Genomic DNA, 57,671 nt, shown 5'->3' with positions numbered 1-57,671 from the left:
TCGAGCCGGTCGACGTCGATGTTCACCACGGGCAGGCCGATGCGCTCGATCTGACGCGCCGGATAGGTTTCGCCGGGACTGGTCCAGCCCAGGGCGATGTCGAGTTTTAAATCCTTCAGCTTTTCCAGATTGGCGTCGGGCCCGCCGCCGAGATTGGGCAGTTTCGAAAGTTCCGGCGGCAGCAGTTTTAGCGCCTGCGCGCTCATCGCGCGCGGGCTGGCGAAGCCGGCAAGTTTGTCCGGCGCTAGGGCGACGACCAGCGGCATGGCGTGGGTCATCGCGTAGACCGATGTGATCTCGTCGGGGACCGAAACCGTGCGGCCGGACATATCGACGATGTCGCGCGCCTGCGCGCCCAAGGTGGCGCACAGCAACGCGAGGGCGAAACTGAGAGAGCGGATCATGGAGGCGTCCTCTCAAAAATTCCAGGACAGCGAAGCCTTGTAGGTGCGCGGCGCGCCGAGATAGGCGGTGTTGTTCGCGCCATTGGCGCCGCTCATGTCGCCGTTGATCGAGGCCCAGTATTTTTCGTTGAACACGTTCTCGACCATGGCGCGAAAGGTCAGTTTCTGCCCGGCGAGTTCGGCCTGGTAGCGCGCGCCGATGTCGGTGGTGAAATAGGCGGCCGCCCAGCTGAAATTCTCCGCGTCCGCCGCGCGCTGGCCGGTGTAGTGCAGGTTCAGCACGCCGGTGAGGCCGTGGAATTGGGGAACGGCGTATTCGGCGAGCAAACTGGTCTGCCAGCGCGGGATGCCGACCACCTGATTGCCGTTGTTGACGGCGTTCGCTCCCTTCATGTCGGCGAGCTTGGTGTCGAGCCAGGTGACGCCGCCGACCAGGGTCAAATCGTCGGTGACCTTGCCGCGAAGCGTGAATTCGGCGCCGAGATCGTCCTGGTTGCCGAGGTTTTTGAAATAGCCGTCCGTGTCTGTCGCCGAATAGGGACGCACGATGTAGAACAGCGCGCTGCTCACATCCACGCCGGGCAGCGAGGCCTTGGCGCCGCCTTCATATTGCGTGCTGCGCAGCGGCTTCAGCGCCTCGTTCGGATTCTTGACGCCGGTCGCCGGGGCGATATCGGACTGCACCGACGAGGAATAGGACACATAGGTCGTGACATCCTCGCGCGGCTTGAAGGTCAGCGCCGTCACCGGGTTTGGGACGCCATTCTCCACATATTGGCTCTGCTGGTTGTGCGGGCTCGCCGACGCATAATTGGTGTTGTCGATCCAGCTTTCGGCCAGGCCCAGCATCAGCGACCATTGATCATTGAAATGCACGGTGTCGTTCTGCACCAGCGATTGCTGGACGATGGTCGAAGAGAGATATTTCGGGCCGGGCGCATTCGGAACGTAGGTCGGGAACACGATCGGGTCGTAGAGCGGAATCTTTGACGACAGCGTGTAGGTCGGGGACGAGGGCAGCGAATAGGCGTCGGATCGAAAGCCGTTGGTTCCCAGCACCAGTTCATGCTTCAGCGGGCCGGTGTAGACCACGCCGTTGATGTTGAAGATGTTGCTGACGACCGTGGTGAGGCTGCCGCTGCTCGAATAGGTCGCCTTGTACGTTCCATTGCCGTTGAGCGTGTTGGTCAGGCGGTTCTCGAACCAGCGGTCGGCCTCCTGCCGCAGGATGCCCGCCTCGAGGCGCCAGTCCTCATTGAAACGATGGATCAGCTTGGCGTCGGTGATGTCGGTTTGCGCGATCAGCGCGCTCCAGCTCTGGCCATAGCCCTGTTTGGTCGGATCGAGCGCGGCGGGCAGCTTAACGACCCCGCCCTTGTAGGCGAAGCCGGCGGGCAGGCCGGCCTGCTCGTAGCGGTAGCGGTTGGCGTTGAGCTCGATTTTGGTGTCCGGCGTCGGGGTGATGTCGACGCCGAGACCGAGCACGTCGCGCCGGACGTCGCTGCCCGCGACAAAACTTTGGCCGTCGCTGTGCAGCAGGTTGAGGCGATAGCCGAGCACGCCGTTGGTCTCGGGGATCGGACCACCGAAATCGATCGAAACTTCCGGACGCGCGTTGGAAATATAGCCGACGGTCGCGCTCATCATCGGCTGGGCGGTCGGACGCTTGAGAATGCCGTTCAGCGTGCCGGCGGGATAGGTGAATCCGTAGAACGCGCCCGAGGGTCCGGTGAGCACTTCAAAACTCTGGTAAAGGCTGAACGGCAATTGCGTGTCGCCGCGCACGTTCATGCCGTCGATGCGCGTATTGGCGGAGGAATCGTCTGCGACCAGGCCTCGGATCACCGGCGGTCCGAATTCGAGACCGGGATGCCCCTGCTGTTGTAGCGAGGGGATGTATTTGGTCAGTTCCGAAAACGTCTGGACGTCCTGGTTGGTGATGATGGCTTCCGGAATCGTGTGCACGCTGAAAGGCAGGTCGAGCGCTTTCCGTTCGCCGAGCGGCCCCATGTTGAAATAGGTCTGGCGATAGCCGTCCTCCACCGTTCCGGTCATCGGCTTGCCCGCGCCGTCCACGCGGGGCGCGCCGGCCGGCGTCGAGGCCGGCGCTGTGAGATCGGCGTTCACGTCGATCGGCGGCACGCCTTGCGCCGCCTCCTGCGCGCTTGCGCCGTGGCAGGTCAGCAGGGCGGTGGCGAGCAGCAGGGAGGCGCGCGTCGAGCGAACAGCGACGGACGGGGAGAGGAGAGACGCGTTCATGGGGCATTCCATAGGGCAACAGGGGACCGCGCGGACGGCGGGGCGCCGTCGCGTTGACAACAGGCCGTTCACGGCAAAGCGCTAGCGGCGGGTTTTCAGGAAAAAGGGTCGGACCATCGCGCCTCCATGACCGAACGCGCGCCGGCGCACCACTGGCGTCGGACAATTCGGTCTGCTTCGGGAAACGGCTCAGGCCGTGGTCGGTCGTCTCGCAGAGCAGAGACGACAGGGGCAGGTCCGTCGCATGCGAAAGGAACCATGCACAGCGCTCTCAGCAATTTGCGCGCCAAAATGCTAAACCGCCGTAAGTCAGCATTTCCGGGGAGTACGGGAAACGCTTTCGTTCAAGAATGTACAAAACCCCTGCGGCCGTTCACGACAGAACTCTCGCACCTCGCTGGCCAGTTGATGAATCTGCGGGATCGCCTTTGCGATCGACGCGCACAATGGCGCGGATGGCGTCGGCGCTGCGCCAGGTCCATCAAAGTCTTTGCGACAGGCCGAGGAAAAAGCCGCGCCTGGGACCGTATTGCGGCGCGAACACGCCGATGCCGCTGCCATCGCGGATCACATAGACGCTGTCCAACACGTTGACGATGTCGAAGCGCAGCGTGGTCGGCTTGAGGTCGCCAAAGACGAAGTCATGGGAAAGGCCGGCATTGACCTGCGTATAGGCCGGCACATGGGAGAGATTGGCGAATCCCGAACGCATGCCGCTCCCATAAATCAGGTTGGCGGAAAAGCGGGTTCCTCGCCACAGGTAGGACGCGCCCGCCGATCCCGTCAACGTCTGGGCGTGATCGGTCGGAATGTCGTGCTGGGCGATATAGGCGAGTTCATCGGGGTCGAACAAATATTGGTTCGAGACGACGTTTGTCGCGACCTGCCGCGCCCAGGCCAGATTGGCGTAGGCGTTAAAATCGCCGGCGTCGTAATTGAGCTTGAACTCAAGCCCCTCGTTGACGGCGCGATCGTAATTGAACGCCGTCAACACCAGCGCCTGGCCGAACTGGCCGTCGTCGAGCAGATCGCGCGCTTGCTTGTAATAGCCGTCGACGCCCACGCTCAGCCCGTCGAGGATTTTCTGATCCCAGCCGATGTCGAACACGCTGGAGCGCTCGGGCAAGACCGCGCCGGAGAGGGTGACGGCGGGCGCGGCGGTCGTTCCAGCAAACAGCGCCAGATTGGCGGGCGCCGAAAGCGCCTGCGACGGCGGCGTGAAATAGCGGGCGAAGCCGGCGTGGACGCGGCTTCCCTCGAACGGCTCATAGGTCAGGTTCACTCTGGGGCTGAGCTGGTTTCCATTGACATATTCATAAATCTGATCGAAGCGCAGGCCGGCGTTGAGCGTGAGCTTGTCGGTGATTTTCCATTCGTCCTGGACGTATCCGCCCCAGCGCCAGCCGAACTCGCTGCCGCCGTCAAAGCCGAGGGCGACCGGCGTTCCCACAATCGCGCCAGAGGCGTCCGTCGGGAAGGCCGTCAAGGCGTTGCCGACCCGCGTGTCCTCGCCATCGCCGAACAGGCCGGCGCGCAGCACATGGCGGTCGCCGATCCTCCAGGCGGAATCGGCCTGCAGGCCATTGAGGAAACTGATGCGCTCGACCCGGGAGGCGAGGCCGTTGTAGAGCAGGTCGCCGAGCATGTCGGGCTCGTAGGCGAGGCGGCTGTAGCGGGAGTAATAGGCGAGCTGAACATCCGCGCCGCCAAAGGATTTTTGCCAGGACAGCACGTTGAACAGATTGCTTTCGTACTGCTTTTCCTTGAGCTGCGCGGAATTGCTCGGCGCGCTCGCCGGCAGGAAGGCGCTGGCGCCGGGATAGGGATCCTGATTGGGATTGGCGGGGATCTGATAGGCGGCGGCGGACGTTCCGGTGATCAGGCTCAGTCGCCCGCCGTCCTCGAGCCGCGACGAGACATAGCCGAAAAAATTGCCGAGATTGGCGTGGTCGTGGATCGCGGTTGGGGCGGGCGTCGGGTTTTCGAGCCCGAGCGCGGTCTGAAACCAGCGGCCGGCGACAAAATATTCCGTCTGCCCGCTGGTTCCGCCATATTCGAAGGTGCGTGCGAAATCGCCGTGGCTGCCGCCGTAAAGACCGACGGCGCCGCCATTGGCGAAAGCGCCGCTCTTGCTGGCGATGTCGATGACGCCGGCGGTGCGCAAGCCATATTGCGCCGGCAGCGCGCCGGTGAGCAAAGTGATGCTCCCGACAAAGCCGGTTGTCAGCATCGAGCCGAAGCCGGCGACGCCCTCGGGCAGAAACACGCCATTGATGCGATATTGCGCATTGGCGTGTTCGTTGCGGACGTGGAATTGGCCGCTGGCGACCGAATCCTGCGACACGCCCGGCGCCTGCAACAGGATTTTTTCCACGCTGGCGTTGGCGCCCTGGGGGGATCGCGCGATCTGGTCGGCTCCGATCTCGAAGGAATTGGCGCCGGCGCGCGGCAGGATGCGGGCCAGGGTCGCCGCTTCGGAAGAGGACGGCGCGGAGGCGGTGTCGGGGGACGCGACCGCCGTGGATGGTGCGGGGGAGATGGGCGCGTCGGGCTTGGGGTCAGTGGATATGGGTGCGGCGGATGTGGGCGCGGCCGTCACGTCTATGTCCGGCAGCGCAACCGTTTCGGCCCGCACCGCGTTGGCGCCGATCGAGAGCAACGCGCCGCCGAGAAGGCAAAAGAGATTAGACCGCACCGGAGCCCCGCAGAATCTGGTCACTGACGTTATGTTATAACATAACATATTTTGGCGCAGATTTGTCAATCCGTTTGACGCGGGGCGCGTCGCCGGGAAAGCTGGCTAGCGCTTGCGCGTTTGGCTGACCAGACTGTCGTCATGGTCGCCTTCACCCGTTTCCTCGACGACGGCCGCACCTGTCTTACGAATAATGCCGCCGAGCGCGCCCTGAGGGGCATCGCCGTCGTCGCCGGAACTGGACGTTCGCCGGCTCCGATGCGGGAGGCCGCCGGGCAGCCGCAGTCTATACCTTGGTCGAGACGTGCAAGTTCAACGACGTCGCCCCCCCAGGCTTGGTCACCCATGTCCTTGCGCGGCTGCCGGATCATCCCGCCAAGCAGATCGACGACCTGTTGCCGTGGAACTGGAAGGCGCGCCAACTCGCGGCCACAGCCGCCGCGCGATCGCCTTGGCTCTTTCCGGCGGCAAGCGGACCAAAATAAAAGTAACCGGCAACGGCGATGCGGGCTGGAAAGCCCAGGGTTTTCGAAAGTTAGGTTGTGAGTGTTTGGCGGACCGGCATGGCGGATTGTCGTTGTGGGCGCGCGCGTCTTAAACCCCGCGCGCCCGGCGCCCTGCTTACACGAACTTGAAATCGCCCGCGTTGACCGCTGCCGAAAGCGTCGCCTTGCTCACGCCCGCAATGGTCAGCGCGTCGCCGTAAATGTCGGTAATGACAGCCGATCCCGCCGCATTTTGCGTCATGGCTCCGATCAGCGCTTGCCAGTCGGCCGCCTGGTTCGCTGCGGTCAGGCCCGCGCCGAAAGCGGAGGCGGCAAACTGCAGCTTGTCCTTCAACGGCCCGCTCACGAGAAAGCCCGACAGCGTGGCGCTCCAGGGCGTATTGCCTGGAGGGGCCGGGGAAAACAGGAACGTATCCGCCGTGGATGCGGCGGCGACGATGGTTTCGCTCGCATGGGCGTTCAACCCAAAGGCGTCCGCGCCGACGGTGACGCTCAACTGCCCGGCGCCCAGCGAAACCAATTCGCCCGAACCGTAAAGCGTCAGCGCCCCGGTCCCGTTGAGGTTGTCCGTGGCCAAGGCGACTTTCACGCCTGACGAATCGTAGATTGTTTCGGTGGAGACATAGCTCTTGCCGGTGAGCCCAAATTGGGCGACGTCATAGCTGCCGTCGCTGTGCCATGCTTCGGTCTGCCAGGTCGACCCGTTGCTCCGCAGCCACGTTTCACTCACCGGCTTGCCATCGGCGCCATAGCGCGTGTCGGTCTTGACGTAATTGGGGTTGGTGATTCCGGCGACGACGACCTCGGTCAACGCGCCGGTTGCGGGATCATAACTCCAGCTTTGCGTCGCGCCGTTGGACCAACTCTTGCTCGCTGGCTTGCCCGAGGCGGCGTAGGTCACGTCGTAAAAGGCGTAGGCGGCGCCGAAGGCCGAACCGGGCGTTGTGTTGTGGATCGTGGTGGAGCCGTCGCTGTTCCAGGTTTCGGTCTGCAAGGTCGAGCCGTCGGCGCGAAGCCAGGTCTCGGTCGCGGGCTTGGCGTTGGCGTAAAGCGTGTCGGTCTCGACATAATTGGGGTTGGTGATCCCGGCGATGACAATTTCGGTGAGGGCGCCGGTTGCGGGGTCGTAGCTCCAGGCCTCCGTGGCGCCGTTCGACCAGCTTTCGCTCACCGGCTTGCCCTTGGCGTTATAGGTCACGTCATAAGAGGCGTAGGCGGCGCCGAAGGCCGAACCGGACGTTGTGTTGTGGATCGCGGCGGAGCCGTCGCCGTTCCAGGTTTCGGTTTGCAAGGTCGAGCCGTTGGCGCGCAGCCAGGTCTCGCTCGTCGGCTTGCCGTTGGCGTAAAGCGTGTCGGTCTTGACATAATTGGGGTTGGTGATCCCGGCGATGACAATTTCGGTGAGCGCGCTGGTTGTGGGGTCGTAGCTCCAGGTCTCCGTGGCGCCGTTCGACCAGCTTTCGCTCACCGGCTTGCCCTTGGCGTTATAGGTCACGTCGTAAAAGGCGTAGGCGGCGCCGAAGGCCGAACCGGGCGTTGTGTTGTGGACCGTGGCGGAGCCGTCGCTGTTCCAGGTTTCGGTCTGCCAGGTCGAGCCGTCGGCGCGCAGCCAGGTTTCGCTCACCGGCTTGCCGTTGGAGCCGTAGACAATGTCGGCGCTCACATAGGGCTTTCCCGCAATGCCAAGATATTGGATCTCATGCGTCACGCCGCTGGCGTAGAAGGTCGAGAGCGAAACGCCGCTGGCGCCGTAGGGCTGCTCCAGCGTGATCCCCGCCTTTCCGAGCGCCGCCTTTTGTGGCGTGGACAGCGATAGGGTCGTGTCCGTCACCTGAATTTGCGTGACGCCAATTGACCCGAGACGGGCGATGGCGGAAGCCGACAAGCCGCCTATCGTTGTTGCGGCGTCCGCCAGGATGACGCCGCTCGCGCCGGGCGAGAGAACGAGCTGTCCCGCCTCGGCCGCAAGAGCCTGGGCATTGCTGATCACGAGCCCCGCGCCGTCCTGGATGGTGACCGTGGCGAGCGCCTGGGTGAGCGCGCCGCTGAAATCCGCCACATGGCCAATCGCGTCCGTCACCTGGGCGTTGTTCGGCGCGATGCTGGCGACCGCGAGGCCGGATGTAGCCTGGCCGGTTCCGACGACATAGGTGAACACGAGTTGGTTCGCGGCTCCGCGTGCGGCGGTCGCCGCGGCGTCGTAAACAGCGACGCCGCCATTGCTCAGATTGAGCGAGGGAACGCCGCCCGTGATGGAAACACCCGCGCTGAACGTCAAAACCAATTGGATCGTCGCGCCGACGCCGGCGACGAGATTGGGCGTCGAAGCCGAAACGCCGGTGACGACCAGTTGCGTGTTGACGGTGATCTGTTCGTCGCCCTGCACGTCGGTAACCGTGAACATGGACGTGCTATAGGTTCCGTCGAGCGTCAGGGAGTAGAGGACGGCGCCGCCGCCATCCTCGATCGCGAGCGCGCCAGTGGCGCCGTTCTGGGTCCAGGCGACCTGGCGGCCGGTTCCCGCCACCTTGATGATGTCGCTGGAGGCGCCGCCGGCGCCTGCGAAACCGGCAATGTCGGCGCCAAAACCCGCCGCGCCCAGGGCGGTGAGGTCGAGCGTTCCCCAATGGGCGGTGGCGGCGAAGGCGACGGGGCCGTAAACGGTTGCGCCATTTTCGATTTGCAGCGTGCCGCCGTCGATCACCGCCCCGCTGATGGCGCCGCCGAACACATGCTCGACGCCGCCGCTGAAAATGAGGCTGTCGACCGCCGTTCCGCCGAAATTGACGTCCTGCTCGCCGCCGCTGATCAGCGTGTGCGTCGCCGTGCCTGTTCCGCTGTTGCCGGCGACCACTTGCAGGCCGCCGCTCAGGATCGCGGTGCTGGTCGCCGCTCCCCTTCCCATGGAGACGCCCACACGCTGCACGCCCCCGCTGATGACGGTTGTGCTAACCGCCAGGCCGCTCCCCCCGTAGTAGCCGACGATTTGAACGCCGCCGACCGTCGTGTTGGAGGCGGTTCCCGCGCCGTTTGCGTAGGCGCCGACATACTGCGCGCCTCCGCTGTTGACCGTCGTGCTGGTCGCCGTCGCGCTTGCATAGGTTTCACCGACCCATTGGGCGGCGCCGCTCAGGACGGTCGTGTCGGTCGCCGTCGCGGTCCCGTGGTCGAAGCCGACCATCTGCACGCCCGAAACCACCGTGCCGCTCGCCGAACCCGTCGCAGAGGAGAACCCGACGTACTGGCGCCCGCCGCTCTCGACCGTCGTGTTGGTCGCCGTTCCTGTTCCCGAGGAATAGCCGACATATTGAAAACCGTCGCTTCCGACGGTCGTCGAATCCGCGGCGCCAGAACCGTAGCAGCCGACATACTGCGTGCCGCCCCCGTCGATCGTGGTGCTGGTCGCCGTTCCGCTCCCCAGCCAGCAGCCGACATATTGAAGGCCGTCCACCGTTGTCGAATTCGCCGCGGCGGAACCAAAAAGGCTGCCGATATACTGCGCGCCGCCGCTGTTTACGGTCGTGTCGGTCGCCGAAGCGGTTCCTTCGGTCCAACCGACATATTGAAGGCCGCCGCTGAGAATCGTCGTGTCGGTCGCCGTTCCGGTCCCCGAATAGCCGACGTATTGCAAGCCACCGCTACTGATCGTAGTGCCGGTCGCGAAGCCCGTCCCGGATTGATAGCCGACAAACTGCATTCCGCCGCTTAGAATCGTCGTGCTGGTCGCGGAGCCCGTCCCGTATCCACAGCCGACATATTGATATCCGCTCTCGATCGTCGTTTCGGTCGCAGCGCCGCTCCCGTAGGCGTTGCCAACCCATTGATAGCCGCCGCCGCTGATCATGGTGTCTGTCGCCGAACCGCTCCCATGGAGAAAGCCGACGTCCTGAACACCTCCGTTCTTGATCGTCGTGTTCGTCGCTGCGCCAGTCCCGTAGCTGACGCCGACCTCTTGAAACGCGTACGCGCCAATCGTCGTATTCGTGACCGAGCCAGTCCCGCCACTGACGCCGACATATTGATATGATACAGCAAGTTGCCCCACGCCGCCGCCGAAGTTGGATGGTGGATAGCCGCCGCTGACCGTAGTGTTGGTTGCCGAACCGGTCCCGGAGAAAAAGCCGACATATTGCACGCCGCCGGCCAGGATTTTCGTGCCTGTCGCGCTGCCGGTTCCATGGTAAACGCCAACGTATTGGTATCCGCCGCTTGATACGGTTGTATCGAACGCCGAGCCGATCCCGCCGAAGTCGCCGACGAATTGTTCACCGCCTTTTATGATTGTGGAGGTCGCGTCACCGGTTCCGCCGAGATAGCCGACTTCCTGATAGCCGCCATAGGCAATTGTCGTTCGGAACACTGTGCCTGTGCCGCCGCTGACGCCGACATCCTGTTCGCCATAAGCGCCGATGCTTGTGGAGTCCGCATACCCGCTCCCCGAATTCCGGCCAACGATCTGGAAGCCGCCGCTGTTGATCGATGTCGCAGTGGTCGTTCCGGTTCCAAGATTATCGCCGACGATCTGATAGCCGCCGCTGTCGACCGTGGTGCTCGTCGCGCTTCCACTTCCGTAGAAATAGCCGACGTACTGAACGCCGCCCGCCACGATGTCGGTCTGGCTGTCGGTTCTGATCTTGCCGGGGCCGGAACCCAGATATTGCGTGGTGTTGAGCGTGCCAGTCATCGTTTCGCTCCCCAATAAGTTGTTAGAAAAATTTCATCATCTCGATCTCGCCGCGCGAACGCGACGCCTTGCTCATCGCCCCGCAGACGCGGGCGCCTCCAAAAATCCCGGAATCCGCCTGATCGCCTGCTTTACCTGTTCGGCGGTGATCAGCGCGGTGCATTCGAACTGGCGCGGCGTGCCCGCGTGGCGGGGGCACCACAGAAAATCCTTGTGGTCGAAGCGCAGCGTCGGGTCTTCCCAGCAACCGACGCAGGCGTGATAGTTGATGACGCGAAATGGCGTGGCGAATTCGGTGCTCGGCAGCGTGAATCCGCTGACCATGACCACCTTGGCCCCCGCCGCCCAGGCCACCCAGGACAGGCCGCTCGACAGGCCGACGAAAAACTCGGCGTGGCGCAGCCAGCGCACGCAATCTTCGAGCGAGAGCTGCCCCGTCATGTCCTCGGCGCCCGCGGGCACATGGTTCCAGACGATGCCCGCGCCGGTCACCGGTTTCTGGTCGATGCAGACGACGCGATAGCCAGCGTTCTTGAGCAAATTGATGATCTCGCGCCAGCCGAACGGATTGTTCCAGTGCTTGCACTGCGAGGTCGCCTGGGTGGCGATGCAGACGTATTTGTCGGCGATGGGCCTGCCCTTGTCCTCCACCGCCAGTTCGGGCGGCGCCTCGGCGGGATCGAGCCCCAGAATGTGGGCGGCGGTCTTGTGCAGCCCGACATGGCGGAAATCCACGGGCTGGTATATGCGCGCGACATCGTCAAAAAACAGGCCGACGCGGTAGGTGGCGTAAAATTCGTCCGGCATCACCGCTTTGGTGTCGACAAAACGGATGTGCGGATAGGCGCCGGCGAACAGCGGGATCAGCCGCTCGGCCATGGCGATGGTCAGCCTGCACTTGTGCGCCTCGGCGAAGCGGACGGCGTAAGAAATCCACGCGACGCTGTCGCCCAGCGTGCCGACTGGAAAAACGATCAGCACGTCGCGGTTCGTGGCGTCGAAATCATGGGCGAAGACACGTTTTTCGTCCTTCCACGCCTCGATGCGGAAGCGGACGAAATATTTTTTGGCGCTCATCACGCCGCCGCCGCGAAAATCCGGCGTGGTCTGAAACAATATGTTGCCGGCGTCGAGGTCGAACAGTCTTATGCGCCAGACCTCCGGACCGACCGGGGCGACGACGCGGCAGCCGTCGTTGAAATCGAAGCGGATGCCAGAGGGTCCGGCCTGCGTGGGGACGTCCGGGGGCTTCGGGAACCAGGAGCCGTTTTCCTCCGGCGCGCGCGCTGGGGGCGGCGCGGCCGATCCCGGGGCGGTGACGGGCGCGGCGGGTGCGGCCTGCGCCAGGGAATCGGCAAGCAAAAGGGATTCGGCATTGGCGATGGCGTCGCAATAAGCGCTGTCCATAAACGGAGTCCTCAAATTTCTTGAGCGGCGCGCGCCGCCGCCGCTTGACGTATGTTAGCCAAGGTAAAGCCGCCGACGCCGGCCGGCGTCGTGCATTTGAATGAGACCAAAGAGGGAAATTTCCGAGAGTCCGAGCGCTGGCGGCCCATCTTGCCGAGCAAGGCCAGCAAGAGCTCCTTCGGTTTTTGAAAAAGTCGCGCGAGATCGAGCGGGCGACGCCCAGGCTCTCGGCGGCGACGGCGATTGAGCCGGGGTCGCAGGCGCGAGGCGCGTCCTGAACCGTTGGGGCGGAGGCCCAATGCCAATTAAGCGGCCTGGCCATACGAACTGAAACAGTCGGCTACGACGCTACCCTGAGCAAGGGCTGCTTCGCGCGTGGAACGAGGCGGTCCATGCAACAAGTTCAAGTCGCTTCATCGGAGCGGTGAGCATCACGACGCCGACCGTACGTAGGCTTCTGGAAAAAGTCGCCTTGCACGGCGCCATGGCGGCGGCGCGTGAAATCGCCGCCGCCATCGAGGCCAATCATCAACCCGCTCCTTGCCGCGCGTGTCGGTCGGAAGATGAGGTTGGATCTTGGAAAACTGCTCGTCCGTGAGCCAGAACTGATCTCGATGCATCCGGAAGCTTGGGCATGGTGCGTTCTGTGGTGTTTCGTGTCATTTTCTCCGCAGCATGCGCGTCCAAGTTGCGAGAGCTGAATGTCCGAATTCTACACCACCCGCGAATTGGCCGCCCTCCTGCGCGTCAAGGAGCGAAAGGTTTACGACCTCGCCGCTTCCGGCGAGATACCCGTGCGGCGCGTCACCGGGAAGTTGTTGTTTCCCCGCGAGGAGATCGGACAATGGCTCGACGCCAACACGTTGGTCGCAAGTCCAGCCGTCCCGCCGTCCGCGTCCGAAGTTGAGCGTCCGCTGGTCGCCGTCGGCGGCCACGATCCCCTGCTTGAGTGGGCCTTGCGCGAATCAGGCTCCGGGATCGCCGGTTTCCTCGACGGCGCGCTCGACGGGCTGAAACGTGCGGAAGCGGATCAATGCGTGGTCGCCGGGCTGCACATCCCGGAGGAGGGCGGCTGGAATGTCGCAACGGTCCAAGCGAAATTCGCGCAAAAATCCTGGGTGCTGATCGAATGGGCGCGGCGGCGGCGCGGCCTGATTCTGCGGCCTGGTCTTTTAAATCGACCGAAAAATCTCAGGAGCGTTCGGGGCTTGAAATTTCAGGCGCGGCAGGCGGCCTCGGGCAGCGAGTTGGTGCTGGACCGGTTGCTCGCCGCCGAAAAAATGACGCGCGCCGACCTGCACACAATCGCTGCGGTCGAGCGGTCTGAAATGGATTTGGCCATGAGCCTGGCGCAGGGCAACGCCGATGTCGGCCTTGGCATAGAATCGGCGGCGCGGCAGTTTCAGCTCGATTTCGTTCCACTGATCGAGGAACGTTTCGACCTGCTGGTCTGTCGCAAAGCCTATTTCGACCCGCCGTTCCAGAAGCTGATCGCCCTGTGCCGTTCGGATCGGTTCCTCGCCCGGGCCAATGCCCTCGGCGGCTATGACGTCTCGGCCCTGGGCACCGTGCATTTCAACGGCGCCTGACTCCGCAGACGCCACAAACCCATGCGGAAGTTTCCGCATGGGCTCTCTCGTGAAAAAAAATCGGCTTCAGGCCGGGCGCGCGGCGGTGCGGACGATGGTGCCGACGTGGTCGCCGCGCAGCGCGGAGGTCAGACGGCCTGGAACCAGTCCGTTCACCACTTGCACCCGGTCGAGGTTGCGCGCCGTCGCCATCACGTCCAGCATGGCGCGATCGACGGGCAGCGTGCCCGACGTCTTGGCCAGTTCGGCGTAGCTCACATCCTTGAGCAGCTTGGCCTTGGCGCCATCCGACCCGTTCGGGTCGGCGTCAAAAACGCCGTCAACATCCTCGACAATGGTGAGGCCGGCGGCGCCGAGCGCGTCGGCGACCAGGAAGGCGCCGGTGTCGGCGCGGTGCGTCGGGATGCGCGAGTTCGGGAACTCGTGGTGGTGGTAGGGCGGGAAGGCGCTGCCGACCACGCCGCGCGCGGCGGCCAGATGAATCGCCAGCTGGTTGGCGATGGTCGGATGCTCAATATAGGACACGCCCTCCGGCGCCAGCATCGAGGCCAGGATATGGCCGTTCTGGCCGGCTTCGCTCGCCGCGAGCGGCGCCAGCGAGCCCACGGGCAGGCCGAGATCGAGGCCGACGCTGTAGAGGTGGCGGGCGCGCACTCCCGCGCCGGTCAGGATCAGCAGCCGGTGCTCCGGCAGCAGTTTTCTGATCTCCTCGACCAGCGGCAGGATCGCGCTTGCGCCGCGATCCATGATGCGGCCGCCGATCTTGACCACCTGCAGCCACGGCAGCAGGCGTATCGGGAGCACCCCGGCGACGGGGCGGGTCAGGCTGGCGTCCTGAAGGGTCTGGCGCGCGAGCGGCGAGGAGACGTGCTTGGCTTCGGTCATGGTCGTGTCTCTCAATTCGCGGTGATGATGGTGCCGACATGCTCGCCGGCAAGGGCGCGCGAAAGATTGCCGGGGACGAGGCCGTTGATCACCTGGACCTCGCGCACATGGATTGCCTGCTGGATGAGGTCGAGCACGGGGAATTCCAGGATGGAATCGTGCAGGCCCTTGGCCTTCATCTCGTCCACCGAGATTTTCGGAATGAAGGTCGCGGTCTTGTCGGTCTTGGGATTGCCGGTGTAGAGGCCGTTCTCGTCCTTGACGAAAATCATCTGCTTGCAGCCGAATTGTTCGGCCAGCAGATAGCAGCCGGCGTCGGTGCGGTAGGGCGGAATGACCCCCTCGGCGGCCGGGCGCATCCACAGTTTATAGGGCGGCATGCCGCTGAACACGACGGCGTTGACCTCGGCCAGCGACAGCGGCAGGGCCGAAAGGCCCGCGCCCGAGACCACGGTGATGCCGTGCTTGGCGAGGAGCTGGCCGAGCATGGCGGCATTCTGGTCGGCGACCGAGGAGCCGAGCTGCGACAGCACGCCCGCCGGCAGGTTCAGGCCGGCCGCGATGGAATAGAGATGGCGGGCGCGGGTGCCGGCGCCGGTGCCGATCAGCAGCTTGTGGTTTTTCCTTACGGAAACGATTTCGTCGACCAGCGGATAGACCGCGGCGCGGCCCCGGTCGATCACGCTCTGTCCGCCGATTTTTATCACGGTGGCGTCGGGCAGGATGCGGAAATTCGAGGCGGCGCCAGCCGCGGCGAGCAGTTCGGCGTCGGTCAGCGACCGCTGCATCAGGAGCGTTTCGAGCTCCGAGGTGGTGTTGCTCATTGTTGCGCCTTTCAATCTGTTTCGTTCAAGTCGCTTGGGCTGCGCAGATTGGTACAGCTTGAGGTGGTTGCCCTCAATTCGCGAAATTCATGCATTTTTTTCGGGTGCGCGAAAAGAACGACGAATGACGTGGAAGAGGTCGTTCCGGCAGTTCACGTTCGTCGACTCGCGCACCCGCCGCAGGCGCGCCATGGTCTGGCGTTGAGCCTCCAGCCATTATTTTCCTGCCCCGGAATCCGGCTGCACGGTCGACCGCGCCCTGGCGCACGGCCTATTCGCCGGGGGCGGGCCCTTCGGGGTGAAGCCCGCATTGCGCGCGAGACCCGCGCGGCGCTACACTTGACCCATGCCTCGTGATTTTCGCCTTGATCGCGCTCCTCTCGACGCTCTCGGCTATGAGATCGCCCAGGAGAAGGCCGTTGCGCTCGGACGGATGGGACGCGCGCTGGAACAGGCGCTCGCCCGACTGCGCGCCTTCGACGCCGCCCATCCGCGCGCGGGTGCGGCCTCCTCTCAGCCAGAGCGGCGCATCCTGGTGACGGAGGCGGGCAAGGCCCTTTGGATGCTTGTGGTGCAACGGGAGGCGTGCGGGCTGCGCGACAGCCGCGCGCTCATGCGCGACTACGACGTCCCCCGCGAGGTCCAGCACTGCATGGGAGCGTCCCACAACGCGCCGGCGCGGGACGCCGAGTGAGCCGAGCCCGAACGCCCGCGTTCACAGATACCCCGCCATTTGACCCGTTCGCGCTGCTTGGCTGACGACGCGCGGCAGGAAAATCCACGTTTTGCCCCGATCTTCGCAAAAAGCATCCGTTGACGCCGGCGCGATATAATAATACCTTGTCGATAGATAATATGTACAATCTGCCGAAGGGGCGATATCCGGATTCAAGCCGAATTTGAGCGCTGGAGAGAGAAGTATGAGCGACGCGGGCAGGCTATCACCAGACGTTTCGCCCTCGCCATGGGCCAGGTTCGTCGCTCATCTCAAATCTCTGTTCGCGGGCGGGCTCGGTGAGCCCGCGACCGAGGCGCCAGCCAGCTCCGAGCCGACACTTGCGACACCTGCGACACCGGCGACCCCTGCGACGACGGCGCCGGCGGTTGAGCGGGTCCCGGTTTTGGCCAGCATTGAGCCCGTTGCGCCTGTTGTGGCGGCGCCCGCCTCGGTCGTCGTCGAGGCCCTTGCGCCAGTCCCGGCGGCGCCTCCGGTCCCGGCCAATGATGAAACGCCCGTCCCCATCGCCGAGGTCGCGCCGCCTCCGGCCGCTCCTGAGGAAACGCCGGCCGCGTCTCTTGCGGCGCCCGATCCGCAAAGTGAATCCCCGATCCAAAATGACGAAGCAAAGGAAGATGCTGTGGCTCTAAAGTCTGAAACTCTCGCGCTGCACGCCGGTTGGCGCGCCGATCCCACCACCGGCTCGGTCGCCGTGCCAATCCACCAGACGACCTCCTATCAGTTCCACAACACGGAGCACGCGGCCAATCTGTTCGCGCTGAAAGAGCTCGGCAACATCTATACGCGCATCACCAATCCGACCAATGACGTTCTTGAAAAACGCGTCGCGGCGCTGGAGGGCGGCGTCGCCGCGCTGGCCCTGTCGTCGGGACAGGCGGCCTCGGCCTTCGCCCTGCAAAATCTGGCGCGCGCCGGCGACAATGTCGTCTCCTCCACCGATCTCTATGGCGGCACCTGGAACCTGTTCGCCAACACGCTGAAGGACCAGGGCATCGAAGTCCGCTTCGTCGATCCCTCCGACCCCGAAAACTTCCGGCGCGCCACCGACGACCGCACCCGCGCCTATTATGCCGAAACCCTGCCGAACCCGAAGCTGATCGCTTTCCCCATCGCCGAGGTCGCGGCGATCGGTCGCGAATTCGGCATTCCGCTGATTGTCGACAACACCGCCGCGCCGCTGATCGCGCGTCCGTTCGACCATGGCGCGGCCGTGGTGGTCTATTCCGCCACCAAATATCTGGGCGGTCACGGCAATTCGATCGGCGGCCTGATCGTCGACGGCGGCAATTTCGATTGGGAAAAATTCGCGGAGCGCCAGCCGGCGCTGAACACGCCCGACCCGTCCTACCATGGCGCGGTCTGGACCCAGGCGGTGAAGCCGATCGGCCCCGTCGCCTATATCATCAAGGCGCGCACGACGCTGCTGCGCGACCTTGGCTCCGCCTTGTCGCCGTTCAACGCCTTCCTGCTGATCCAGGGTCTGGAAACCCTGCCGCTGCGCATCGAGCGCCATGTGCGCAACGCCCAGGCCGTGGCCGAATTTTTGTCAAAGCGCCCGCAGGTGATCAAGGTGATCCATCCGTCGCAACAAACCGGCGAGGCGCGGGCGCGGGCCGAAAAATACCTGACCGGCGGTTTTGGCGGTCTGGTCGGCTTCGAACTCGCCGGCGGTCGCGAGGCGGGACGCCGCTTCATCGACGGGCTCGAACTGTTCTATCACGTCGCCAATATCGGCGACGCCCGCAGCCTCGCCATCCATCCGGCCTCGACCACCCATTCGCAGCTGTCGCCGGAGGACCAGCTTTCGACCGGCGTGTCCGACGGCTATGTGCGCCTGTCCGTGGGTCTGGAACATATCGACGACATTCTCGAGGATCTCGAGCGCGGTTTTGAAGCTGCCCGCTTCCGCGCCGCCGCCGAATAAGTTTTTGATGGCCAAATTTTTGGCGCGCGGAGTCCGACCGGATCCCGCGCGCTTTTTTTCAAATGGCGAGAAGCTGTTTCGCCAGTTCGTCCAGCTTGCGTGATCATGCCGCCATGCGGTCCGGCCCGGTCCAGTTTCAACCGGCGAGGTTTGAGCCAGCGTCCGCGACGAAGGATAGCGTTGGGTTTTTTACGGCAAGCGCTTGAGCGACCAGGGCGTGCTCAGTTGCGACAACGGCGCGATCCCAGTGTATCGCGCCGACGTGCTCGCCCACAGGCTCGATGGGCAGGGCTGAGTTTTTTTCAGGTCATGTCCGCTCGAAGAAGGGCGAGTCCATGCCGATGCTCGCCTGCGCCGTGGCGTCGGCGTCGAACAGCTTCACCGACAGATTGCCGTTGACCTGCCGGGCGAAGGGGGTGAGCAGACCGTCGATGTAACCTTGCGCATTCTCCAGCGTGTCGAAGGCGTAAAAACCGCCGACGCTGTGGGTGTTGACGCCGGACAGCCAGGTTTTCGACAGCAGGCCGGGAAATTTCTTCATTTCGACATTGATCGGCGCCCAGTCGATTTTGTCGAACGGAATGGACACCTGATATTCGGCGTAGACGTAGACATGCGGGTTCGCCATCGTGCTCTCCTCGTGAGCGGTCAAAAGATTTCGTTGAACGGGCGCAGGTCCAGTTCATGCGTCCAGGCGCTGCGCTCCTGCTGGTAAAGGCCCCAATAGGCGGCGGCGATCGCCTCGGGCTTCAGCCGCCCGTTCGCGCCCCGCGCCTGATAGAAATCGGGGAAGTTGGCCTTCGCATAGTCGCCGTCGATGACGCCGTCGATGACGACATGGGCGACATGCACCCCTTTGGGCGCGAACTCGCGCGCCAGCGCCTGGGCGACGGCGCGCAAGGCCGCCTTGGCCGAGGCGAAGGCGAGAAAGGGGGTTCGCGCGCGCAAGGATGCGGTGGCGCCGGTGAACAGCAGCGCGCCGCCGCCGAGCGCCGCAAGGCGCAATGCCGCCTCGCGCCCGACCAGAAAGCCGGCGAAGGCGTTCTGGCGCCATAGACCCTCGAAATCTTCGGGCGAGGTGTCGCGCGCGGCGGCGGCGCGATTGGCGCCGACGTTGAAGACCACCAGCGACAGCCGGCCCTGCGCTTGCGCGAAATCGAAGGCCGACGCGACCGCTCCATCCTCGGTCGCGTCGGCCGTGAAGGCTACGACATCGAGCCCTTCGGCCCGCAGCGCCTCCTCATGCCGCGCGAGACGTTTTGCGTTGCGCGCGACGATGATCGTTTTCAAGCCTTCCGAGGCGAAGCGCCGCGCCAGGGCGACGCCCAGCCCGCGACGCGGGCCGACGCCGATCACCAGCGCGACCGGCGGCGGCGCGATCTTGTGCGATGTCTGTTTCGCCATGCGCCGGCGTCAGGCCTTCTTGAAGACGAGGACGAAATTGTTGGCCGGCAGGTCCAGGATGTTGGCGAGCTTGACGCCATGGGGCGCGGCGGCTTTTTCCAGATCGCGAATGTCCTTCAGGCCCCATTCCGGCACTTTCGCCGCCAGAATTTCCTTGTCGAAGGCGGCGTTGGATTCGGTGGTGTAGGCGCCGTCGCGCTTGAACGGGCCGTAGATGGCGATCAGGCCGCCGTCCTTCAAAACCTTGCTGCCGAGATGGGCGATGCCGTCATTGATGGCCACCGGCGCGACCTGGAAGATGTTGATGACGAAAATGGCGTCGTAGCGCTTTTCCGCCGGGTCCGGAAAGGTCTCGGGATCGGTGAGGTCGATGCGGATGGGGTCGAGCACATTGGCGTTGCCGGCTTGCGCGCGCTTGGCCTTGATGCTGGCGAACACATCCGTGTCATAGTCCGACGGCTGGAAGGTCAGATTGGGGAAATGCGGCGCGAAATAATTGATGTGCAGCCCGGCGCCGGTGGCCAGCTCCAGCACGTCGCCCTTTTCCGGCAGCAGGGTTTTCAACGCCGCAAGGATTGGCTCCTTGTTGCGGTTGCCGGCCCAGGCGACATAGGGGCTCAAGGGATAGGGATCGATCGGGGGACGCGGGGCTTCGGTCATGGGGAGGCTCCTTTGGGGTCAGGCCGGCGTCGCCAGCAGGTGGGAGAGGATGGAATCCACGGCGGCGTTCCAGGCGGGATCGACGCCGAACAAAGCGAGATGGCCCCAGATCGAGGACACGCGCTTCAGCGCCGCGCCGGGGATGAGTTTTTGTTCGGCCTCGATGTCGTCGGGCGGGAAGAACACGTCCTCATCGATGGCGATGATCGCCGTCTTCGCCTTAATGGCGCCAAGCGCCGCCGCGAGATCGCCGCCCGTGTGGCGGGAGGCGTCGCCGTTGCGCCATTTGCGCGCCAGCAGCAGGAGATTGTTGGGGTCCTGCGGCAAAAAGTGGTTCTCGACGAAACCGGCGACGAAATCCTCGGGCGTGGTGAAACCGAGCCCCGCCCAGCCGCGCGTGTTGAACAGTTTTTGCGAAAAACCCGAGGCGGCGAAGGCGCGGGCGTGGGCGCGCAGGCCGCGATGGACCGCGCCTTCCGCATACCAGCCGCCGTCGAAGGCGGGATCGCCGGTGATCGCCTCGATGAAGGTCTGCACCAGCAGGCGGTTGTGTGCGGTCTCACGCGCCGTGCCGGCGATCGGGGCGACGCGGGCGACGGCGTCGGGATAGCGCACCGCCCATTCGAAACTCTGCTGCGCGCCCATGGAGCCGCCGAGCACCAGGGCCAGACGCTCGATGCCGAAATGGTTCGTCACCAGCCGGTGCTGGGCGCGCACATCGTCGCCGATGGAGATTTCGGGGAAGGCGGCGGCGTTGAACGGCGCCGGCGTGTTGCTCGGCGATGAGGACAGGCCGTTGCCGATCTGGTTGACCAGGATGATGAAATATTTGTCGGGATCGAGCGCGCGGCCGGGGCCGACATAGGCGAGTTCGAGGATTTTCGACGTGCCGGAATACCAGGTGGGAAACAGGATGGTGTTGGACTTGTCCGCGTTCAGCGTGCCGAAGGTCGCATAGGCGAGTTTCAGTCCACGCAACTTGCCGCCGGACTCGAGATCGAAATCGCCGGCGTCGAAAATCTCGAACGGGCCATGATTGTTCTGGCTGTAGTAAGACGAAGACATCGAAATCCCCTTGCAGAGCTTCGATGTAAGCATCTGATCCAATTGCCGTAAATGAGATGGATATTTTTTTGATTTTGCCGCTGCGGCAATATTCGTATTTAGTGATTATATATTGGTCAAATGCGCAAATATTTTTCAGAAATACAATAGCCCTCGGGGCGTTCATCGACGCCCCGTCCATGGCCGATCAGGGGCACAGGCTGGTCAAACGCTCCTTGTCGAGCAGGCGGCCGCTGTAGGACCCCACCGTGTAGAGCGCGGCCACGGGATTGTGGCCGAGCACGCGATCCTTGACCACGAGCGTCGTGACCGGGGCTTCGGAATGTTTGATGAACAGGGAATCGTGGCCCACGCAAAGGCCCATGATGATGTTCAGGCCGGTGTTCTCGCGGTTGAGCAGCCGCGCCTGGAGGATCGGGTTGCAGCCGGCCTCATAGCTGTCGCATTTGATCTTCAGCTCTTCGGGAATGCCCATTTCACTCTTGTCGATCGAGCCGACCTTGCACAGCGCGGTGAAGGTTTCGAAGCCCGCGAGGCGCAGGATCTTGACCAGCACGCGCGTCTCCTCGATCAGGCCGAAGCAGGTGGCGATGCCGATCCGCGCGGCGCCGATGCGCCGGGCGAAGGCGACGGTTTCCTCGACCCGGTTGATCTTGCCGTAGTAAAGGCCCTCGACCTCGGCGGCGGCGTGGGCGATGCGCGAATCCTCCGCATCGGCGCCGGCATAGCGCGCCGCCAGCTCCGCGCGCTCGGCGCCGTCGAGCGCGGTGGTCAGGCAATGTTTCGGGTAGCGCGCGTCGTGGCGATAGCAATGGAGCTGTTTGCACTCGGAGCAGGTGGGATTTTCGATCTTGCTCATGCGCGGCGCGGCGTCCGGATCTGTTCGTTCATGTCTGGCGCTCCAGCCTTCTCCAGCGCGGCGAGGCGGCGCTTCCTCCGGCCGCTCGTCGCACGATAATGTTTATCTAGTCTATAGAAAAAATAAATTCCACTAAAAACGACGGCAGAGCGCCGGCGCCGGTTGCGACCTGGTCCTCTCCTCGCGCTCGCGGGCGACACGAGCGCCTGCGCGGAAAATCTGCGCGCAGGCGGTTTTCAGGCGGCCGCTTGGGAGATCGCCCGCACCTTATGCGCGGCTTCGTCGATTTTCGTTGTCGCTTCGGCGATTCGGTTCATCGAATGGGTGATGGCCTCGACGCCGCCCGCCGCGACCTGCATGTTTTGCGAAATGTCGGCGGTGACGCTGGACTGCGCCTCGACCGCTTGCGCGACCGCCGCGTTGATCTCGCCGACTTTCTGAAAGGTCGCGCCGATCGCCTCGATGGCCTGCGCGGCCTGGGCGGTGGAGTTCTGGACCGAGGCGACGGTCTGCCCGATCTCCTCGGTCGCCTTGGCGGTGCGGGTGGCGAGCGTCTTGACTTCCGCCGCGACGACGGCGAAGCCGCGGCCCGCCTCGCCCGCGCGCGCGGCCTCGATGGTGGCGTTCAGCGCGAGCAGATTGGTCTGCGTCGCAATGTCGTTGATCAGCCGCACGACGTCGCCGATGCGCTGCGCCTCGTTCGACAATCCGGCGACGAAGCCGGTGGTCTTGCGCGCCTGTTCGGCCGCCGCGAGGGTGATCTGGTTGGCTTCGCCGACCTGGCGCGCGATTTCCTGGAAGGAGGCGGACAGCTCCTCGGCGCCGGCGGCGACCGACTGAACGTTGCTCGACGCTTGCGTGGAGGCCGCCGCGGCTTCCACGGCCTCATGCGAGGCGCTCGACACCGCTTCCGTGATGCGTGCGAGATCGGCGTCGATCGCCTTGTGAATCTCGTCGCGCTTCTGTTGCGCGACCTGCGCGGTGATGTCGGTGGCGAATTTGACCACCTTGTAGGGCTTGCCCTCCATGTCGAAGATCGGATTATACGCGCCCTGAATCCAGACCTCGCGGCCGCCCTTGCCCAGGCGGTGGAATTGCCCGGCCTGGTATTCGCCGCTGCGCAGACGCTCCCAGAACTTGCGGTAGTCGGCCGAGTCTCGTTCGGGCGGATCGATGAAGATTTCGTGGCGCTTGCCTTGAATTTCCGCGAGCGCATAGCCCATGGTTTTCAGGAAATTCTCGTTGGCGGTGAGGATGCGGCCGTCGAGGTCGAACTCGATCACCGCCTGCGCCTTGTGCAGGGCGCAAAGCTGGCCGCCGGTGTCGGCGTTGCGCAAGACCTGCGCGGTGATGTCGACCGCGAATTTGATCACGCCATAGGGTCGGCCCGCCCGGTCGATCAGCGGCGCATAGGTGCCCTGGATCCAGAACGCCTTGCCGTCCTTGCCGATGCGCTTGAATTCGGATTGCCGATATGTCCCGGCGCGCAGGTCCGTCCAGAATGTCTTATAGGCCTCGCCCTCGCGCTCGCCGGCGTCGACGAAGATAGCGTGCTTCTTCCCCTTGATCTCACCCAGCGCGTAGCCGACCAGCTTCAAGAAATTCTCGTTGGCGGTGAGGATCGTTCCCTCCATGTCGAACTGGATGATCGCCTGCGCGCGATCCAGGGCGGCAAGCGCATCCACGGCTTTGGCAGTCTCGGGTCTCACGGAGAAAAACATGGGCAGGGGGCCTATCGATCTGTTTTGTAATGCAATTCTGAGTTGAATTGCTGAAGGGACCGTTAATTCGAGCGGGGAGCTTGCGCGGCGGGGGCTATGCTTCCGCGCCTTTCGGCTTGGACCTCCGTAGAGCGCGCAGGCGGCTCGAGCGCAAAGCGCGCGCACGGTTAACGGAAAATTAACAGCCGCTTCAGTACACAACCTTAGGTTGTGGCTTGCGTCGCCGCGATCGGGGGAGCCGTTTCGGAAGCCTGAACTTTCGTACACATCATGTGACCGGCGCCGGGCTCGCGCGAGCCATGTTTGTTGATCCCCTGGGCGACCCATGGCGGCGCCGGGGTGAGAGCTTTGCGAACAGTCCATTGAAACGGCGCGGTTCACGGCGCCGGGAGAGCAGCGCCATGATCGTCGGATCGACCGTAATCTCGTCCCTGACCCAGGCGATGATGCGCGCGCTGAGCACGGACGACGTCGCCGCCCTGCAGACCGGTCAGGTCAGCGCCCTGAGCGCCACGCAGATCAATGCGATGACGACGCAGGCGCTGGAGGCGTTCTCGGCCAGTCAGATCAGCGGTTTTTCGAAGACGGCGGTGAGCGGACTGACGCTTGGCGCGCTCATGGCGCTGACGCAAACCCAGGTCGACGCTTTCACCACCCAGCAGATTTCCGGCCTGTCCGCGGCCCAGATCGGCGCGCTGAGCGCCGACGAACTGCAGGGCTGGTCGCCGGAGCAGATGGGCGCGCTCACCAGGACGCAGATCGGCGGCCTCTCCGCGGCGACGCTCAACAAGTTCTCCACGGCGCAAATGGCGGCGCTGACCACGGACCAGACGCGCGCGCTCACGGCGACGCAAATCGCCGGCCTCGCCTCGGACACGGTCCAGGCGCTGGCGGTGAGCCTGCTCAGCACCACGCAAATCTCCGGCCTGAGCGCGACCGCGATCGGCAAGTTTTCGACCGATCAGCTGCAGGCGCTGACCACCGCCCAGACCCAGAGCCTGAAGGCCGCCCAGCTCAACGCCATGAGCGCCGCCGCGCTTCAGGCGCTCGACGTCGGCGAATTCTCGACCGCGCAACTCGCGGGCCTTTCCACCGCGGCCGCCGCCCAGCTGAGCGCCGCCCAGGTGAGCGGTTTCACATCCGCGCAGATCGCCGCCTTGACCGCCGCCGACATTGGCGCGCTGAGCGCCGACGAACTGCAGGGCTGGTCGCCGGAGCAGATCGGCGCGCTCACCAGGACGCAGATCGCCGGGCTCTCCGCGGCGACGCTCAACAAATTCACGACCGGGCAGCTGTCCGGCCTGAGCACGGACCAGACGCGCGCGCTCACGGCGGCGCAGATCGCCGGGCTGGCCACGGCCTCCGTTCAGGCGCTCGCGGCGGGCCAGCTCAGCACGACGCAGCTGTCCGCCCTGAGCGCGACCGCGCTGACAAAATTGTCGACGGCGCAACTGCAGGCTCTGACGACAGCGCAGACGCAAAGCTTGAAGGCCGTTCAGCTCAACGCCCTCGCCGCCGCAGCGCTCCAGGCGCTGGACGTGTCCGAACTTTCGACCGCGCAACTCGCCGGCCTTTCCACCGCCGCCGCGGCCCAGCTGAGCAGCGCCCAGGCGAGCGGCTTCACCTCGGCGCAGATTGGCGCCCTGAGCGCCGCGGGCCTCGGCGCGCTGAGCGCGGACGAACTCCAGGGCTGGACCGCGGACCAATTGGCGGGGCTGAAGGCCGCGCAAATCGGCGCGCTGTCGACGACCGCGCTGGGCAATTTCACCACCGGCCAGCTTTCGGCCTTGACGACGGCGCAGACCCGCGCGCTCACGGCAGCGCAAGTCGCCGGCCTCGCGACCGCGTCCGTCCAGGCGCTGGCCGCCGACCTGCTCAGCACGGCGCAGCTGTCCGGCCTCAGCGCGACCGCGCTGGCCAAACTGTCGACGGCGCAACTGCAGGCGCTGACCACCGCGCAGACGCAAAGCCTGAAGGCTGTCCAGCTCAACGCCCTCGCCGCCGCCGCCCTCCAGGCGCTGGACGTGTCCGAACTCTCGACCACGCAACTCGCCGGCCTGTCGACCACCGCCGCCGCCCAGCTGAGCAGCGCCCAGGTGAGCGGGTTGACTTCGGCGCAAGTCGCCGCTTTGAGCGCCGCCGGGCTTGGCGCGCTGAGCGCCGACGAACTCCAGCGTCTGAGCGCCGATCAAATGGCGGGGCTGAGGAGCGAGCAGATCGCGGCGCTGTCGACGACCGCGCTCAGCGCCTTCAGCACCGGCCAGCTCTCGGCGCTGACAACCGCGCAAACGCGCGCGCTGACCGCTGCGCAGATCGCCAGTCTCGCCACCGGCTCCGTCCAGGCGCTCGCGGTGAGCCAGCTCAGCACGGCCCAGCTTTCCGCCCTGAGCGCGACCGCGCTCGGAAAACTTTCGACGGCCCAGCTGCAGGCGCTGACCACGGAGCAGACCCAGAGCCTGAAGGCCGCCCAGCTCAAGGCGATGAGCGACGCGGCGCTGCAGGCGCTCGACGTCGGCGAATTGTCGAGCGCGCAGATTGCGGGCATGTCGACCTCCGTCGCCCAATTGAGCAGCAGCCAGGTGCACGCCCTCACCTCGGCGCAAATCGGCGCCCTGAGCGCCGCGCAGGTCGGCGCGCTGAGCGCTGACGAAATCCAGGGCTGGTCCTCCGACCAGCTGTCGGGGCTGAAGGCGGCGCAGATCGGCGCCTTGTCCACGGCGGCTTTGTCCAACCTCACCACGGCGCAAGTGTCGGGGCTGACCTCGGCTCAGGTCCGCGCGCTCACGGCGGCGCAGATCGGCGGTCTGGCCTCGGCCTCGGTCCAGGCGCTCAGCGCCGGCCAGCTCAGCACGGCGCAGCTTTCCGGCCTGAGCGCGAGCGCGCTCGGCAGGATGTCGACGGCGCAGCTGCAGGCCTTGAGCACCGCGCAGACCCAAAGCTTGAAAGCCTCTCAGATCAACGCTCTGAGCAGCGCCGGCGTCCAGGCGCTCGACATCGGCGAGCTCTCGACGTCCCAACTCGCGGGGCTTTCGACCGCCGCAGTCGGCGCGCTGAGCAGCGCCCAGGTGAGCGGATTCAGCTCCGCGCAAATCGGCGCGCTGAGCACCGCCGGGATCGGCGCCTTGAGCGCCGATGAGCTGCAAGGCCTGTCTGCGACACAGGTCTATGGGCTCACCAAAGCGCAGATCGCCTCGCTGTCCACGACCGCGCTGGCCAATCTGACCACGACCCAGCTTTCCGGGCTGACCAGCGACCAGACCCGCGCCCTCACATCGGCGCAGATCGGAAGCCTGGCGACCGCCTCCATCCGCGCGCTCGCCGTGGACCAGCTCAGCGCCCTCCAGCTTTCCGGCCTGAGCGCGGCCGCCTTGGACAGGCTGTCGACGGATCAGCTGCAGGCGCTGAGCTCGGCGCAGGTCCAGAGCCTGAAGGCCTCCGAGCTCAACGCCGCTTCCTCGACCGCGTGGCGGTCGCTGATCCTGGGCGAACTCAGCACGTCGCAGATCGCTGGATTGTCGACCACGACCATCGCCGGCTTGACCACGGCGCAGGCCAGCGCCCTGACCACCAACCAGTTGCAGGCCATGTCGGGGAGCCAGATCGATGCGCTGCTGGCGCTGCTAAACCCCTGATGAGAGATGTGGGGTGATCAAGTCGCGCAGGGCGACGCGCGCCCGCATTCGCGTCGCCAGCAGATAGATGCCGCCGAATTTGCGTTGCAGGAACAGCGTGTCCATCGGCGGCAGAGTGCAGTGTTCGCGATGCTCCGCCAGCGCCATGCCGGCGTCGCGCAGCCGCAGCGCGAGGTCCGAGGCGCCGAAGTCGAAGGGTTCTTGTTGGCGCAACGGTTCGATCGACAATTCGAACATGTCGAGCATGGCCCGCTCCAGCCCGGCCGGCGCTTTGGGGGACAAGAATCCGATGTTTCGCGCGGCGTCGCGCAGGCCCGCGCGGTCGCCCTCCATGCCTGAGCGCAGCAGGCGGCGATAGAGCGCGACAAATTCTTCGGGGAAGGCGCGCGTCGCGCCAAAATCCAGCAGGACGATCCGGCCGGTTTCGGGCGCGTAGCGGTAATTGGCGAAATTCGGGTCGGTCTGCATCAGGCGGAACTCGAAGAGTTCGCGAAACAGCAGGCCGATCAGCAGCGTCATCGCGCGGTCGCGCTCCGCCTGCGGCGCGGTTTCGAGAGCGTCGATCGGGACACCGTCAACAAAATCCATCGCCAAAATGTTTTTTCGCGTGAGATCCGGGTCGAGCGCCGGGACGACAAAATCCGGGTTGTTCGCCAGCAGCGCGCCGAATTCGGCGAGGCGGCGGCCCTCGTATTCATAATCCGCCTCTTCATGCAATTGGCCCTTGGCCTCTTCGAGCATGGGCGCGATGTCGACGGTTTTGGGGATCAGGCCGGCGATGCGGATCAGCGCGGCGACATTGTTGACGTCGGAGTCGATGCTGGCGCGCACGCCGGGATATTGCACCTTTATCGCGAGGTCGCGGCCGTCGCGCGTCCGCGCCCGGTGAACCTGGCCGATCGAGGCGGCGGCGATCGGATGCGTGTCAAAAGTTTCGAAATTTTGGCGCCAGTCCGCGCCCCAGGCCTGGTTCAGTACGCGCCGCAACTGCACCCAGGGCATGTGATGGGCCTCGGCGCGCAGGCGCGCCAGAATGTCGGCGAGTTCGGCGGGCAGCAGATCGCCTGCATCCATCGAGATCAATTGTCCCACCTTCATCGCCGCGCCGCGCATCCGCGCCAGTTCGTCGGCGAGTTTTTGCGCATTGGCGGGGGTGAGCAGCAGGTCCTCCATGCGCGGGCGCTCGCCGCGCACAAAACGGCGCGCCGCATCGGCGGCGACATTGCCGGCGATGGCGGAGGCGAGGCCGCCGAGGCGGGAGAGCCGCGACAGGCGCGAACTCGGAACGGCCAGGGCTTTGCTCTCGAAGCGGCGTTGCGACATGGGGTCTCCCGGGGTTGCCGTGAACATGTAGGGCGCCGCCTCGGGCCCGGCCATGGGATCGCGTGCTATAATTCTGCGCCGTAAAGGAGGAGGGCGCCGTGATCGTGACCCATGTGAAATTCGCGCTGTCAAAACCGATGACGCTCGAGGAGGCGAAGACAAAGTTCGAGGGCACCGCGCCGAAATATCGGGGCCGCGAGGGTCTGCTGCGCAAAACCTATCTTTTGTCCGAGGACGGGTTGACGGCCGGCGCGGTCTATTTCTGGGGCGACCGCGCCGCCGCCGAGCGGCTTTATACTGAGGCGTGGCGGGAGACAGTGACGCAGGTCTATGGCGTCGCGCCCGAGATTTCCTTTTATCACGCGCCCGTCACGGTCGAGAACGCCTAAGCCTCCAGCAGGGCGGCGACGCGGCGCAGCGCGAACTGGTAGCCCTGCACGCCGCAGCCCGCGATCACGCCTTCGGCGCGCAGCGACACGTAGGAGTGATGGCGAAACGACTCGCGCTTGTGGACATTCGAAATGTGGACCTCAATCACCGGGCCTTCAAAGGCGTTGAGCGCGTCGAGCAGGGCGACGGAGGTGTGGGTGAAGGCGGCGGGGTTGATGACAATGCCGCCGGCGACGCCGCGCGCCTCGTGAATCCAGTCGATCAGCTCGTATTCGCGGTTGCTTTGAAAAAAACGCAGGTCGAGCTTCAATTCGGCGCAGAGCGCGCGACAGTCGCGCTCGACGTCGTCGAGGGTCTCGCGGCCGTAAATCTCCGGCTCGCGTTTGCCGAGCAGGTTGAGATTGGGGCCGTTCAGCAGATAGACGATGCGGCTCATGGTTGATGTTCCGTTAAACGTGGCGGCGCGCCCGTTCGGCTGCCCTGACCTTTGCGGGACCTTCTCCCGATCCTGTGACGGAGGCAACAAAAATGGCGTGATGACGCTAGGTTAATGTTGGCTTTTCTTGACAGCCGCGCTCAAGCGCTCCGTTGACAAAATCCGAGCTTTTTTTTCTACTGCACATCGTTAAGGATGCTTTTACGTTTCACGGCTTGAGTGCGTCGGTTCAGTTTTTAGCAACCCTGTGGCGACAGCCGCGTTTCCGGCTCAGCCGGACATGAATTGTCTCAATGGACTGCCGACGTGCCCAATTCCGATGAAAACCAGCGGGCCATCGCGCTCGGACTTGAACGTATCGGGCGGCTCGGCTTGCGCGCGCCGATCCTGACCGTCATTGTCGCCGCCGTGCTCGCGGTCGTCGCCGTGTTCGGCGTCCAGCGCATCGCCATCGACGATTCCTTGAGCCAGCTGTTCCGCAACGATTCCGCCGAATTCCGCCAGTTCGAGCAGATTTCGAAGAAATTCCCCTCGTCCGAATATGACGTCCTCGTCGTGGTCGAGGGCAAGGATGTGCTGGAGCGCGACACGGTCGAGAAATTGCGCGCCGCCGTCACCGACATGCAATTGGTGGAAGGCGCGCGCGGGGTGATCTCGATGTTTTCCGCGCGACAGCCGGCGCTGAACGGCGGGCTGCCGACGCCGCTGTTCCCCGACCCGCTGCCCGAGGGCGAGGCTTATCAGGCGCTCGTCAAACAGGTTTTGGCCAACGAACTCGTGCGCGGGCGGCTGCTCTCCGAAAACGGCGATTTCGCCCTGGTCGTGCTGTCGCTGGAACCGGACATTGTCGACGGGCGGCGGCTTGGGCCCGTGATCGGCGACATCAGGCGCACGCTGGACGAAAATCTCGCGGGCGCGCCGGTGACCGCGCAATTGTCCGGCGTGCCCGTGATGCAGCTCGAAATCCGCAAGGCGCTGGAGCGCGACCGCATCGTCTACAACGCCTTGGGCCTCTCCGCCGGCTGCCTGATCGCCATCCTGTTCTTCCGCCGCATCTCCTTCATGATCATCGCGGCGGCGCCGCCGCTCGCCGCCATTCTGTTTTCGCTCGGGGCGCTCGGCTGGCTCGGTTTCCAGCTCAACATGTTTTTGAATGTGATGACCCCGCTGATCATGGTCATCAGTTTTTCCGACAGCATGCAGATGACTTTTGCGGCGCGCGACCGGATCATCGCCGGGGCGACGCGCCAGGAGGCTTTTGCCGCCGCTTTGCGCGTCGTCGGGCCGGCCTGCGTGCTCACCCATGCCGCGGCCGGCCTGTCCATGGTCGGGCTGTTCTTCTCCGATTCCGACATGATCCGCGCCTTCGGCCATGCCGGCGCGCTGTCGATCCTGATCGCGCTCGTCGCCGTGCTCACGCTGATTCCGGCGCTCGGCGTGCTGATCGCGCCGCGCCGCGAGGTGCTGCCGGCGGCCGGCCGCGACTTCGGCGTGCAGGCGCTGCGCAGTTTTTGCGGTTTCGTCGCCGAGCGCATGCTGCGCCGGCCTGGCGCCTATGCGCTGATCGGCCTCGTCGTCGTGGTCGCGCTCGGCTTTGTCTATTCCGGGCTGACGCCGCGCTATCGGCTCGCCGATCTGACGCCGGACCAGGAGCATGTGGTCGAGGCCAGCGAGCGGCTCGACGCCAAGCTGAACGGCGCCAATCCGATCGACGTGTTCGTCGGCTTCCCCTCGGGCGCCGGTCTTTACACGCCGGAGACGCTGGCGGTGCTGGGCGAGGTGCACAGCGCCATGGAGGAGCAGCCGGGGATCGCCAACGTCTGGTCGGTCGAAACCCTGCGCCGCTGGCTCGCGGAAAAGCTCGGGCAGAGCGATGTCGCCACGCTCGAACAATATGTCGACATGCTGCCGCCTTTCCTGGTCGGGCGCTTCGTCACCCCGGACCGGCAGTCCGCGCTGATTTCCGGACGCGTGCCCGACAAGGATGCGGGACGGCTGCTGCCCATCGTCGAGCAATTGAACGCAAGGCTCGACGCCGTGCGCGCCAAACATCCCGGCTACACCATCCAGCCCACCGGCCTGTCCGTGATCGCCGCGCGCAACAGCGCCGACATGATCGACAAGCTCAACCGCGGGCTGACCATCGAATTCGCCTTTGTCGCCGCTTTCATCGGGCTCGCCTTCCGCTCGCTGCCCGTCGCGCTCGCCTGCGTGCCGGCCGGCGTGTTTCCGGTCTTCCTTGCCGGCGCGCTGCTGCGCTATCTCGGCGACGGCCTGCAATTCGCCAGCGTGATCGCCCTGATCGTGTCCTTTGGCCTCGGGCTCTCGGCGACCATACATTTCATCAACAGGATGCAGCAGGAGGACGAGCCCGATGCCGATCCGACGCGGGCGGTGGCCCGCTCGACCATCCTGATCGGACCCGCCCTGATCCTCACCGCATTGGTGCTGGCCTGCGGCCTCGAGGCGCTGGCCTTCTCCAACCTGCCGCTGCTACGCTTGTTCGGCTGGCTCAGCGCCTTCGCCATGATCGCGGCCCTGGTCGCCGACCTGCTGATCCTGCGTCCGACCGTCGCCGCGCTGATGCGGCTGGGGCGGCGCCGCCGCCTCGCCAATTGATCCGTTGTTGCAAGGGAGAGCGATATGTCTTTCAAGATGAATTTGGCCACCACATTTGCGGCCGCGGCGCTCGCGCTCGCCTGTGCGGCCCCGGCGCAGGCGGAGCCCGCGGAGGCGAAAGGCGCTGGTCCGTTCGGGGCTTTCGCCGGGAATTTTCATGGCGGCGGCTCGGTGATCGGCTCCGATGGCCACCGCGAACGTATTTCCTGCCGCGCCCGCGCCGGCGTCGGCGAGGGCGGCCGGGCGATGTCGCAGACCATCACCTGCGCCAGCGACAGCTACAAGTTCAGCATCACCTCGAACGTGCGCGCCGATGGCGGCGCGGTGAGCGGCAGCTGGTCGGAGGCGACGCGGGGCGTCACCGGCGCGATCAGCGGCCGCGTGAGCGATGGGACGTTCAGCGGTCGCGTCGACGGCGGAACTTTTGTCGCCTCCGTGGCGCTGCGCGCCACGGGTCGCGGCCTGTCCTTGAGCCTCGCGCCGAGCGGCGGCGATGTCGCCCGCGTCGAAGTCAGCATGTCGCGCTGATTTAGAGCATTTTCGAGCGAAGTGGATGCCGGTTCGCGTGAAGAAAATGCGTTCAAACAAGAATCTAGAGCGCGTTCGGCGGCTTCAGATTCAATGGGGGATTCCCAACTGGCTTGAACAATGCGATTCTTTCTTCGTGATTGCGAGGGAGGAATCCCATGGCCCGATCTTACAGCCAGGATTTGCGTGATCGCGTTATCGACGCCGCGTTTTCTGGCAAGTCAGCCCGGGGCTCCGCTGCTCACTTTGGGATCGGCGTGGCGACCGCCATCGTCTGGGTCCGACGCGTTCGGGAAACCGGCGAGCGGACGGCCCGCAAACGAGGTCAGCCGCCGCACAGCAAACTTGACCCGCATCGCGATTTTCTGCTCAAACTGATCGAGGCGACGCCAGACATGACGATCAGCGAATTGCTGGAGCGGTTGGCGGCGGAACGAGGCGTCAAAGCGTCGCGCTCGACCTTGTGGACCTTCCTCGACCGCTGTGGGCTGACGTTTAAAAAAAACCGCGCACGCCTCTGAGCAGTCCCGGCCCGACATTTTGAAGCGCCGCGAAGATTGGCTCGAAGGGCAACTGGACCTCGATCCGCAGCGCCTTGTGTTCATTGATGAAACATGGGCTTCGACCAATATGGCGCGCACGCGCGGCCGCGCGCCCAAAGGCGAAAGACTGCGCGCCAGCATTCCGCATGGCCATTGGAAAACGACGACGTTCATCGGCGCTCTGCGATTGACGGGCATGACCGCACCGATGGTGCTCGACGGACCCATCAACGGCGCCTGGTTCCAGGCTTACGTCGATCGCGTGCTGGTCCCGACGCTCTCGCCCGGCGACATCGTGATCATGGACAATCTCGGCAGCCACAAGCGTCCCGCGATCCGAGCCGCCATTGAAGCGGCGGGCGCGCAGCTGATTTATCTGCCGCCCTACAGTCCCGACTTCAACCCGATCGAGAACGCCTTCTCAAAGCTCAAGGCGCTGCTGCGAAAAGCTGCGGAGCGAACGGTCGAGGGCCTATGGGAGGCGATAGGCGCGCTCCTGTCAGCTTTCACGCCGCAAGAGTGCGCCAATTTCTTCGCCGCAGCAGGATATGATCCGGATTAAGTCGAATCCGCTCTAAAGCCCGTTCGGTGAACGGGAGTTCACCGAACGGGCTCTAGACGACTTCGTCGGGCGCCAGGGCGCAGGCGGGCGAGGGGTCGATCTCGATCTGCACGGTCGGATGGTCGATCCCGAATTTCTCCGCCAGCTCTTGCGCCAGTTCGTGCAAAAAAGCGTCGCCGGGATGGCCCGTCGGCATCACCAGATGGCAGGTGAGGGCGACATGGGTCGTGCTCATCGGCCAGATGTGCAGGTCGTGCAGCGCGGCGACGCCCGGTTTTGCGCACAGGAATTCGCGGACTTTGGCCGGATCGATGCGCGGCGGCACCGCAGCCAGCGACATGCTGAGCGATTCCACCAGCAGCCGCCATGTGCCCCAGATGATCAGGCCGCTGATGATCAGACTGACGACGGGGTCGAGCCACAGCGCCCCGGTCAACGCGATCGCCGCGCCGACGGCGACCACGCCGGCGGAGACCAGCGCGTCCGACGCCATGTGCAGGAAGGCGCCGCGCAGGTTGATGTCGTCCTTGCCGCCCGAGGCGAACAGCCAAGCCGTAAAACCGTTGACGACGATGCCGGCGGCGGCCACCCACATCACCACTGCCCCCGCGACGGGTTGGGGCTCGCCCAGGCGCCAGATCGCCTCCCAGGCGATGGCGCCGACGGCGACCAGCAGGAACACGGCGTTGAACAAAGCGGCGAGGATGGATGAGCCGCGAAAGCCGTAGGTGAACCGGGCGCTCGGCGCTCTTTTGACCAGTTCGCTCGCCACCCAGGCGACGGCGAGGCCGAGCACGTCGCCGAGATTGTGCCCGGCGTCGGCCAGCAGCGACATGGAATTGGCGAAAAAGCCGAAAGCCGCCTCGATGAGCACAAAGGCGCTGTTCAGGCCGATGCCGATGGCGAAGGCGCGGCCGAAATTTTTGGGCGCGTGGACGTGAGCGTGTCCATGGCCATGGTGGTGGTCATGGTCATGGTGGTCATGGTCATGACCGTCGTGGTGATCGTGGTGGTCGTGGGCGTGATCGTGCATAAAGGCTCCGGCGTTGCGTCGAATCTAAACCTCGCTTGACCGGAAGCAAGCCCGCGCCCTTGACGCGGGGCGCGTAAAACCGCATGGTCGCGGCATGACGCTGTCGAAAATTCTTTGCCGGATTTCGATTATCAGCTAGCTGCAAAGCTGGCTGGCGCCGTCATGTCTCCTCAAAACCTGTGAGATCGACGCCCGGCCAGAGCAGGGGAGTCCCATGGCCGCGGTACTGAAACTTTACAATACTTTGACCCGCGAGCGCGAAAATTTCGCGCCGATCGATCCGTCGCGGGTGCGGCTCTATGTCTGCGGCCCCACCGTTTATGATTTCGCCCATATCGGCAACGCCCGGCCGCTGATCGTCTTCGACGTGCTTTACCGGCTGCTGCGGGAGCTTTATGGCCGCAAGCACGTCAAATATGTTCGCAACATCACCGACGTCGACGATAAGATCAACGCCCGCGCCGCCGAACGCGGCATTTCCATCCGCGAGCTGACCGAGGGGACCAACGCGGTCTTCCAGCGGGATGTTTCGGATCTGAACTGCCTGCCGCCGGATGTGCAGCCGCGCGCGACCGACCATATTTCCGAAATGATCGGCATTGTGGAGCGGCTGATCGCCAACGGCCACGCCTATGCCGCCGACGGCCATGTGCTGTTCGATGTGCCCTCCATGGCGGACTATGGGAAATTGTCGCGGCGTTCGCTCGACGACATGGTCGCCGGCGCCCGCGTCGAGGTCGCGCCCTACAAGAAGGGCGAGATGGATTTTGTGCTGTGGAAGCCGTCGAAAGAGGGCGAGCCCGGCTGGGACAGCCCCTGGGGCTTTGGCCGGCCCGGCTGGCATCTGGAATGCTCGGCCATGTCGCACAAGCATCTGGGCGAGGTCTTTGACATTCACGGCGGCGGCATCGATCTGGTGTTTCCCCACCACGAGAACGAGATCGCCCAGACCCGCTGCGCCTTCGGCCATGACGTGATGGCCAATGTCTGGATGCACAATGGTTTCTTGCAGGTGGAAGGCGAGAAAATGTCCAAGAGCCTGGGCAATTTCGTCACCATCCATGAATTGCTGCATGAGGAGAAATTTGGGGGACGGGCGTGGAAGGGCGAGGTTTTGCGGCTCGCCATGTTGCGCAGCCATTACCGCCAGCCGATCGACTGGACGGTGAAGGCGCTTGAAGAAGCGGAAAAGACCCTGCAACGCTGGTACGCGCTGCTGCGCGACAAAAAGCCGGCGGCGGGCGCGCTGGCCGAGGCTTTTGTCGAGGCTTTGTGCGACGACCTCAACACGCCCGGCGCGATTTCGGAGCTGCACCAGCTGGCGAAGGCGGGTGAGGCCGACGCGCTTTTGCGCGCCGCGAATCTTTTGGGATTGTTGCACGACGATCCCGCCGCTTGGGACGCGAAGGCTTCGGCCGACATTGACGCGGCCGAGGTGGAACGGCTGATCGAGGAGCGCCTGGCGGCGCGTCGGGCGAAGAATTTCGCGGAATCGGATCGGTTGCGCGACGTGCTGGTCGGCATGGGCGTCAAGCTGATGGACGCGAAAAACAAGCAGACCGGCGAGCTTGAGACGACTTGGGAGGTGGGGTGAGGCCCAACACCTGACGGGCGCTCCTTCTCCCCATAGGCCGTCGAAAGACGGGCGTCCTTTCGGACGCCCTATGGCGGGAGAAGGTGGCGCGCAACGCCGGATGAGGGGTTCTTCCCTTGCGACCAGCGTCCCCTCATCCGTCTCGCGCTTCGCGCGAGCCACCTTCTCCCGCAAGGGGAGAAGGAGTTCCCCTACCTTTCGGGACTGAGAACGTCATGACCGAACCTCAAAAATCCTGGCGCGATTCCCTGCCTTTCCCCGCGCATTGGCTGGGCTATATCGCCATCAAAATCATCGTGCTGGCGCTGGCCGTCTATCTCGTCCTGCGCTGGAAGGGGGTTGTTTGATGGCCGTCGCCTTGAGACCGGCGCTGCCGGCCGACGCGCCCGCGCTCGCCGCCCTGTTTCGCGCCAGCGTCGAAGTTTTGGGGGCTGAGGACTATTCCGAAGCCCAGGTCGAAGCCTGGAGCGCGCTCGCCGACGACGAGGCCGAATTCGCCAAAAAGCTCGCGTCAAAACTCACCATCGTCGCGCTCGCGGATGGCGCGCTGGCCGGCTTCGCCGCGCTGAAGGGAACCGACGTTCTGGACATGCTCTATGTCCACCCGAATTTCTCTCGGCGCGGCGTCGCCAGCACACTTTGCGACGCGCTGGAAAAGCTGGCCGCCGCGCGCCACGCCAAAAAGCTGACCGTGGACGCCAGCGACAGCGCCGAAAAATTCTTCGCGCGCCGCGGCTATGTCGCGCAGCGCCGCAACATGACCTTCCTCGGCGAGGAGGTTTTGGGCAACACCACCATGACCAAAGATTTACCTGCCATGACGGGACCGACACAATGAGCCGCGAACGCGTCTATCTGTTCGACACCACTCTTCGCGATGGCGCCCAGACCACGGGCGTCGATTTCTCGCTCGACGACAAGAAACAGATCGCCGTCCTGCTCGACGCGCTCGGCGTTGATTATGTCGAGGGCGGCTATCCCGGCGCCAATCCGCTCGACACCGAGTTCTTCAAGACCAGGCAGACGCGCAAGGCGCGCTTCACCGCCTTCGGCATGACCAAGAGGGCGGGGCGCTCGGCCGCCAACGATCCCGGCGTCGCCGCGCTGCTCGACAGCGCCGCCGACACCATCACCTTTGTCGCCAAGAGCTGGGACTATCAGGTCCATGTCGCCCTCGGCTGCACGCTCGAGGAAAATCTCGAGGGGATCGAGGACAGCGTCCGCGCGGCGGTGAAGGCCGGCCGCGAAGTGATCGTCGATTGCGAGCATTTTTTCGACGGTTTTAAGGACAATTCCGATTACGCCCTGCAATGCGCCGAAGCCGCCTATAAGGCCGGGGCGCGCTGGGTGGTTTTGTGCGACACCAATGGCGGCACGCTGCCGCATGAGGTCGAGGCGATCGTTCGGAAAGTCTCGGAAAAAGTGCCGGGCGACCATCTCGGCATCCATGCCCACAACGACACCGAACAGGCGGTGGCCAATTCGTTCGCCGCCTTGCGCGGCGGCGCCCGGCAGATCCACGGCGCGCTCAACGGTCTGGGCGAGCGTTGCGGCAACGCCAATCTGTGCTCGATCATCCCGACTTTGCTGCTGAAGAAGGAAATGGCCGACGCCTATGAGATCGGCGTGTCGCTGGACTCGCTGCGCGGCCTGACGAAACTGTCGCATACGCTCGACGAGCTGCTGAACCGCGCGCCGGATCGCCACGCGCCTTATGTGGGCGCGTCCGCCTTCGCCACCAAGGCCGGCATCCACGCGTCGGCCGTGTTGAAGGACCCGCGCACCTACGAGCATGTCACGCCCGAAAGCACCGGCAACCAGCGCCGCGTGCTGGTTTCGGATCAGGCCGGAAAATCCAACATTCTGGCCGAACTGGAGCGCCTGGGCGTCCAGGTCGCCAAGGACGATCCCCGCGTGAACCGGCTGCTCCATAAGGTGAAGGAGAAGGAGGCGCAGGGCTATGCCTATGAGGGCGCCGACGCCTCCTTCGAGCTGTTGGCGCGGCGCATCCTCGGACAGGTTCCCAGTTATTTCGAGGTCGAGCGTTTCCGCGTCGACGTCGAACGCCGGCACAATGCGCAGGGTGAGCTGGAAACCTTTTCGGAAGCCACGGTGCGCGTCAATGTCGATGGCCAGAGCCTGATTTCCGCCGCCGAGGGCAACGGGCCGGTCCATGCGCTCTATCTGGCTCTGTGCAAGGATTTGGGCAAATACCAGCAATTCACCGGCGATATTGAATTGCGCGATTTCCGCGTGCGCGTGTTCCAGGGCGGCGCCGACGCCGTCACCCGCGTGCTCGTCGAATTCGGCGACAGGGACGGCGAGGTCTGGTCCACGGTCGGCGTGTCCGCCAACCTGATCGACGCCTCGTTCCAGGCGCTCCTCGACGCCATCGACTATAAATTGTTGAAGGCCGGCGCCGTCTGAGGGGTTCGCTTCTCGGTCCCTTTGAGTGCTGAGGCATGCGTCCGGGCGTTAGGCCCGGGCGCGGCGCCGCGTGATCGCCTGGGCGCGCGCGGCGCGTTCCGCCGATCTCGCCGTCGGTCCGGCGAGCGCCCGCCGCGCTTTCCTTCTGGCGCACATCCACTTCCGGAAAAGGCGCGTGTGTCGTGATTCCGCATGATCACGGCGCAGCAAAGGCGCGTGCAGCAGAGCTTGGCGCAAGCGTAAAATTTTCAACTCCCAGAGAGAAAGATGAGAGGGTATTTATCTATCCAAAATAAAAATGCTTGTCCGCGGGTGATCCGAACTTGCGACTTTGCGGCAGGAATCGCGTCAGACGCGCATGTGTGTGAGGCGAGCATTTGTGCGTGTTTTAAATTTTCTACTCTGCAAGATGAGTTTTGTGGAATATTTATCTAAGAGAAATAAATTTGCCCATCTCGAGTCTGATCAAACTTGATATTGTCTATCGATTTCTGTGTCATTTCTACAACGCGAGGCCTCAGAATTGCCTTGATGACCCTGATTACGCCTCGATTATGACGACGCCGCCTTCTTCGGGCGGGGGCGCTGGATTATTGTGAAGCTCTCGGAAGCTCCCGGTCACGCCACACGGCCAACCCCGCTGCAACCGGGTTGGAGCAATCCAATGTGCAACTGAAGCCCTCGGGAGGGGTATTCACAATGAAACTCACCGCCAAATTCGCCGGCGCATTGTTCGGCGCCATGACTTTCTCGGGCGCCGCGCTCGCCAGCATCGCCGGTTCGACCACGCCCCCCGGCGAACGCGCCGGTCTCGACCTCGCCTCGCCGCTGCCGGAAGGCGTGTATTTCATCGACATCGCCTCGGTCGGCTCCTGGCGCTCGACCAAGGCCGGCAGCAATGGTTTTGACTACAACGTCCCGCTCGTCGCCTGGTCGACCCCCTGGACCATCGCCGGCGGCCGCATCCAGTTCCTCGGCGCCGTTCCGGAAATCAACGCCACTTCGCCGACCGGCGGCCTCGGCGGCATCTCGGGGCGCGGCCTCTACAACCCCTTCCTCGCGGGTCAGATCGCCTGGAACATCGGCAACGGCTTCTCGGTCTCCTATCTCGCCGGCGTTTACATCGGCATTACCGGCACGGACCTCTGGTCCGCCGGCGTCAAGCTCGCCGCCAATCCGTTCAACCAGACCACGTTCCATCAGCAATTGGCGCTCGCCTGGCACGGCGACGGCTGGAACGCGACCGCCAACCTGATTTTCAACCTGATCGGCAACACCAATTCCGTGAACGGCGGCGCTCCGTTCGCTCCGTTCCTGCCGGTACCGCGGCAGAACGCCAATTTCTTCAACTACGACCTGGGCCTGACCAAGACCCTGGGCAAGTGGGAAGTCGGCGTGATCGGTTACGGCTCGGTCGGGTCGACCGGAACCTACAACGATCCGCTCTACGGACCGAACACCCCGCTCGCCGGCAGCGGCTATTCCCAGTTCGCGCTGGGCGGCCTGGTCGGCTACAATTTCGGCCCGGTGATCACCCAGGCGACCGTCGCGACCGACCTCTACGTGCACGACAGCACCTCCGGCCACCTGCCGGGCTACGCCTGGCCGCAGAAGGAAACCCGCGGGCTGCTGCGCACCATCATCCCGCTGTGGAACCCGGAAGCGCCGAAGGCCGTCGTCGCCAAGTACTGAGACTTGTTTCGCTCGGTCGGGCCTCGCGCCTGACCGCGTCGCCTTCGACCGCCGGCGGTTCTCCGCCGGCGGTTTTGCATGTTGTTAGGCGCCAATGCGGAAATTTGCGCCGCATCATGGCCCGCACAAGATTGTTGCGGTAATGTGACGCGTTGACAGGCTCGGGCGGCCCGCCCGCCGCAGAACAAGGATTTGCGCGTGAACGAAACCGTCCCGCCGCCGCCCGCCGCTTCCAAGCCCGCCGTTGAAAAGAAGCCCGCCGCGCCGGCCGCCCCCAAGGTCGCCGCGCCAGCCAAGACGGGGGCTCCGCATGGGCCGGCTGCGGATGAGCCGCATCATCGCCTCGCGCAGATGAAGCATGATCCCGTCGCGATCCGGCGCGTGTTCGAGAGCGGCGAATATCCTTATGCGCAGCATATGCGCACCGCCCCCTATGAAGAGCACATGCTGAAATTGCAGCAGGAGTTGCTCAAGGCGCAGCGCTGGGTCGAGAGCAGCGGCGAGAAGATCGTCATGTTGTTCGAGGGGCGCGACGCCGCCGGCAAGGGCGGCACGATCAAACGATATATGGAGCACATGAACCCGCGCACGGCGCGCGTCGTCGCCCTGCAAAAGCCGACCGAGCGTGAGCGCACGCAATGGTTTTTCCAGCGCTACATTTCGCAATTGCCGTCGGGCGGCGAAATCTGCCTTTTCGACCGCTCCTGGTACAATCGGGCCGGCGTCGAGCGCGTCATGGGGTTTTGCACGCCCACCGAATATCTCGAATTCATGCGGCAATGCCCCGAGGTCGAGCGCATGCTGGCGCGCTCGGGCGTGCGGCTGTTCAAATATTGGTTTTCGGTGTCGCGGGAAGAGCAGCGGCGGCGTTTTGAAGCGCGCAAGGACGACCCGCTGAAACAATGGAAACTTTCGCCGATCGACCTCGCCTCGCTCGACAAATGGGACGATTACACCGAGGCGAAGGAGGCCATGTTCTTCTACACGGACACGGCCGACGCTCCCTGGACCATCATCAAGTCGGACGACAAGAAACGGGCGCGGCTCAATTGCATGACCCATTTCCTGTGGTCCTTGCCCTATCCGAACAAGGACCTTTCGATCATCCACGCTCCGGACCCGCTGATCGTCGGTTCGACCGAGCATGTGATCGGCCGGGACATGCACATCATCGACAAGACCGTGCATCCCGAGTTGAAGCGGGGGTAGGGCGACTTGTTGATCGACGGCCGATGTAGTAATGTTGCTACATGGAGGCCGCATGAGCGTCATCACCATCACCAGTCGCGAATTCAATCAGGATGTCGGCCGCGCCAAAAAGGCCGCGCAAAGCGGTCCTGTGCTCATCACTGATCGCGGTCGGCCCGCGCATGTCCTGCTGTCGATCGAGGAATATCGCCGCCTGACGGGTGGCTCTGAAACCCTGGCGGAGGCTTTGGCGCAGCCCGGCGCGCCCGATGTCGATTTTGCGCCGCCGAAACTCGAACGCGTGACCCGCGATGCGGATTTGAGCTGATGTATCTGCTCGACACCAATGTGGTGTCGGAGCTGCGCCGTTCCGAGCGCGCCGATCCCAAAGTTTTGGGCTGGGCGGCGTCGGTCGCCTCGGCGGAGGTTTTTTTGTCCGCGGTCAGCATTGTGGAACTGGAGATGGGCGTGCTGTCCGTCGAACGCCGAGACGCCGCTCAGGGAAAGGTATTGCGCTCCTGGCTTGAAGGCCAGGTTCTGCCGCGCTTCCTTGGACGCGTCCTGGCGGTTGATCTCGCCGTTGCGCGCGCCTGCGCGCGGCTGCATGTTCCCGATCGTCAGTCCGAACGCGACGCGCTGATTGCGGCGACTGCGCTGGTTCATGGCCTGACGGTGGTGACGCGCAATATTCGCGATTTTGAAGCGAGCGGATGCCGTCTGCTGAATCCCTGGAGCGAATCCGAACAGGGCGTTTGAAAACGAAACCGGCCGCTATCGCGCATTCGGTGAACTCCCGTTCACCGAATGCGCTCTAGTTCTTTATTTTGACGCATTTTCTTCACGCGAACCGGCATCCACTTCGCTCGAAAATGCTCTAGGGCGGCCGGTCGAGTTTTTGGGGACGCCTGCGCCGCCCGTTACATCGCCTGGGGGCCGCGGGTGATCGCGGCGACGCCGGTGCGGGACACTTCAACCAGCCCGATCGGCCGCATCAGTTCGACGAAATCGTCGATTTTTTTCGGCGCACCGGTCAGCTCGAAAATAAAGCTTTCCGTGGTGGCGTCGATGACGCGGGCGCGAAACGCCTCGGCGAGGCGCAGGGCTTCGGTGCGGGCCTCGCCCTTGCCGCGCACCTTGATCATCGCCAGTTCGCGCTGAACAAAAGCGTTGTCGAGGCTGAGGTCGGTGACCCTGTGGATGGGCACGATGCGTTCGAGCTGGTGGGAAATCTGCTCGATGGTCTCCGGCGCGCCGGAGGTGACCACGGTGATGCGCGAAAGGCCTTGGAGATGGGCGACTTCGGCGACCGTCAGGCTTTCGATGTTGTAGCCGCGTCCGGAAAACAGGCCGACGACCCGGGCGAGAACGCCGGGTTCGTTGTCGACGAGGACGGACAGGACATGGGTTTCGTGGCGCTCGGTCTTGCCGGCGGAGGAGGAGTAGGGCGAAAGGGCGGCCTGGGCGTTCATGGGGCGTTCCTGAAAGTGTTCTCAATCCTGGGCGGTTGCGTCCCCTCTCCCCCGCTCGAGGGGAGAGGGAGGTGTCCTCACACCAGCATCTTGCCCTTGTCGTCGATGACCTTGCCGATGTCTTCCTCGAAATCGGGCAGGATCATGTCGTTGTGGGCCTTGCCCGACGGGATCATCGGCAGGCAATTCTCCGCCTTGTCCACCAGGCAATCGAAGAGCACCGCGCCGGGATAGTCGATCATCTCCTGGATCGCCGCGTCGAGGTTTTTGGGGTCGGAGCAGCGAATGCCCTTCATGCCATAGGCTTCCGCCAGCTTGACGAAATCGGGCAGGGCTTCGGAATAGGACGAGGAATAGCGCCCGCCATGAAGCAGTTCCTGCCACTGGCGCACCATGCCCATATATTCGTTGTTGAGGATGAACACTTTGACCGGCGCCAAGAACTGTTTTGCCGTCGAGAGTTCCTGGATGTTCATCAGGATCGAGGCTTCGCCGGCGATGTCGATCACCAGCGCGTCGGGATGGGCGAGCTGGGTGCCGATCGCGGCGGGCAGGCCATAGCCCATCGTGCCCAGGCCGCCGGAGGTCATCCAGCGGTTGGGCTCCTCGAACTTGTAGTGCTGCGCCGCCCACATCTGGTGCTGGCCCACTTCGGTGGTGATGTAGGTCTTGCGGTCCTTGGTCAGCTCATACAGACGCTCGATGGCGTATTGCGGCTTGATGGTCGTATCCGACTTTTTGTAGCCGAAACTCTTGCGCGCCCGCCACTTGTCGATCTGCGCCCACCAGGCGCCGAGCGCCTTGGCGTCGGTCTGGTGCGCCTCGGCGCGCCACAGGCGCACGATGTCCTCGAGCACATGCCCGCAGTCGCCGACAATGGCGAGGTCCACCATCACGGTCTTGTTGATGGAGGAGGGGTCGATGTCGATGTGGATCTTCTTCGAGCCCGGGGAGAAGGCGTCGAGGCGGCCGGTGATGCGGTCGTCGAAGCGCGCGCCGATGCAGACCATGAGGTCGCAATCATGCATGGCGTTGTTGGCCTCGTAGGAGCCGTGCATGCCGAGCATGCCCAGCCAGTTCGGGCCGGAGCCGGGATAGGCGCCCAGGCCCATCAGCGTCGAGGTGATGGGGAAATTGGTCTGCTGCACCAGTTCGCGCAACAAAGTGGAGGCGGCCGGGCCGGCGTTGACCACGCCGCCGCCGGTGTAGAGGATCGGCTTCTTCGCCTTGGCCATCATCGCCACGGCCTGCTTGATCTTGCCGATGTCGGCTTTTACGCGCGGATGGTACGTTTTGTGTTGCGCATTCTTGGGCGGCGCATAGGGGCCGCTGGCGAATTGCACATCCTTGGGGATGTCGATCACCACCGGGCCGGGACGTCCGGAACGGGCGATGTAAAAAGCCTCGTGGAGGATGCGCGGCAAATCCTCGATCTTGCGCACGAGGTAATTATGCTTGGTGCAATGGCGGGTCAGGCCAACCGTGTCGCATTCCTGGAACGCGTCGGAGCCGATCAGATGGGTCGGCACTTGCCCCGTGATGCAGACCACGGGAATGGAATCCATGAGCGCGTCGGTGAGGCCGGTGATGGCGTTGGTCGCGCCCGGGCCGGAGGTCACCAGCACCGCGCCGACCTTGCCGGTCGAGCGGGCGTAGCCTTCCGCCGCATGGGCCGCGCCCTGTTCGTGGCGCACCAGCACGTGCTGGACCTTGTCCTGGTGGAACAAAGCGTCATAGATCGGAAGGACCGCGCCGCCGGGATAGCCGAACAAATGCGTCACGCCCTGGTCTTGCAGGGCTTGCACCACCATTTCGGCGCCGGTCATGATCTTCGACATCTTCCGTTCCACCTTTTTCCGTTGCCTGTGGCCCGTCGCCTCGGCCCATTGTCGCAGAAAATAAAAAAGGCCCCTTTCGGGACCCGGATCAAGCGCCAGCTTCAGGATACCGGGTCACACCCGGCCTGTTTCTGGCGCTTCATTTACGACAAGGAGGTTCACGCGTTCCATTCTCCTGAATAGGGGAGATTTACTATGACAGGCGGGCGCGACGGTCAAGAGCTTCCCCGTAAAATCGCGGAAAGCGCATGCTTGACGGAGCGGGACGCCTCCACTAACCCGGAAAGCGTTTCATTCCGCCCGGTTTGATGGCGAGGACAGCAATGAGCGCCGGCAAGCCGGAAGACAGTTTTCAATGGCTCACGGCCTCCACTTTGCGCCGCTTGCTCGACGTCATGCAGGACCCTTGCGCGGAAGCGGAAGACGACTTTTTCGCCCCGAAGAACGGTCCGGAAATCGTGCTGTCCGCCGGCGCTGGGCGCAAGATCGGCAAACACATGGTTTTCCCGGCGGATGCGGCGATCGCTGCGCCGGACTGGCTGGTCCTGTGCGAAACCCGCGCGGCGACGGAGAGCGAGGGCGCCGTTTTCGGCCTGGCCGCGCGCCTTTCCGGCGCGGCCGAACCGGAGGAATTCGCCCGGCGCGCCTGCGCGCTGTTTTGGGGGGGCGCGCCGGCGCCCCAAGAATTTACTGGGATGGCCCGCGAGGATTTTTTCGCCGCCGCGCTTTCTGCGCCTGAAATTTCGGGGCGGCGCTGGCGGTTCGCCCTGCTGCCGCTCGACGGCGAACTCAGCGCCGTGTTCGGACCCGAGGGGTTCGACGAACTGAACCCGCCCCGGTTCATCGTCGAGGACTGACATGACTGCGCGCAAGCCTAGAGCTCTCGTGCTCTGCTTTTTTCCCGCTTTTTCGCCGCCGTCGAGCGGCGGCGAGATGCGGCTCGGCGGCCTCTATCGCGAGCTGTCGCGCCATTATGACATCACCCTGCTGACCTCGACCGACTACGGCGCCCGCTTCGAGGACATCCAGCACAGTCCCGACTTTCGGGAATTGCGCTTTCCCAAGGACGACCATTGGCGCAAGGCGCAGGCCACCCTGCTGGAGGCGGGCGTCGTCGGCGATCTCTGGGGGCTGATGTTCGCGCTGGCGGTGAGCGACCCCGCCTGCGCGCTGCGCCGCGCCGCCTGCGAACTGGCCGAAGGCGTGGATGTCATCCTCCACGAATTTCCGTTTTCGGAGCCGATTTTCGCCGAGGGCGCGCCCGCGCCCGAAGTTTACAATGCGCATAATGTCGAGGCGAGCCTGCTCTCCTCGATCGTCGCCGGGCCGGGGTTCGAGACCGTCTGGCTGAAATTGCTGCGCATGGAGGGCAACCTCGTCCGTCGCGCCAGGACATTCGCGGCGAGCGAAGGCGACGCCGAGGTGTTTCGCCTGCTCTATGGCGCGACAAACGTGCTGGCCTGCCCCAACGGCTATGCCGAGGCCGAGATCGGCGCGATCGCCGCGGCGCGGGAAGCGTCGCCGCGCGAGGCCGGGGCGCGCCTGCTGTTCACCGGCTCGGCGCACATGCCCAATGTCGACGCGGCCGAAAATATTCTGGTCCTCGCCCGTCATCTGCCGGACTGCCGGTTTGTCCTCGCCGGGGGCGTTTGCGCGGCGATCGCGCACAAGCCGCGGCCGGACAATGTCGAGCTGTTCGGGTTTTTCACGCCGGCGCAGAAGAAGGAATTGCTGGGCGACGCCGACCTCTACATCAATCCGGTGGTGCGCGGCTCCGGCTCCAGCCTCAAGGCGGTCGAGGCGCTGGCCGCCGGCGTGCCGATGGTGTCGACGCCCGAAGGGGTGCGCGGCCTGGGGCTGACGCCGGACGAACACGCGGTCATCGTGCAGCGCGAGGATTTTGTCCTGGCGATCCGCCGCGCGCTGGCCGATGGCGCGCTGCGGGCGCGGATCGCCGCGCAGGGCCGGGAGCTGGCCAGGGCGCGCTTCGGCTGGGGCGCGATCGCCGATCAATTGGCCGCCGACTTGCGCCGGGACGCCGCCGCCGCGCCGGCGGCGGCGCGGCCCATGGTCCTGGCCTTCAACGATTATCCCGTGGCCGGCGCCCCCTCGGGCGGCGCGGCGCGGATCGCCAACCTGCTCGGCGCGCTCGGGTGCGACGTCGTTCTTCTAACCTTTGCCGAACACGCCCAAATCGGCCTGCTCGATCAGGGCGTGCTGCACGTCGGCGTCCCCAAACACGCTGAGCACGCCGCCTTCGAGGCGGAGGTGAACCGGGACCAGTCGGTGTCGGTGAACGACGGAGTCGCCGCGCTGTTCGTCGCGGCCAACCGGGCGCTGCGGGAGATTGCGGCCGCGCTGGCGCATTCCGCGCAAGCCTTCATTTTCGAACATCCCTATATGGCGCCGGCGCTCGAGGATTTGCGCCGTTTGCGGCCCGACGCGCCCGTCGTCTACAGCGCCCACAATGTCGAGGCGGAGCTGAAGCGCAAGCTGCTGCGCGGCCATCCGCTGGCGCGCACTCTTGTCGGTTTCATCGCCGAACTCGAGCGCCGTCTCGTCGCGCAGGCCGACCTGATCGTCTGCTGCACGCCGGGCGATCGCGCCCATTTCGCCAAGATGAGTTCGGTTCCGATCGTTGTCGCCGGCAATGGCTGCCGGATCGGGCCGTTCGAAAGGGCGGGCCGCGCGCCGGGCCTGTTCGGACGGGTCGGCTTCTTGGGCTCCAGCCATGGCCCCAATGTCGAGGCCGCCGACTATATCGTGCGCACGTTGGCGCCGGCCTTTCCTCAATTGCGCTTCGAGCTGATCGGCTCGGTCTGCTCGGCGCTCAAGGCGACGGCGCCGAATGTGGTCCTGCACGGCGTCGCGCCGGAGCGCGTGAAAAATGTCGTCATGTCGCAATGGGATCTGGCGCTGAACCCCGTCACCGTCGGCGGCGGCTCCAGCTTGAAATTGCCGGATTACATGGCGCAGGGCCTGCCGACCCTCAACACCCCGCAAGGGGCGCGCGGGTTCGCCGTCGCCGAGCGCGGCGCGGGCCGGGTGGTCGAACTTTTGGAGTTTCCGCGCGCGCTGGCGCAGATGTTTTCGGATCCCGCCGCCCTTCTGGCGCAGGGGGGGCGCGCGCGCGCCTATGCGGAGCAGGACTTGTCCTGGGCGGCGATCGCGCAGGCTTTTCGGGCGGCGTTGCAGCCGCTTCTGCGCGCGCCGGCGCCGCCGCCTGGCAAAAAACTGCTGGTCGTGACCTATCGCTACACCGAACCGTCGCTCGGCGGCGCCGAGGAATATCTGGTTGAAGTTGCGAAACGGCTGCGCGGCCGGTTCGCGCGCATCGACCTTGCGGCGGTCGACGTCGAGCGCATCGAGAACCGTCATCATTTCGGCTGTGCGCTGACGGCGGGTCCAGGCGCCGCGGGCCGGATCGGCGAGATTTTTGACGGCGCCCGCTATTTCCCCAACGAGGAGCTCGACGAGGCCGAGTTGCGGAGCCGTGCGCAAGACTTGGAGCGGGTCTGGGCGCAGGAGGAGTTTCATCTGCTCGCCCCCTTCGCCAAAAGCCTTGGCGACGCCCAGGCGCCGCGGCTGCTGTCGGGATTTTATGGGACCGAATATCTGGACGGGCGCGCGCGTCGTTGGACGGCGCCGGATTTCTCCGTCCTGATCCCGCGCGAAGCGCGGTTTTTCCATCTGCGCGGCGTCGCGACCGTGGAAAAGAACCTGTCGCTGATTCTGGTGCAAGCGCCGCGCGATGGGTCGCCGATCATCAGCCTGAATTGCGAGGCGCGTCTTTCCGACCATTTCGATGTGCATTTCGCCTTGCCCGAAGCGCCGGACGACTGTGTCCGCATCCTTCTGTGCCGGGCGGACGAGCATGAGACGCCGCCCGATCATCGCCCGTTCGGCGTGATGGTCGAGGCGGCCGCCGTCTCCTGCGCCGGCGCCGAGGATTTTTCGGCCTTGCGCACGCATGCGGCCGATCTCGCCTTCCAGCCGGAGGATGTGCTGCGCGAGGATTTCGAGGGCTGGGCGGCGGCTTTGCGCCAGGCCGCCCTGCGACGCGAACCCGACGCCGACGCCGCCTTTTCCGCCATGCGCGGCCCTCACGCCCCGGCGATGCAGGATTGGCTGGCGGCGCATGGCGGCGGCTACGATTGCGTTCTGGTCCAGGGCGTTCCCTTCGACGTCGTTCCCAGCTCCGTGGCGACGCTGGCGGGCCTGAGCAAAAGGCCGCGCATCGTCGCCCTGCCGCACTTTCACGGCGACGACCGTTTTTATCATTGGCGGAGCTATTACGACGCTTTTGCCAGCGCAGACCGGACGCTGCTGTTCTCGGATTCTTTGGCGCGCATGTTGGGAGATGCGGAAAAATGCGCCGTCGTTCCCGGGGGCGGCGTCAGTTTTGGCGATCTGGGCGGCCCCGGCGTCGGGCGCGCCTTTCGCGAAGTCTGCCCAGTCCAAAATCCCTTTTATCTGGTCTTGGGGCGCAAGACCGGCTCCAAGGGCTATTTCGACGTGATCGAAGCCCATCTCAAATTGCGCGCCCGCCGCTCCGACATCGATCTGGTGATGATCGGACCCGACGACGACGGCTTCGCTGTCGCCGCGCCGGGCCTTCATGTTCTTGGGCGACAGAGCCGCGAAATTGTGCGCGGCGCGCTCGCCGCCTGCCTCGGGCTGATCAGCATGAGCCGCAGCGAGAGTTTTGGCATCGTGCTGTGCGAGGCCTGGCTGTTCGGCAAGCCGGTGATCGCCAACGCCCGCTGCGCCGCCTTCCGCGATCTGGTGCGTCCCGAGGAGACCGGGATTCTGGCCGCCGGCGTGGAGGAGCTCGCCGGCGCCATGGCGCGGCTGGCCGACGATCCCGAGGCGCGCCGGCGCATGGGCCGCGCCGGTTTTGTCGAGGTCGTCGCCAAGTATTCCTGGGACAAATGCGCCGACGCCATTGCCGCGACGCTCGGGGCAGGAGACTCTGACTGAAGGACGCGGTCAGATTGCTGTCGTGTGACGCTGAAATCGCACGATGCTACGGGAATATTTTTGTTATTAATATTAATACAATGCGCTCGCGCTTGAAAATGCTCCAGATTTCGTGGCAAACTGGTCGCCTTGCGCGCAAACTTTATGTTCGCTATAAATAGAATGTTATCCAAGGAATTTGGGAAGCTCATGGCCAGCATTGAGATTTTGCCCGCGGCGCGCGCAGGGCGCGCCAAGGCGTCCGAAGACAATGGCTTCCATCACGACGCCGGGGAAAAGCACAAATCCGCCCTCGAATGCCTGTGCATGGTCGCGGCGCATCACGCCGTCACGGTCACCGTCGACGAAATCGTTCATGACAACGCCTTGCCTGACCGCGCGGTCGATTATGACGGGCTGGTCCACTGCGCGCGCAAGGCCGGTTTCAAGGCCAAGCTGGTCCATCTCGACTGGGACGGCCTGACCCAGATCGGCCAGGCCGTTCCCGCCATCATCCGCCTCAAGACCGGCGCGAGCCTGGTGCTGGCGCGGGTCGCCATCGACCATCGCATGCCGCTCGGCGTGTGGCTGCATGATCCCAACGCCGCCGAAGGCGCGGAATTGTTCGTCGACTGGCTGCGCTTCCAGGAGATCTGGACCGGCGAAGTCGTCCTGATCCGCCGCAATTACGACATCAAGGACGAAGAGCAGCCCTTCAGCCTCAATCTGATCGCGGCGCTGGTCTTTCGCGAACGGAGGCTGGCGCGCGATATCGCCATCAGCGCGCTCGTCCTGAGCCTGCTGGCGCTGGCGCCGATCATCTACTGGCAGTTGATGAGCCAAAAGGTGATTGCATTCAAGGCGATGAACACGTTCACGGTGCTGACCGTGGGCATGCTCGTCCTGGTCGTGTTCGAAACCATCTTCGCCTATTTGCGCTCCTACATGTTGCAAGCGCTGACCTCCCGGGTCGACGTGCGCCTTTCCGAATATCTGTTGGACCGCGTCCTGGCCTTGCCGATCGATTTCTTCGAGCGCAACGAGGTCGGCCGCGTGATGCACAACATCAACGAGCTCTGGAAAATCCGCAACTTCTTGACCGGCCAGTTGTTCGGGACTGTGCTCGACTCGATGACGCTGCTGTTCTTCCTGCCCGTCATGTTCTTTTTCAGCCCCCTGCTCACCTTCATTGTGCTGGGGATCTGCGGTCTGATCGTCCTGTGGCTTGTCGCCATGCTTCCGACCTTCCGCGACGCGACAGAGCGCGTGATCGCCACGCAGACCGAGCGCGGCTCGTTCCTGTACCAGACGGTCGCCGGCATGCGCACGGTGAAGTCGCTGGCGCTGGAAAGCCGTCAGCGGCGGGAATGGGACGTTCTGGTTGCGCGCGTGGCAAAAGCGCTCGACCATCAGGCGAAGGTCGCCGCCTTCATCCAGACCGGCGTGCGGCCGCTGGAGCGTCTGGCCGTCACGGGCAGCTATGCCGTCGGCGTCTATCTGGCGCTGACCACCGACGATCCGACTCTTATCGCCTCGCTGTTCGCCTTCCTGATGCTGTCGCAACGCGTCGCCGGTCCGCTGATGCAGATGGCGCAATTGATCACCCAGGGCGACGAAGCGCGGGCCGCCGTCTCTGTCGTGAAGGGACTGCTGAACCAGCCCCGTGAGGAAGGCATTGGGGACGGCGGCGTGCGCAAGCCGCTTGTCGGCCATGTCGAGTTCTCGAAGGTGCGCTTCACCTACAAGGGCGCGCTCAGCCCGGCCATTGACGATGTGTCCTTCGAGATCCCGGTCGGCACGACGCTCGGCGTGGTCGGACGCTCAGGTTCGGGCAAGACCACGCTGACGCGTCTGCTTCAGCGCCTGCATTCCGACTATGAGGGTCTGATCAAGATCGACGGCGTGGACGCGCGCGAGTACAATATCGCGCATCTGCGCCGCAGTCTCGGCGTGGTCCTCCAGGAAAACTTCCTGTTCCGCGGCACGATCCGCGACAACATCATGGCCGCCAAGCCCAGCGCGACCTTCGACGAGGTGGTGCGCGCGGCGCGCCTGGCTGGGGCGGAGGAATTCATCGATCGTCTGCCGCGCGGCTACGACACCTACATCTACGAGGGCTCGCCCAATCTTTCCGGTGGCCAGCGCCAGCGCCTGGCGATCGCGCGCTGCATGATCCTCGATCCGAAGATCCTGATCTTCGACGAGGCCACCAGCGCGCTCGATCCGGATTCCGAAAACATCGTCAACGAGAACATCCGCAAGATCGCCAAGGGCCGCACGGTGATCGTGATTTCCCACCGCCTGTCCTCGCTGGTCAATTCCGACGCCATCCTCGTGCTGGAGCGCGGCAAGTTCCTCGACATGGCGCCGCATCGGGTGCTTCTGGAGCGCTGCGAGATCTATCGCAGCCTGTGGCTGCAGCAGAACGGGCATATCGAGGCCGCGGCCAGCAACCGCCTGCCGGGAAGGGGGGCGAGCCTTGTCTAAGAACGCGCTTGCGACCGTCCGGTCGTTCCAGTCGGAGATCGCGGCGATCCGGGAGGCCCCGGAGCCCCTGAGCGCGCGCATCACGCTGCATGTGCTGGCCGCGATGATCGTCGTCTTCGTGGCGCTCCTCTTTTTCATGCGCATCGATCGCGTCGTCGGCAGCGTCGGCGGCAAGGTGACGGTCAGCACGGCGCGCAATGTGTTTCAGGCGCTGGACACCTCGATCATCAAGTCGATCGATGTCCGCCCGGGCGATACGGTGAAGAAGGGACAAGTGCTGGCGACGCTCGATCCGACCTTCGCCGCCGCCGACGTCACCCAGTTGAAGCAGCAGATCGCCAGCCTGAATCCCCAGATTCTCAGGGATGAGGCCGAACTGTCGGGCAAGCCGCCTGTGTTTCCTGCGAGCTCCGATCCGACGGAGTCAAAATACAATGAGCTGCAAAAAGCCTTGTATGCCCAGCGGGTGGCGCAATATGCGGCGCAGATCAACAGTTACCGGGAAAAGGAAAAGCAGATCGAGGCGACCATCGTCAAGACCAACAACGACATCGCCCGTATCAAGGAGCGCGTGGAGATCGCCGCCAAGGTCGAAGAGATGCGCAACAAGCTGCTGGCCAGCGGCGCCGGCTCTCTGCTGAACCAACTGGCGTCCAAGGACCAGCGCGTCGAACAGATGCGCGCCTTCGAGAACATGACCAACAGCCTCAAGGAGGCGGAGGCGCAGCTGTCGTCGGTGCGCGCCGATCGCGAGGCCTTCATTCAGCAATGGTCGACCCAGATCAGCCAGGATCTGGTCACCGCGCGCAACAATCGGGACAATGCGCTCGCGCAGCTCGAAAAGGCCCAGAAACACCAGGACCTCGTCCAGATCACCGCTGCGGAAGACTCCATCATCCTGACCGTGGCCAAGCTCTCGGTCGGTTCCGTTCTGAGCGCCGGCGCCGATTTCATCACCGCCATGCCGGTGGGGGTTCCCGTGGCGGCGGAGGTCAATGTGCTGACGCGCGACATCGGTTTTGTGCGCGTCGGCGATCCCGCGACGCTGAAAGTCGACGCCTTCGACTTCACCCACCATGGGTATGCGGAGGGGCGCGTCAAGTGGATCACCGAAGGCGCCTTCACCGTGAACGAAGACACCAATCAGCCCACAGAACCCTATTATCGCGTTGGCATCGCCATCGAAAATTACCACTTCGTCAAGGTCCCGGACAATTTCCGGCTCATGCCCGGCATGACGCTGGTCGCCGACATCAAGGTCGGCTCCCGCTCGGCGGGCGCCTATCTGATGGAGGGCATGCTCCGCGGCGTCAGCGGCGCGATGCGCGAACCATGAGGAAGCATCTGCGCAGAGCGGCGCACGGGCTGCGCCGACTCGCCGATCGTCGCGCGGTCGTCTGGCTGAAGCGCCGCGCGGAATCCGCGGTCGAGGACGGGTATCTCCCCATGGCGGTCCGTCTCTGGCTGCGCGCCTACGAGGCGGGCGACCTGGAAAGCGCCTTTCGCATCGCGGAATGTTATGAGCGCGGCCTGGGTGTCGGCTGGAATCGCGCCGATGCGCTGATGTGGTACAGGCGCGCCGCCGAACAAGGGCATGTCGAGGCGCAATTCCGGCTCGGGCGCGGCCTGCTGGAGGGCGCACAAACGCCCGTTCCCGAATATTGGAAGCGCACCACGCGCGACCCCGACACGGCGGCCCGCGTGGAAGAGGCGCTTTATGCCGGCGGCGGCCGGCATCCGGCTGATCCCGAACAGGCGATCGCCTGGCTGGAGCGGGCGGCCGAATCCGGCCTTGCCCAAGCCGACGCCTTGCTCGGCATGATCCATGTGCTCGGCAAGCATGCGCCCCAGAATTACGAAAAGGGCCTGTTCCACTTCGAACGCGGCGCGCAGCGCGGCGACGCCTCGGCGCAGTTTGGACTGGGCGACATTCTCTATCGCGGCCTGGCCGGCGGCGCGCCGGATCAGGCGGCCGGCGCGCACTGGTACGAAAAGGCCGCGGATCAGGGCCATTGCACCGCCCAGCTGGCGACCGCGACGATCTACCGCGACGGCGCGGGACGCGACGCCGATGTTGAACGCTTCGCCCATTACATGGGGCTGGCCGCCGAAGGGGGCGACGCCTTCGCGCAATTCGAATTCTCGGTTATGCTGCAGCGCGGACAGGGGGTCGAAGCGGACCTGAGCCGCGCCGAGACATTCTTGCGCAAGTCGGCCAAGCGCGACTATCTGCCCGCGATCATCGCGCTGGCGGATCTCTACAGCCAAGGCGGCGCGGTCGAGCCGGACTGGCGCGAGGCCGCGCGCTGGCGGCTGCGGGCGGCGGAGCTCGGCGATCTCAACGCCATGTTCCTCTATGCCCGTCACGCCGCCAACGGCGTCGGCATGTCGCCCAACCTCCAGGAGGCGGCGCGCTGGTTCCTGAAGGCGGCCGAGCAAGGCCACGCCACGGCGGCTTACAATCTCGCGGTCTGCCATCAGCATGGGCAGGGCGTCGCGCAGGACCTCACGGAGGCGCTGCGCTGGTGCCAATATGCGGCCGACCATGGGTTGCGCGACGCCAAGGTGAAACTGGCCGAACTGCATCTCGCCGGCGCCGGGGGAACGCGCGACGCGCCCCGCGCCGTCGCACTGCTCAAGGAAGCCTCCGAGGCGGGAGACGGCCAGGCCAAGACGCAATTGGCGATGATCTATCTCGAGGGGCGCGACGTCTTCAAGGATTCGCGCAAGGCGGAACAATTGCTTCAGGATGCGGCCGACTCGGGCTATGTCGCCGCCTCCCTGCATCTGGGCCACCTCTATGCCGGCCATTACGATCCCGCCCGGGCGCAGCCCGAGGGCGCGCTCAGCCATTATCTCGTCGCGGCCCAGGCCGGCAACGTGATCGCCCAGCATCTGGTCGCCAACCAATTGCTGTCGCGCAACGACCCGGCGGTGGCGCATGAGGCGGTGCTTTGGCTGCGCAGGGCCGCCGAGGCCGGCTTTCCCCCCGCTTTGTTCCAGATGGGCGTCATTTTCTGCCAGGGCCAACTGGTCGAGAAGGATCTCACCGAGGGCGTGCGCTGGTACGAGCGCGCGGCGCAGCAGGGCCATGCGCTGGCGCTGTACAATCTCGGCGTTATGGTCGCCAAAGGCATGGGCGTCGAGGCCGATGTCGAAAAGGGCATGGAGATGATGAAGCGCGCCGAGGCCGAAGGCGCCCTCGGCGCCGCCAAACCGGCCGCCGAAACGCCTGGCGATCCGCCGGCGAAAGGCCGGCCGGCGCTCGGCGTCGTTTCAAGCCGCGGTTAAGCATGGCGGGGGATCGGTCGAGCATCGCCGGAGATTCGGCGGCCTGGCGGATCGGGCTGGCGCTGAGCCGTCAGGCGCGCGAGGCGCGTCGCGGCGGCGCCGATCCCCGCGACATCTTCTTCCAGCCTTTCGCGTCCGCCGCCAACCCGCTGCTGCTCGTGAGCGTCGGCGTCTGGCTGATGCGGCCCGATCTCCAGGAGGCCTTCGATCTTGAGACCGTCGAGGGCCAGACGCGCTTCCTGGCTTGGCAGGTGGATTATGGCGTCAAGGAATATGCCGTATTGCGCGAGGCCTTCGGCCGTCCCGATGTCCGCGGGCTCTATCTGAACGCGCCGGCCGAGGGGCCGCCGCCGGCGCCGGCGCTGCCGCCCTCCGGCGGCGTCAATCTGGTCGGCCATTTGCGCGCGCGACTCGGCATCGGCGAGGACGCGCGTTGCGCCGCCGCGGCCTTGACCGCCGCCGCCATTCCCCACGTGCTGATCGATGCGCCGACCGGCCCCGGCATCGGGACCGAGCCGCACGCCTTCGACGCCGAAATCGTCTCATCTCCGGTCCATGCGACCAATCTGCTGTTCCTGTCGGCCTGGGAGACGTTCCGGTATTTCTGCGTTCACGGCTCCGCGCTGTGGCGCGGCCGCAAAACCATCTGCGTCTGGCCCTGGGAATTGCCGCATTGGCCGGAGCCGCTGGCGTTCTGCACATTGCTCGCCGACGAGATCTGGGCGATCAGCGGTTTCGTGCGCAACGCCTTTGAATTGCGCGCGCCGGTTCCCGTGGTGTCGATGCCCTCGGCCGTGGTGGCTCAGGCGGCGGCGGATCGCGCCGCCTATGGACTTCCGGACGACGCCTTCGTGTTCGTCTGCTTCTTCGACGGCAATTCGTCCTTTGCGCGCAAGAATCCGGCCGGGGCGATCGCCGCCTTTCGCGCCGCTTTTCCCTTGCCGGATTTTTCGGTGCGTCTGGTGGTCAAGGCGATGCGCGCCGGGGCCTCCGCGCAAGCCTGGCGCGACCTCCAGGCCTCGGCTGGCGACGATCCCCGGATCGCTTTCGTCGACGAGGAATGGAGCCGGCAGGAGACCCTCGGCCTGCTCGCGAGTTGCGATTGCCTCGTCTCCCTGCACCGCGCCGAGGGGTTTGGACGGCCAATCGCCGAGGCCATTCTGTTGCGCCGGCCCGTAGTGGCGACGAGATGGTCGGGCAATCTCGATTTTCGTGACGAGGGCCTGCAATATCTGGTCGAGGCCGCCCTGCGGCCGACGCCCGCCGGCGCCTATGCCTGGGGCGAGGGGCAGGTCTGGGCGGAGCCCGATCCGGCGCAGGCCGTGGACGCGCTTCTCGCGGCGTTTCGCGGCCCCCGCGCCGCGCCGCCGCCCGGGCCGGCGTTCGATCCGGCGACTGTCGGCGCCCGCTATCGCGTCCGGCTGGAGGCGCTGGGCGCGATCGAGTCGGTCGGCGCGGGACGCACGGCTTCCTGAGCGAACCCGTTTTTTCGATTTCCTGCGTCCGCCGTTGGCGGCGTGGCAAATATCGCTATCGTGACCTTGAGCTGAACTTTTGTTCTGCGGGTGGGTCACGCGCATCGCCGATGGCGCCCACGGAACTGGAGGCATCGTCATGTGCGTCATGTGCAATCCCGCCTTTGCCGAAGCCTTCCGCAATTTCACCTTTCCGTCGCGGCGCCAGATGCTGAAGGCGGCGGCGGCTGGCGCGTTCGTCTGCGAGGCGGCCGATTCGGCGCCGGCGCTGGCGCAGGAGGGTTCGCTCCAGGATGTGGCCAGCCGGTTCGCGCGCAACACATTCCCGCAAGTCACCATTTTTCGCGCAAAAGACATTGTCACGCTCGACCCGGACAAACCGTCGGCCACCGCCGTCGCCGTGCTGGGCGATCGCATCCTGGCGGTCGGCTCGGTCGAGGAATTGCAGGCGGCGGCCGAAGGCCAACCCTATGTCGTCGACGAAACCTTTGCCGACAAGGTGATCGTCCCCGGCCTGATCGCCCAGCACGATCATCCCTTGCTGACCGGCCTGACCATGGT

At 64.8% G+C, this 57,671-nt stretch carries 40 protein-coding genes and 3 pseudogenes (1 of these 43 running past the window's edge); 24 read left to right on the top strand and 19 right to left on the bottom strand.

Going from position 1 to position 57,671, the window contains the following annotated elements:
• From M2320_RS17805 to M2320_RS17795, 3 genes are all read right to left on the bottom strand, one after another.
• Positions 1–404: the beginning of an ABC transporter substrate-binding protein gene (locus tag M2320_RS17805; RefSeq protein ID WP_264598428.1), read on the bottom strand. Its footprint begins 601 nt before the window's first position; 404 of the gene's 1,005 nt are visible here — the first part of the coding sequence; the start codon lies at positions 402–404; its stop codon lies off the left edge, out of view.
• 12 nt (positions 405–416) lie between these two features.
• Complete coding sequence (locus M2320_RS17800) at positions 417–2,663, bottom strand: TonB-dependent receptor (protein ID WP_264598427.1); 2,247 nt, start codon at positions 2,661–2,663, stop codon at positions 417–419.
• A 481-nt stretch (positions 2,664–3,144) separates the two neighbouring features.
• Positions 3,145–5,358, bottom strand: coding sequence for a TonB-dependent receptor (locus tag M2320_RS17795; protein ID WP_264598426.1), 2,214 nt, complete (start codon positions 5,356–5,358; stop codon positions 3,145–3,147).
• Between the two features lie 147 nt (positions 5,359–5,505).
• Here M2320_RS17795 and M2320_RS17790 point away from each other — a divergent pair.
• Positions 5,506–5,843: pseudogene (locus M2320_RS17790) on the top strand (IS66 family transposase); the annotation flags it as partial.
• A 136-nt stretch (positions 5,844–5,979) separates the two neighbouring features.
• Here the strand turns inward: M2320_RS17790 and M2320_RS17785 are convergent.
• From M2320_RS17785 to M2320_RS17775, 3 genes and pseudogenes are all read right to left on the bottom strand, one after another.
• Complete coding sequence (locus tag M2320_RS17785; RefSeq protein ID WP_264598425.1) at positions 5,980–10,548, bottom strand: beta strand repeat-containing protein; 4,569 nt, start codon at positions 10,546–10,548, stop codon at positions 5,980–5,982.
• Between the two features lie 72 nt (positions 10,549–10,620).
• Complete coding sequence (locus M2320_RS17780; protein ID WP_264598424.1) at positions 10,621–11,955, bottom strand: autotransporter strand-loop-strand O-heptosyltransferase; 1,335 nt, start codon at positions 11,953–11,955, stop codon at positions 10,621–10,623.
• 524 nt (positions 11,956–12,479) lie between these two features.
• Positions 12,480–12,575: pseudogene (locus M2320_RS17775) on the bottom strand (IS5/IS1182 family transposase); the annotation flags it as partial.
• Between the two features lie 81 nt (positions 12,576–12,656).
• On the opposite strand from M2320_RS17775, the gene M2320_RS17770 reads away from it, so the two are divergent.
• The gene (locus M2320_RS17770; protein ID WP_264598423.1) at positions 12,657–13,544 is read left to right on the top strand and encodes a helix-turn-helix transcriptional regulator; all 888 of its coding nucleotides are present in this window, start codon (positions 12,657–12,659) and stop codon (positions 13,542–13,544) included.
• Positions 13,545–13,610: 66 nt separating this feature from the next.
• Here M2320_RS17770 and M2320_RS17765 read toward each other — a convergent pair whose 3' ends face one another.
• Both M2320_RS17765 and M2320_RS17760 read right to left on the bottom strand, forming a co-directional pair.
• A complete protein-coding gene (locus M2320_RS17765) occupies positions 13,611–14,429 on the bottom strand; it encodes a molybdenum storage protein subunit alpha (RefSeq protein ID WP_264598422.1) in 819 nt (272 codons plus the stop codon).
• An 11-nt stretch (positions 14,430–14,440) separates the two neighbouring features.
• A complete protein-coding gene (locus M2320_RS17760; protein WP_264598421.1) occupies positions 14,441–15,253 on the bottom strand; it encodes a uridine kinase in 813 nt (270 codons plus the stop codon).
• Between the two features lie 346 nt (positions 15,254–15,599).
• Here M2320_RS17760 and M2320_RS17755 point away from each other — a divergent pair, with 346 nt between their 5' ends.
• Both M2320_RS17755 and M2320_RS17750 read left to right on the top strand, forming a co-directional pair.
• Positions 15,600–15,947 (top strand): DUF6665 family protein, encoded by a 348-nt coding sequence (locus M2320_RS17755; RefSeq protein ID WP_264598420.1) that lies wholly within the window; start codon positions 15,600–15,602, stop codon positions 15,945–15,947.
• 664 nt (positions 15,948–16,611) lie between these two features.
• Positions 16,612–17,916, top strand: coding sequence for an O-acetylhomoserine aminocarboxypropyltransferase/cysteine synthase family protein (locus tag M2320_RS17750; protein ID WP_264598419.1), 1,305 nt, complete (start codon positions 16,612–16,614; stop codon positions 17,914–17,916).
• A gap of 307 nt (positions 17,917–18,223) precedes the next feature.
• Here M2320_RS17750 and M2320_RS17745 read toward each other — a convergent pair whose 3' ends face one another.
• The 6 genes from M2320_RS17745 to M2320_RS17720 form a co-directional block, all read right to left on the bottom strand.
• Complete coding sequence (locus M2320_RS17745; protein ID WP_264598418.1) at positions 18,224–18,544, bottom strand: YdhR family protein; 321 nt, start codon at positions 18,542–18,544, stop codon at positions 18,224–18,226.
• 20 nt (positions 18,545–18,564) lie between these two features.
• Positions 18,565–19,320: an SDR family NAD(P)-dependent oxidoreductase gene (locus M2320_RS17740; protein ID WP_264598417.1), complete on the bottom strand. Its 756-nt coding sequence runs from the start codon at positions 19,318–19,320 to the stop codon at positions 18,565–18,567.
• A 9-nt stretch (positions 19,321–19,329) separates the two neighbouring features.
• Entirely contained in the window at positions 19,330–19,980 is a 651-nt protein-coding gene (locus M2320_RS17735) for a DUF938 domain-containing protein (RefSeq protein ID WP_184428734.1), read from the bottom strand.
• A gap of 18 nt (positions 19,981–19,998) precedes the next feature.
• A complete protein-coding gene (locus M2320_RS17730; RefSeq protein WP_264598416.1) occupies positions 19,999–21,045 on the bottom strand; it encodes an alpha/beta fold hydrolase in 1,047 nt (348 codons plus the stop codon).
• A gap of 187 nt (positions 21,046–21,232) precedes the next feature.
• Complete coding sequence (locus M2320_RS17725) at positions 21,233–21,904, bottom strand: DUF1847 domain-containing protein (RefSeq protein WP_264598415.1); 672 nt, start codon at positions 21,902–21,904, stop codon at positions 21,233–21,235.
• 236 nt (positions 21,905–22,140) lie between these two features.
• On the bottom strand, positions 22,141–23,625 hold the full coding sequence (locus tag M2320_RS17720) for a methyl-accepting chemotaxis protein (RefSeq protein WP_264598414.1): 1,485 nt from the start codon (positions 23,623–23,625) through the stop codon (positions 22,141–22,143).
• Positions 23,626–24,026: 401 nt separating this feature from the next.
• Here M2320_RS17720 and M2320_RS17715 point away from each other — a divergent pair, with 401 nt between their 5' ends.
• Complete coding sequence (locus tag M2320_RS17715) at positions 24,027–27,257, top strand: beta strand repeat-containing protein (RefSeq protein WP_264598413.1); 3,231 nt, start codon at positions 24,027–24,029, stop codon at positions 27,255–27,257.
• Here the strand turns inward: M2320_RS17715 and M2320_RS17710 are convergent.
• On the bottom strand, positions 27,246–28,580 hold the full coding sequence (locus tag M2320_RS17710) for an ABC1 kinase family protein (protein WP_264598412.1): 1,335 nt from the start codon (positions 28,578–28,580) through the stop codon (positions 27,246–27,248). The two genes, M2320_RS17715 and M2320_RS17710, sit on opposite strands and share 12 nt — an antisense overlap.
• Positions 28,581–28,678: 98 nt before the next feature.
• Here M2320_RS17710 and M2320_RS17705 point away from each other — a divergent pair, with 98 nt between their 5' ends.
• A complete protein-coding gene (locus tag M2320_RS17705; RefSeq protein WP_264598411.1) occupies positions 28,679–28,969 on the top strand; it encodes a YdhR family protein in 291 nt (96 codons plus the stop codon).
• On the opposite strand, the gene aroQ is transcribed toward M2320_RS17705, so the two are convergent.
• Positions 28,966–29,406 (bottom strand): type II 3-dehydroquinate dehydratase, encoded by a 441-nt coding sequence (gene aroQ, locus M2320_RS17700; RefSeq protein ID WP_264598410.1) that lies wholly within the window; start codon positions 29,404–29,406, stop codon positions 28,966–28,968. The genes M2320_RS17705 and aroQ overlap by 4 nt on opposite strands.
• A gap of 306 nt (positions 29,407–29,712) precedes the next feature.
• Between aroQ and M2320_RS17695 the strand changes: the two genes are divergently transcribed.
• The 3 genes from M2320_RS17695 to M2320_RS17685 all read left to right on the top strand — a co-directional run bounded on the left by M2320_RS17695 (position 29,713) and on the right by M2320_RS17685 (position 33,657).
• Complete coding sequence (locus tag M2320_RS17695; RefSeq protein ID WP_264598409.1) at positions 29,713–32,025, top strand: efflux RND transporter permease subunit; 2,313 nt, start codon at positions 29,713–29,715, stop codon at positions 32,023–32,025.
• Between the two features lie 24 nt (positions 32,026–32,049).
• A complete protein-coding gene (locus M2320_RS17690) occupies positions 32,050–32,553 on the top strand; it encodes a hypothetical protein (RefSeq protein WP_264598408.1) in 504 nt (167 codons plus the stop codon).
• A gap of 158 nt (positions 32,554–32,711) precedes the next feature.
• A protein-coding gene (locus M2320_RS17685) for an IS630 family transposase (RefSeq protein WP_264598407.1) occupies positions 32,712–33,657 on the top strand; the annotation gives its coding sequence in 2 pieces (ribosomal slippage) (positions 32,712–33,052 and positions 33,051–33,657; 948 coding nt in all).
• Positions 33,658–33,709: 52 nt separating this feature from the next.
• Here the strand turns inward: M2320_RS17685 and M2320_RS17680 are convergent.
• Entirely contained in the window at positions 33,710–34,690 is a 981-nt protein-coding gene (locus M2320_RS17680) for a cation diffusion facilitator family transporter (protein ID WP_264598406.1), read from the bottom strand.
• 214 nt (positions 34,691–34,904) lie between these two features.
• On the opposite strand from M2320_RS17680, the gene cysS reads away from it, so the two are divergent.
• The 8 genes from cysS to M2320_RS17640 all read left to right on the top strand — a co-directional run bounded on the left by cysS (position 34,905) and on the right by M2320_RS17640 (position 42,347).
• Entirely contained in the window at positions 34,905–36,284 is a 1,380-nt protein-coding gene (cysS, locus tag M2320_RS17675) for a cysteine--tRNA ligase (protein ID WP_264598405.1), read from the top strand.
• 215 nt (positions 36,285–36,499) lie between these two features.
• On the top strand, positions 36,500–36,631 hold the full coding sequence (locus M2320_RS17670; RefSeq protein WP_264598404.1) for a hypothetical protein: 132 nt from the start codon (positions 36,500–36,502) through the stop codon (positions 36,629–36,631).
• Positions 36,631–37,122 carry a GNAT family N-acetyltransferase gene (locus M2320_RS17665; RefSeq protein WP_264598403.1) on the top strand — a complete coding sequence of 164 codons (492 nt, stop codon included), beginning with the start codon at positions 36,631–36,633 and terminating at the stop codon, positions 37,120–37,122. The genes M2320_RS17670 and M2320_RS17665 overlap by 1 nt, the downstream gene beginning before the upstream one ends.
• Positions 37,119–38,711, top strand: coding sequence for a citramalate synthase (cimA, locus tag M2320_RS17660; RefSeq protein ID WP_264598402.1), 1,593 nt, complete (start codon positions 37,119–37,121; stop codon positions 38,709–38,711). Before M2320_RS17665 ends, cimA begins: the two co-directional genes overlap by 4 nt.
• Positions 38,712–39,410: 699 nt before the next feature.
• Entirely contained in the window at positions 39,411–40,403 is a 993-nt protein-coding gene (locus M2320_RS17655; protein WP_264598401.1) for a transporter, read from the top strand.
• Between the two features lie 198 nt (positions 40,404–40,601).
• Positions 40,602–41,612 carry a polyphosphate kinase 2 gene (gene ppk2, locus M2320_RS17650; RefSeq protein WP_264598400.1) on the top strand — a complete coding sequence of 337 codons (1,011 nt, stop codon included), beginning with the start codon at positions 40,602–40,604 and terminating at the stop codon, positions 41,610–41,612.
• A gap of 52 nt (positions 41,613–41,664) precedes the next feature.
• Positions 41,665–41,919, top strand: a complete 255-nt coding sequence (locus M2320_RS17645; RefSeq protein WP_264598399.1) for a type II toxin-antitoxin system Phd/YefM family antitoxin — start codon at positions 41,665–41,667, stop codon at positions 41,917–41,919.
• Positions 41,919–42,347, top strand: coding sequence for a type II toxin-antitoxin system VapC family toxin (locus M2320_RS17640; protein ID WP_264598398.1), 429 nt, complete (start codon positions 41,919–41,921; stop codon positions 42,345–42,347). Before M2320_RS17645 ends, M2320_RS17640 begins: the two co-directional genes overlap by 1 nt.
• A 161-nt stretch (positions 42,348–42,508) precedes the next feature.
• Here the strand turns inward: M2320_RS17640 and ilvN are convergent, their stop codons facing one another.
• Both ilvN and M2320_RS17630 read right to left on the bottom strand, forming a co-directional pair.
• On the bottom strand, positions 42,509–43,060 hold the full coding sequence (ilvN, locus tag M2320_RS17635; RefSeq protein ID WP_184427131.1) for an acetolactate synthase small subunit: 552 nt from the start codon (positions 43,058–43,060) through the stop codon (positions 42,509–42,511).
• Between the two features lie 77 nt (positions 43,061–43,137).
• Positions 43,138–44,898 carry an acetolactate synthase 3 large subunit gene (locus tag M2320_RS17630; protein WP_264598397.1) on the bottom strand — a complete coding sequence of 587 codons (1,761 nt, stop codon included), beginning with the start codon at positions 44,896–44,898 and terminating at the stop codon, positions 43,138–43,140.
• 323 nt (positions 44,899–45,221) lie between these two features.
• Here M2320_RS17630 and M2320_RS17625 point away from each other — a divergent pair, with 323 nt between their 5' ends.
• The 7 genes and pseudogenes from M2320_RS17625 to M2320_RS17595 all read left to right on the top strand — a co-directional run.
• Positions 45,222–45,755: a hypothetical protein gene (locus tag M2320_RS17625; RefSeq protein ID WP_264598396.1), complete on the top strand. Its 534-nt coding sequence runs from the start codon at positions 45,222–45,224 to the stop codon at positions 45,753–45,755.
• 28 nt (positions 45,756–45,783) lie between these two features.
• Entirely contained in the window at positions 45,784–49,878 is a 4,095-nt protein-coding gene (locus M2320_RS17620; protein WP_264598395.1) for a glycosyltransferase, read from the top strand.
• Positions 49,879–50,067: 189 nt separating this feature from the next.
• Positions 50,068–52,344: a peptidase domain-containing ABC transporter gene (locus M2320_RS17615; RefSeq protein WP_264598394.1), complete on the top strand. Its 2,277-nt coding sequence runs from the start codon at positions 50,068–50,070 to the stop codon at positions 52,342–52,344.
• Complete coding sequence (locus M2320_RS17610) at positions 52,337–53,680, top strand: HlyD family type I secretion periplasmic adaptor subunit (RefSeq protein ID WP_264598393.1); 1,344 nt, start codon at positions 52,337–52,339, stop codon at positions 53,678–53,680. Before M2320_RS17615 ends, M2320_RS17610 begins: the two co-directional genes overlap by 8 nt.
• Positions 53,677–55,635 (top strand): tetratricopeptide repeat protein, encoded by a 1,959-nt coding sequence (locus M2320_RS17605; RefSeq protein WP_264598392.1) that lies wholly within the window; start codon positions 53,677–53,679, stop codon positions 55,633–55,635. The genes M2320_RS17610 and M2320_RS17605 overlap by 4 nt, the downstream gene beginning before the upstream one ends.
• A 2-nt stretch (positions 55,636–55,637) precedes the next feature.
• Entirely contained in the window at positions 55,638–57,110 is a 1,473-nt protein-coding gene (locus M2320_RS17600) for a hypothetical protein (RefSeq protein WP_264598391.1), read from the top strand.
• A gap of 139 nt (positions 57,111–57,249) precedes the next feature.
• Positions 57,250–57,671: pseudogene (locus M2320_RS17595) on the top strand (amidohydrolase); the annotation flags it as partial.

The organism is Rhodoblastus acidophilus (assembly GCF_025961575.1).
GTDB classification, from domain to species: Bacteria; Pseudomonadota; Alphaproteobacteria; order Rhizobiales; family Beijerinckiaceae; genus Rhodoblastus; species Rhodoblastus acidophilus_C.
Note: the sequence above shows the minus strand (reverse complement) of the source record. Positions and strands in the feature narration are given on the sequence as shown.

Excerpts from the sequence above, each read along its gene's own strand:
- M2320_RS17800 (WP_264598427.1), bottom strand. The coding sequence starts at position 2,663 with ATGAACGCGTCTCTCCTCTCCCCGTCCGTCGCTGTTCGCTCGACGCGC.
- M2320_RS17785 (WP_264598425.1), bottom strand. The coding sequence starts at position 10,548 with ATGACTGGCACGCTCAACACCACGCAATATCTGGGTTCCGGCCCCGGC.
- M2320_RS17780 (WP_264598424.1), bottom strand. The coding sequence starts at position 11,955 with ATGGACAGCGCTTATTGCGACGCCATCGCCAATGCCGAATCCCTTTTG.
- M2320_RS17770 (WP_264598423.1), top strand. The coding sequence starts at position 12,657 with ATGTCCGAATTCTACACCACCCGCGAATTGGCCGCCCTCCTGCGCGTC.
- M2320_RS17765 (WP_264598422.1), bottom strand. The coding sequence starts at position 14,429 with ATGACCGAAGCCAAGCACGTCTCCTCGCCGCTCGCGCGCCAGACCCTT.
- M2320_RS17760 (WP_264598421.1), bottom strand. The coding sequence starts at position 15,253 with ATGAGCAACACCACCTCGGAGCTCGAAACGCTCCTGATGCAGCGGTCG.
- M2320_RS17755 (WP_264598420.1), top strand. The coding sequence starts at position 15,600 with ATGCCTCGTGATTTTCGCCTTGATCGCGCTCCTCTCGACGCTCTCGGC.
- M2320_RS17745 (WP_264598418.1), bottom strand. The coding sequence starts at position 18,544 with ATGGCGAACCCGCATGTCTACGTCTACGCCGAATATCAGGTGTCCATT.
- M2320_RS17740 (WP_264598417.1), bottom strand. The coding sequence starts at position 19,320 with ATGGCGAAACAGACATCGCACAAGATCGCGCCGCCGCCGGTCGCGCTG.
- M2320_RS17735 (WP_184428734.1), bottom strand. The coding sequence starts at position 19,980 with ATGACCGAAGCCCCGCGTCCCCCGATCGATCCCTATCCCTTGAGCCCC.
- M2320_RS17730 (WP_264598416.1), bottom strand. The coding sequence starts at position 21,045 with ATGTCTTCGTCTTACTACAGCCAGAACAATCATGGCCCGTTCGAGATT.
- M2320_RS17725 (WP_264598415.1), bottom strand. The coding sequence starts at position 21,904 with ATGAGCAAGATCGAAAATCCCACCTGCTCCGAGTGCAAACAGCTCCAT.
- M2320_RS17720 (WP_264598414.1), bottom strand. The coding sequence starts at position 23,625 with ATGTTTTTCTCCGTGAGACCCGAGACTGCCAAAGCCGTGGATGCGCTT.
- M2320_RS17715 (WP_264598413.1), top strand. The coding sequence starts at position 24,027 with ATGATCGTCGGATCGACCGTAATCTCGTCCCTGACCCAGGCGATGATG.
- M2320_RS17710 (WP_264598412.1), bottom strand. The coding sequence starts at position 28,580 with ATGTCGCAACGCCGCTTCGAGAGCAAAGCCCTGGCCGTTCCGAGTTCG.
- aroQ (WP_264598410.1), bottom strand. The coding sequence starts at position 29,406 with ATGAGCCGCATCGTCTATCTGCTGAACGGCCCCAATCTCAACCTGCTC.
- M2320_RS17690 (WP_264598408.1), top strand. The coding sequence starts at position 32,050 with ATGTCTTTCAAGATGAATTTGGCCACCACATTTGCGGCCGCGGCGCTC.
- M2320_RS17680 (WP_264598406.1), bottom strand. The coding sequence starts at position 34,690 with ATGCACGATCACGCCCACGACCACCACGATCACCACGACGGTCATGAC.
- cysS (WP_264598405.1), top strand. The coding sequence starts at position 34,905 with ATGGCCGCGGTACTGAAACTTTACAATACTTTGACCCGCGAGCGCGAA.
- M2320_RS17670 (WP_264598404.1), top strand. The coding sequence starts at position 36,500 with ATGACCGAACCTCAAAAATCCTGGCGCGATTCCCTGCCTTTCCCCGCG.
- M2320_RS17665 (WP_264598403.1), top strand. The coding sequence starts at position 36,631 with ATGGCCGTCGCCTTGAGACCGGCGCTGCCGGCCGACGCGCCCGCGCTC.
- cimA (WP_264598402.1), top strand. The coding sequence starts at position 37,119 with ATGAGCCGCGAACGCGTCTATCTGTTCGACACCACTCTTCGCGATGGC.
- M2320_RS17655 (WP_264598401.1), top strand. The coding sequence starts at position 39,411 with ATGAAACTCACCGCCAAATTCGCCGGCGCATTGTTCGGCGCCATGACT.
- M2320_RS17645 (WP_264598399.1), top strand. The coding sequence starts at position 41,665 with ATGAGCGTCATCACCATCACCAGTCGCGAATTCAATCAGGATGTCGGC.
- M2320_RS17640 (WP_264598398.1), top strand. The coding sequence starts at position 41,919 with ATGTATCTGCTCGACACCAATGTGGTGTCGGAGCTGCGCCGTTCCGAG.
- ilvN (WP_184427131.1), bottom strand. The coding sequence starts at position 43,060 with ATGAACGCCCAGGCCGCCCTTTCGCCCTACTCCTCCTCCGCCGGCAAG.
- M2320_RS17630 (WP_264598397.1), bottom strand. The coding sequence starts at position 44,898 with ATGTCGAAGATCATGACCGGCGCCGAAATGGTGGTGCAAGCCCTGCAA.
- M2320_RS17625 (WP_264598396.1), top strand. The coding sequence starts at position 45,222 with ATGAGCGCCGGCAAGCCGGAAGACAGTTTTCAATGGCTCACGGCCTCC.
- M2320_RS17615 (WP_264598394.1), top strand. The coding sequence starts at position 50,068 with ATGGCCAGCATTGAGATTTTGCCCGCGGCGCGCGCAGGGCGCGCCAAG.
- M2320_RS17605 (WP_264598392.1), top strand. The coding sequence starts at position 53,677 with ATGAGGAAGCATCTGCGCAGAGCGGCGCACGGGCTGCGCCGACTCGCC.
- M2320_RS17600 (WP_264598391.1), top strand. The coding sequence starts at position 55,638 with ATGGCGGGGGATCGGTCGAGCATCGCCGGAGATTCGGCGGCCTGGCGG.